At 64.8% G+C, this 57,671-nt stretch carries 35 protein-coding genes and 1 riboswitch (2 of these 36 only partly in view); of the genes, 21 read left to right on the top strand and 14 right to left on the bottom strand.

Annotation, left to right across the window (positions count from 1 at the left end; translation table 11 throughout):
- Positions 1 to 1,885, top strand: partial view of an acyltransferase family protein gene (locus SKC41_RS20705; protein ID WP_442931731.1) — the 3' portion only. The gene continues 293 nt to the left of window position 1, outside the view; 1,885 of the gene's 2,178 nt are visible here — the last part of the coding sequence; its start codon lies beyond the left edge, outside the window; it ends in the stop codon at positions 1,883 to 1,885.
- Here the strand turns inward: SKC41_RS20705 and SKC41_RS20700 are convergent.
- Together SKC41_RS20700 and SKC41_RS20695 are read right to left on the bottom strand one after the other, a co-directional pair.
- Positions 1,882 to 2,799, bottom strand: coding sequence for an NAD-dependent epimerase/dehydratase family protein (locus tag SKC41_RS20700; RefSeq protein ID WP_330979524.1), 918 nt, complete (start codon positions 2,797 to 2,799; stop codon positions 1,882 to 1,884). The genes SKC41_RS20705 and SKC41_RS20700 overlap by 4 nt on opposite strands.
- 3 nt (positions 2,800 to 2,802) lie before the next feature.
- A complete protein-coding gene (locus SKC41_RS20695) occupies positions 2,803 to 3,804 on the bottom strand; it encodes a glycosyltransferase (protein ID WP_330979523.1) in 1,002 nt (333 codons plus the stop codon).
- A gap of 471 nt (positions 3,805 to 4,275) precedes the next feature.
- On the opposite strand from SKC41_RS20695, the gene rfbF reads away from it, so the two are divergent.
- From rfbF to SKC41_RS20675, 4 genes are read left to right on the top strand one after another with little or no spacing between them, the layout of a single operon-like run.
- Positions 4,276 to 5,049, top strand: a complete 774-nt coding sequence (rfbF, locus tag SKC41_RS20690) for a glucose-1-phosphate cytidylyltransferase (protein WP_330979522.1) — start codon at positions 4,276 to 4,278, stop codon at positions 5,047 to 5,049.
- Complete coding sequence (gene rfbG / locus SKC41_RS20685) at positions 5,037 to 6,125, top strand: CDP-glucose 4,6-dehydratase (RefSeq protein ID WP_330979521.1); 1,089 nt, start codon at positions 5,037 to 5,039, stop codon at positions 6,123 to 6,125. Before rfbF ends, rfbG begins: the two co-directional genes overlap by 13 nt.
- Positions 6,122 to 6,673, top strand: a complete 552-nt coding sequence (locus SKC41_RS20680) for a dTDP-4-dehydrorhamnose 3,5-epimerase family protein (RefSeq protein WP_330979520.1) — start codon at positions 6,122 to 6,124, stop codon at positions 6,671 to 6,673. Before rfbG ends, SKC41_RS20680 begins: the two co-directional genes overlap by 4 nt.
- A complete protein-coding gene (locus tag SKC41_RS20675; RefSeq protein WP_330979519.1) occupies positions 6,670 to 7,893 on the top strand; it encodes a class I SAM-dependent methyltransferase in 1,224 nt (407 codons plus the stop codon). The genes SKC41_RS20680 and SKC41_RS20675 overlap by 4 nt, the downstream gene beginning before the upstream one ends.
- A 39-nt stretch (positions 7,894 to 7,932) precedes the next feature.
- Here the strand turns inward: SKC41_RS20675 and SKC41_RS20670 are convergent, their stop codons facing one another.
- The 3 genes from SKC41_RS20670 to SKC41_RS20660 all read right to left on the bottom strand — a co-directional run bounded on the left by SKC41_RS20670 (position 7,933) and on the right by SKC41_RS20660 (position 11,096).
- The gene (locus SKC41_RS20670) at positions 7,933 to 8,991 is read right to left on the bottom strand and encodes a class I SAM-dependent methyltransferase (protein ID WP_330979518.1); all 1,059 of its coding nucleotides are present in this window, start codon (positions 8,989 to 8,991) and stop codon (positions 7,933 to 7,935) included.
- A complete protein-coding gene (locus tag SKC41_RS20665) occupies positions 8,988 to 9,821 on the bottom strand; it encodes an NAD-dependent epimerase/dehydratase family protein (RefSeq protein ID WP_330979517.1) in 834 nt (277 codons plus the stop codon). The genes SKC41_RS20670 and SKC41_RS20665 overlap by 4 nt, the downstream gene beginning before the upstream one ends.
- A gap of 411 nt (positions 9,822 to 10,232) precedes the next feature.
- The gene (locus SKC41_RS20660) at positions 10,233 to 11,096 is read right to left on the bottom strand and encodes a glycosyltransferase family 2 protein (RefSeq protein WP_330979516.1); all 864 of its coding nucleotides are present in this window, start codon (positions 11,094 to 11,096) and stop codon (positions 10,233 to 10,235) included.
- A 235-nt stretch (positions 11,097 to 11,331) separates the two neighbouring features.
- On the opposite strand from SKC41_RS20660, the gene SKC41_RS20655 reads away from it, so the two are divergent.
- Both SKC41_RS20655 and SKC41_RS20650 read left to right on the top strand, forming a co-directional pair.
- Entirely contained in the window at positions 11,332 to 12,258 is a 927-nt protein-coding gene (locus SKC41_RS20655) for a class I SAM-dependent methyltransferase (RefSeq protein ID WP_330979515.1), read from the top strand.
- Positions 12,259 to 12,317: 59 nt separating this feature from the next.
- A complete protein-coding gene (locus SKC41_RS20650; protein ID WP_330979514.1) occupies positions 12,318 to 12,821 on the top strand; it encodes a GtrA family protein in 504 nt (167 codons plus the stop codon).
- A 17-nt stretch (positions 12,822 to 12,838) separates the two neighbouring features.
- Here SKC41_RS20650 and SKC41_RS20645 read toward each other — a convergent pair whose 3' ends face one another.
- Positions 12,839 to 14,332, bottom strand: a complete 1,494-nt coding sequence (locus SKC41_RS20645) for a glycosyltransferase family 87 protein (RefSeq protein WP_330979513.1) — start codon at positions 14,330 to 14,332, stop codon at positions 12,839 to 12,841.
- A gap of 221 nt (positions 14,333 to 14,553) precedes the next feature.
- On the opposite strand from SKC41_RS20645, the gene SKC41_RS20640 reads away from it, so the two are divergent.
- The 5 genes from SKC41_RS20640 to SKC41_RS20620 all read left to right on the top strand — a co-directional run bounded on the left by SKC41_RS20640 (position 14,554) and on the right by SKC41_RS20620 (position 19,518).
- Positions 14,554 to 15,894 (top strand): nucleotide sugar dehydrogenase, encoded by a 1,341-nt coding sequence (locus SKC41_RS20640; protein WP_330979512.1) that lies wholly within the window; start codon positions 14,554 to 14,556, stop codon positions 15,892 to 15,894.
- Positions 15,891 to 16,880: an NAD-dependent epimerase/dehydratase family protein gene (locus SKC41_RS20635; protein WP_330979511.1), complete on the top strand. Its 990-nt coding sequence runs from the start codon at positions 15,891 to 15,893 to the stop codon at positions 16,878 to 16,880. Before SKC41_RS20640 ends, SKC41_RS20635 begins: the two co-directional genes overlap by 4 nt.
- A 7-nt stretch (positions 16,881 to 16,887) precedes the next feature.
- Positions 16,888 to 17,829, top strand: a complete 942-nt coding sequence (locus tag SKC41_RS20630) for a GDP-L-fucose synthase family protein (RefSeq protein WP_330979510.1) — start codon at positions 16,888 to 16,890, stop codon at positions 17,827 to 17,829.
- A gap of 90 nt (positions 17,830 to 17,919) precedes the next feature.
- Entirely contained in the window at positions 17,920 to 18,651 is a 732-nt protein-coding gene (locus tag SKC41_RS20625; RefSeq protein ID WP_330979509.1) for an FkbM family methyltransferase, read from the top strand.
- Between the two features lie 60 nt (positions 18,652 to 18,711).
- Positions 18,712 to 19,518 carry a glycosyltransferase family 2 protein gene (locus tag SKC41_RS20620; RefSeq protein WP_330979508.1) on the top strand — a complete coding sequence of 269 codons (807 nt, stop codon included), beginning with the start codon at positions 18,712 to 18,714 and terminating at the stop codon, positions 19,516 to 19,518.
- Positions 19,519 to 19,526: 8 nt separating this feature from the next.
- Here SKC41_RS20620 and SKC41_RS20615 read toward each other — a convergent pair whose 3' ends face one another.
- From SKC41_RS20615 to SKC41_RS20590, 6 genes are all read right to left on the bottom strand, one after another.
- Positions 19,527 to 20,321: an ABC transporter permease gene (locus SKC41_RS20615; RefSeq protein ID WP_330979507.1), complete on the bottom strand. Its 795-nt coding sequence runs from the start codon at positions 20,319 to 20,321 to the stop codon at positions 19,527 to 19,529.
- Positions 20,318 to 21,061: an ABC transporter permease gene (locus tag SKC41_RS20610; protein ID WP_330979506.1), complete on the bottom strand. Its 744-nt coding sequence runs from the start codon at positions 21,059 to 21,061 to the stop codon at positions 20,318 to 20,320. Before SKC41_RS20610 ends, SKC41_RS20615 begins: the two co-directional genes overlap by 4 nt.
- Positions 21,058 to 22,005 (bottom strand): ATP-binding cassette domain-containing protein, encoded by a 948-nt coding sequence (locus SKC41_RS20605; RefSeq protein WP_330979505.1) that lies wholly within the window; start codon positions 22,003 to 22,005, stop codon positions 21,058 to 21,060. Before SKC41_RS20605 ends, SKC41_RS20610 begins: the two co-directional genes overlap by 4 nt.
- A gap of 167 nt (positions 22,006 to 22,172) precedes the next feature.
- On the bottom strand, positions 22,173 to 25,109 hold the full coding sequence (locus SKC41_RS20600) for an MMPL/RND family transporter (protein ID WP_330979504.1): 2,937 nt from the start codon (positions 25,107 to 25,109) through the stop codon (positions 22,173 to 22,175).
- Positions 25,110 to 25,116: 7 nt separating this feature from the next.
- Positions 25,117 to 28,011, bottom strand: coding sequence for an MMPL/RND family transporter (locus SKC41_RS20595; RefSeq protein WP_330979503.1), 2,895 nt, complete (start codon positions 28,009 to 28,011; stop codon positions 25,117 to 25,119).
- The gene (locus SKC41_RS20590; protein WP_330979587.1) at positions 28,008 to 28,427 is read right to left on the bottom strand and encodes an MmpS family protein; all 420 of its coding nucleotides are present in this window, start codon (positions 28,425 to 28,427) and stop codon (positions 28,008 to 28,010) included. The genes SKC41_RS20595 and SKC41_RS20590 overlap by 4 nt, the downstream gene beginning before the upstream one ends.
- Before the next feature lie 1,033 nt (positions 28,428 to 29,460).
- Here SKC41_RS20590 and SKC41_RS20585 point away from each other — a divergent pair.
- The 3 genes from SKC41_RS20585 to SKC41_RS20575 are packed head-to-tail and all read left to right on the top strand — an operon-like array spanning position 29,461 to position 47,665.
- The gene (locus SKC41_RS20585) at positions 29,461 to 29,691 is read left to right on the top strand and encodes an MbtH family protein (protein WP_025735785.1); all 231 of its coding nucleotides are present in this window, start codon (positions 29,461 to 29,463) and stop codon (positions 29,689 to 29,691) included.
- 44 nt (positions 29,692 to 29,735) lie between these two features.
- On the top strand, positions 29,736 to 40,004 hold the full coding sequence (locus tag SKC41_RS20580) for an amino acid adenylation domain-containing protein (RefSeq protein WP_330979502.1): 10,269 nt from the start codon (positions 29,736 to 29,738) through the stop codon (positions 40,002 to 40,004).
- On the top strand, positions 40,004 to 47,665 hold the full coding sequence (locus SKC41_RS20575; protein ID WP_330979501.1) for an amino acid adenylation domain-containing protein: 7,662 nt from the start codon (positions 40,004 to 40,006) through the stop codon (positions 47,663 to 47,665). Before SKC41_RS20580 ends, SKC41_RS20575 begins: the two co-directional genes overlap by 1 nt.
- Positions 47,666 to 47,707: 42 nt before the next feature.
- Here SKC41_RS20575 and SKC41_RS20570 read toward each other — a convergent pair whose 3' ends face one another.
- The gene (locus SKC41_RS20570) at positions 47,708 to 48,601 is read right to left on the bottom strand and encodes a glycosyltransferase (protein WP_330979500.1); all 894 of its coding nucleotides are present in this window, start codon (positions 48,599 to 48,601) and stop codon (positions 47,708 to 47,710) included.
- Positions 48,602 to 48,897: 296 nt separating this feature from the next.
- On the opposite strand from SKC41_RS20570, the gene SKC41_RS20565 reads away from it, so the two are divergent.
- From SKC41_RS20565 to SKC41_RS20545, 5 genes are all read left to right on the top strand, one after another.
- Positions 48,898 to 49,467 carry a carboxymuconolactone decarboxylase family protein gene (locus SKC41_RS20565; protein WP_330979499.1) on the top strand — a complete coding sequence of 190 codons (570 nt, stop codon included), beginning with the start codon at positions 48,898 to 48,900 and terminating at the stop codon, positions 49,465 to 49,467.
- A 35-nt stretch (positions 49,468 to 49,502) separates the two neighbouring features.
- A complete protein-coding gene (locus SKC41_RS20560; protein ID WP_330979498.1) occupies positions 49,503 to 50,627 on the top strand; it encodes an NAD(P)H-dependent flavin oxidoreductase in 1,125 nt (374 codons plus the stop codon).
- 170 nt (positions 50,628 to 50,797) lie between these two features.
- Positions 50,798 to 50,967: riboswitch (M-box (ykoK) riboswitch) on the top strand.
- A gap of 277 nt (positions 50,968 to 51,244) precedes the next feature.
- A complete protein-coding gene (locus tag SKC41_RS20555; protein WP_330979497.1) occupies positions 51,245 to 51,478 on the top strand; it encodes an Rv1535 family protein in 234 nt (77 codons plus the stop codon).
- 346 nt (positions 51,479 to 51,824) lie between these two features.
- Positions 51,825 to 54,983 carry an isoleucine--tRNA ligase gene (gene ileS / locus SKC41_RS20550; RefSeq protein WP_330979586.1) on the top strand — a complete coding sequence of 1,053 codons (3,159 nt, stop codon included), beginning with the start codon at positions 51,825 to 51,827 and terminating at the stop codon, positions 54,981 to 54,983.
- Positions 54,984 to 55,077: 94 nt separating this feature from the next.
- A complete protein-coding gene (locus tag SKC41_RS20545) occupies positions 55,078 to 56,298 on the top strand; it encodes a peptidoglycan DD-metalloendopeptidase family protein (protein WP_330979585.1) in 1,221 nt (406 codons plus the stop codon).
- On the opposite strand, the gene SKC41_RS20540 is transcribed toward SKC41_RS20545, so the two are convergent.
- Positions 56,288 to 57,307, bottom strand: a complete 1,020-nt coding sequence (locus tag SKC41_RS20540; protein ID WP_330979496.1) for a hypothetical protein — start codon at positions 57,305 to 57,307, stop codon at positions 56,288 to 56,290. The two genes, SKC41_RS20545 and SKC41_RS20540, sit on opposite strands and share 11 nt — an antisense overlap.
- A gap of 170 nt (positions 57,308 to 57,477) precedes the next feature.
- Between SKC41_RS20540 and SKC41_RS20535 the strand changes: the two genes are divergently transcribed.
- Positions 57,478 to 57,671, top strand: partial view of a dTDP-glucose 4,6-dehydratase gene (locus SKC41_RS20535; RefSeq protein ID WP_330979584.1) — the 5' portion only. It continues 757 nt past the right edge of the window; 194 of the gene's 951 nt are visible here — the first part of the coding sequence; the start codon lies at positions 57,478 to 57,480; its stop codon lies beyond the right edge, outside the window.

Below are 57,671 nucleotides of genomic sequence, written 5' to 3'. Positions count from 1 at the left end.
CGCGTCGGCCACAGTGGGCGTGGTTACCGCGATCGCGGCGTTCCTGCTGTTGCCCCCATTGGCAATCCGGCCTGTCCTCCTGGACGGGATCACCAGCGCGCTGTATGTCGGGAATTGCTGGTTCTTTCTCGAGGCCACCGACTACTTCTCCGATAGCGCCAATGCGTCGCCGTTCCTGCACTATTGGTCGCTGGGCGTAGAGGAGCAGGTCTATTTCGTTTGGCCGGCCATCATGCTCGGCGTCGCGTGGGTGATCCGCCGGGCGCGCGGGCGCACCGGCGCGGCTGGTACGTCGTCGAAGACCCCATACCTGTTCACTCTTGTGCTGATCGGCGCGGCGTCGTTTGCGGCAGCGCTGGTGATTACCGGCATGTGGCCTCCCGCCGGATTTTTTTTGATGCCCACCCGAGCCTGGGAGTTGGCCGCCGGCGGGTTGGTGGCGCTCACCGCCGGGCACTGGAGCCGACTGTCGCCACGACTCACCGCGACCGCGGGTTGGGTCGGGTTGGCCGCAGTGCTGCTGACCTGTGTTTTCTTGAACTCGACCACACAGTATCCGGGTCTCGCCACGCTGGTTCCGGTGCTCGGCACCGCGCTGGTCATCGGGGCGGGGTGTGCCACGCCCGTCAAGGGCGCCGGGCGGGCGCTGTCGTTGGGGCCGATGCGAGCGATCGGCCGCGTGTCGTACTCGTGGTATCTGTGGCACTGGCCTGTGCTGCTGCTTGCGGCGCCGTTGCTCGGTCATCCACTGGGACTGACGGGCAGGCTGGTGACGGTCGTCGTCTCCGGCGGCTTGGCCGTGCTGACGCTGCACTACATCGAGAATCCCTTCCGGTTCTCCGCCGGGGTGAACCGGTCGCCAGGTCGCAGTCTCGCGGTCGGGGGTGCCGCCACCGCGCTAGCCGTGGGTGTGGGCATGGTGCTGCTGATGTTGGTGCCAATCCCGGTGGGCCGCGGCCCCGCCGCTCCAGTACTGACGGTCAGTGAGCCATCCCGTCCCGCGGTCCAGAACTTCGACAGCTACAACGCGGCAGTTAACTATGCGTTCGAGCAGGTGCAGGCGGCGGTCGCGGCGTCCGCCAACCTGAACGCCGTACCCTCGAATCTCGAACCGCCCCTTGCCGATGCGGCCGCCGAAGAACCACGGATGTATGTCCACGGCTGCATGCGCGATTTCTTCCAGGTCGATCTGCCCGCGTGCGCCTCTGGCGACATCGCATCGAACACGACGGTGGCGTTGGTCGGCGATTCGAATGCCGCGATGTGGAACCCGGCGTTCGAGTGGGCCGCCGCGCGGCGGCACTGGCGGCTGGAGAGCATGGACAAGGTCGGCTGCGCACTGCTCGATCTGCCGCTGACTACCCCGCACCTGCGTCGGGAGTACACGGAGTGTGAGCAGTGGCGGGCGCACGTCATCACCCGATTACAGGCCGAGCACCCGCGGCTGATCGTGCTGGGCATCTCGCGCGCCTACCTCAACCAAGGTTTCACGTCCTACGACGCGGCGTGGATCGCCGGCCTGACCCGGCTGATGCAGCAACTACGCGGCACCGGCGCGAGGGTGCTGGTCCTCGGACCGATTCCGGATCCGCAGTCAGCGGTGCCGACTTGCCTCTCCGGCCACCTTGATGACGCGACGGCCTGCTCACCGCGACGGTCGATTGCCGTGAACGAAGAGGGCATCGCGGCCGAGGCAATTGCCACGAAGGCCGGTGGGGGACAGTACGCCGACGTCACCCCGTTGTTCTGCACTGCCGAACGTTGCCCGGTGATCGTGGGCAATGCCCTGGTGTACCTCGACAGGGTGCACGTGACGTACGAATACTCCCGGCTGCTGGCTCCGGTCATGGGTCTGCTGGCCGATCGCACGCTCGCCTTGAACTAGTGGGACACGGCCTGTTGCCGTAGGAGGTCGTCGTACACGCGCTTGACCGTGACGGGGAATGGCGTGATCGGCACGCCCCGGAACTCGTGCGGGAAGTCGGTGCGTACCCGCAGATCCCGCACGTGATAGCGGGAGGAGGGGCTGGAGCCGAGTGCGATGCGCACGGTGCGGTGGGCGACCTGTTGCACCGTCCGCATAACGGTGCACACGGACACGGGTCGTTGCGATGCGATATTGCGTAGCACCGGTGTCGACGGCTGGTTGCGCACCGCGTTCTCGACCAGTGTGCGCACCATCGCGGCGGCATCGTCGACGTACAGGTAGTCGCGGAGAGTCTCCATCGGCACGAAAACATTCAGCGATTGCCTCGTGACGGCGGCTCGGCAGAGCTGGCTGACGAGACCCTGCTGCTTCGTCAGGTTCTGACCGGGCCCGGCGAGATTTGAGAACCGGCCGATGACGACCGGGGTGCAGCCTCCGAGCGTTGCCCGCAGCATCTCTTCCTGAGCGAGTTTCGTCTCGCCGTACGGGCTCAGCGGACGTGGCGTGGTGGACTCGCTGAACGGCGGATGAGTCGATCCGGCGTAGATGCCCCCCGCCGAGGACGACAGGAAGAACGCCCCCCGGCCGGCCGGCCGTGAGTCGCGCAGGCGGGTGACTAGGTGAGCCAGAATGCGCGTCTCGGCCGCGAGTGTCTCTGTAGTAGAACCGATTACGCCGCTACCGGCCGCCCAAATAACCGACCAGTCGTCGTTTCCCGCCGCTCGGATGAAACGCTCGACTGCGGAGTCCAGCACGTCGGCCGCGGCGTCGTGGTTCTGCCACGGCACTGGCTGTTCGACGAACGTTGGTCCCATGGCCCGCGATACGGCGCTGCCGAGCAGCCCGCCGCGGCCCACGATCCAGGTGAGCACGCGTCACCCCGCCGGGCTGTCGAATACCTCAGCGGGATCGCGTACCACGACGTACACCGGCTTACCCATTGCCATGCTGGCTGAAGCGGCGATGTATTCAGCGATGATTCCCAGGGCGAACAAGACGGCTCCGCCGACGACAAGTACCGCCACGAAGACTGATGTCCACCCTTCCACGCTGATGTCGCCGACCGCTTTCTGGATGGCGCTGTAGATCGCCACGCCGAAACCCAGCAGCGCCAACACAATGCCCATCGTGGATACGAAGCGCAGCGGCCGCGTTCCCGAAGAGATGACGAGCCGCCAGAAATGCGAGACCAGACGACGCAGGGTGTACGCGCTGGCGGGTCTCCCTTCTTGGCGCATCGCCACCGGACAGGTCGAGGGGTTCGCGACAACCCACGACAGCGCGACGTCTAGAAAGACGCCCGCGCCGGCGTACGCGGCGACGCTGCGCCCGGCCTCGCCGAGGATCAGTCGATAACTGTTGAAGGCCCGTACCCCGTCGGCCGCCACGAGGATGTGCAGAAATATCCACTTGGTCAACCAGGACGCCGCGTTGCGAAAAACACCGTGCGGCGGCCGGTTCGTCGGGGACGCGTACACCAGCTGGGTGCGATCACGATAGGCGATGTCGAGAAATTCGCCGATGTATGCCGGATCGTGCTGACCGTCCTCGTCCATCGTGACGATCCAGTCGCCGCCCGACGACGTCATGCCCGCGAGGGTGGCGGGGTGCTGGCCGAAGTTGCGGGACAACCAAACTGGGTGGATCCATTCGTCGCGCTCGGCCAGTTCACGGACGGCTTCTTCGCTGCCGCGAATGCCCCGGTCCCACACCAAGAGCACCTCGTCAACACGGAACTGCCGACCGGCCGGTGTTTTCTGGGGCGAACGTAGCTGCTCGAGCTCCTTCACCACATCGGGCAAAGTCGCGGCTCCGCTGTAGACGGGGATCACAACGCTGATCGAATCCACACGGGCCGATTGACGGTCGCCAGTCACCCATTGCCTCCCGAACGGACGGTCCGGGGAGTAACTGTACCGATGGATTACCGAGCAAGTGAGGCCAACACCGATTTTGTGGAAGCGAGCCGCCGAGAACGGCGCCAAGACTTCCCGACACTGCAACTCTTGGACAGGGTGCGGTGATGTCGGGTAATTTGCCGCGGAGCTGAGTGAGCGGGTATCGAGATGGGCGTGGCACGTGTCGAACCCGAACACAGGAAACCAGGACCGAAGCGTTGGCTGAGCTGAAATGCCAATGACGAGAGAACACCGAACCGCGACGGTGCATCGTCGGACGAGACAGCCGCCGCGACCGGCCTTTATGGTCCGGCCCCGGCCATCACGAGGGCCGTCGCCGGTGTACGCTCACCGCGTGTCCGTGGTCACAGCTCCGGTGTTCGGGCGGCCGTTGGGGTCACTTTTCCGTATTCGTCGGCTTTCGGGATATTTCGCACCAGGGCGGGCCCGATGAAAGCTGTACTGCTGGCCGGCGGTCTGGGCACTCGCCTGAGCGAGGAAACCACGCTCCGCCCCAAACCGATGGTCGAGATCGGCGGCCGACCGATCCTGTGGCACATCATGAAGCTGTACTCGCACCACGGTATTCATGAATTCGTCGTTTGCTGTGGCTATAAGGGCTACGTCATCAAGGAGTATTTCGCCAACTATTTCCTACACATGTCCGACGTCACTTTTGATATGTCGGCCAACAAAATGGAAGTGCATCGACGTCATGCGGAACCCTGGCGCGTGACGCTGGTCGATACCGGTGAGGACACCATGACGGGCGGGCGCCTCAAGCGGGTAGGAAGCTACATCCGCGACGACGATGCGTTCTGCTTCACCTACGGTGACGGCCTCAGCGACGTGAATATTGGCGCGAGCATCGAATTCCATCGACAACACGGTCGGCACGCCACGGTTACCGCGGTGCTTCCGCCCGGGCGATATGGGGCCCTCGAATGTCAGGGCGACGTGGTCACCGGCTTTGCGGAGAAGCCACGTGGCGATGGCGGTCTGATCAACGGCGGATTTTTCGTCCTCTCGCCCGCGGTGCTCGATTACATCGACGGCGACCAGACCTCCTGGGAAAGTGCACCGCTGACTCGGCTGGCCGCCGACGGCCAAATGATGGCGTTCGAACATTCCGGTTTCTGGCAGCCGATGGACACGCTCCGGGAAAAGAACATGCTCGAAGACCTCTGGAACAGCGGCAAGGCGCCGTGGAGATGCTGGAATTGAACGCCTTCGACTCGGCTTATCGAGGGCGCCGGGTGTTGGTCACCGGTCACACGGGCTTCAAAGGCAGCTGGCTTTGTCTGTGGCTGAAATCGCTGGGCGCGGAGGTGACGGGGCTGGCGTTGGACCCGACATCTGAGCCCAGCCACTGGGACCTGTTGAAGCTGCCGATCCAGGACCACCGTCTCGACATCCGCGACGAAGCGGCCGTCCGCGGGGTCTTCGCCACCGCACTGCCCGAGATTGTATTCCATTTGGCAGCACAGCCTTTGGTCCGTCGCTCCTATCGTGAACCGATCACCACCTGGGCCACCAACGTGATGGGCACCGCGCATGTGCTCGAGGCCGCCCGCCAAGCGCCCGACGTGCGTGCCATCGTCGTCGTCACGACAGACAAGTGCTACGAAAACCGCGAATGGCCTTGGGCCTACCGAGAACGAGACCGGCTGGGGGGTCACGACCCCTACAGCGCGTCCAAGGCCGGCGCCGAGTTGGTGGCCGCGAGTTATCGGACCGCGTTTCTGCAACAGCCGTCGGCCCCGCAGCTCGCAACTGCCCGGGGCGGCAACGTAATCGGCGGTGGTGACTGGTCTGAGGACCGACTGATTCCAGACTTGGTGCGCTCGGTTGCCGCCGGCGAGCCACTCGTCATTCGCTCTCCGCACGCCACGCGCCCCTGGCAGCACGTATTGGATTGTCTCAGCGGCTATCTGCTGCTGGGTCAGCGGCTTCTTGCGGGCGACGCCACATGCGCCACCGCATGGAACTTTGGCCCCGACGGCGAAGGAAACCGGACCGTCGAGCAGGTACTCGGAGACCTCGCTCGCACCTGGCCGCAGCTTAGATGGCAGGTGACATCTGATCCCCAGCCGCACGAGGCGGGCCTGCTGCAACTGGACAGCGCCAAGGCAAGGATGCAATTGGGGTGGCGTCCGGTCTGGAAGCTTGAAAAGGCAATCCATCACACGGCCAACTGGTATCGCGTCCTGATGGAATCGGGTGAACTGCCGAGCACCGACGAATTGACGGCCTATGTCGCCGATGCGGCCAGCGCCGGATTGGGTTGGGCGACAGCATGAAAATCCTCGATACGCCGTTGGCCGATCTGAAGATTGCCCAGTCGGTGCCGCACCGGGATGCGCGTGGCGCGTTCACTCGCCTTTTCTGCGCCGAGGAACTTCGGCCTGCGTTGAACCAGCGCCAGATCGTCCAGATCAATCACTCCAGAACCAGCAGCGTCGGGGCCGTGCGCGGCATGCATTTCCAATACCCGCCGCACGCGGAAATGAAGATGATCCGATGCCTTCGTGGGCGGGTCTGGGACGTCGCGGTCGACCTGCGTGCCGGATCCGCCACGTTCTTGCATTGGCACGCCCAGGAACTGGCGCAGGACGACGCGCAAATGCTGGTCATCCCAGAAGGTTTCGCGCACGGCTTCCAAGTCTTGGAGCCCGACAGCGAGTTGCTCTATCTGCACACCGCGTTCTATCACCCGCCTTCCGAGGGCGGGTTACGTCACGACGATCCGCGGCTGGCCATTGCGTGGCCACTGCCACCACAGGACCTTTCCCCTCGAGACCTGTCCCATCCGCTAATGGGTGCCGATTTCACCGGAGTCGCGTTATGAAATGCCGACACTGCGGCATCAACTTGGAGCACAGCTTTGTCGATCTGGGCTTTGCGCCCCCGTCTAATGCGTACGTTTATGCCGAAGCGCTGTCTGACCCGGAGGTGCACTACCCGCTGCGGGTGAAGGTGTGCCACCGGTGCTGGCTGGTACAGACCGAGGACTACGCACGTGCCGAGGAATTGTTCAGCGCCGACTACGCCTACTTCTCCAGCACGTCCAGCAGTTGGCTCGACCATGCGGCCGGCTACGCGCGCGTGATCAGCGACCGGTTGCGGCTTGGGCCCGGGAGTTTTGTCATCGAGGTGGCATCCAACGATGGCTACCTTTTAAAAAACTTTGTGGCAGCAGGTATTCCGTGCCTCGGCATCGAGCCAACGGCGAGCACGGCCGCGGCCGCCGAGGCGTTGGGTATCCCCGTCTTGCGGGAGTTCTTCGGTGAAGCCCTAGGGCGTCAACTGGCGGATGAAGGGCGGTCGGCGGATCTGATCGCGGGCAACAATGTGTACGCCCACGTGCCCGACATCAACGACTTCACCCGTGGATTGGCTGCCGCGCTGAAGCCCGAAGGCACTGTCACACTGGAATTTCCACACCTCGTCCCATTGATCGAACAGACCCAGTTCGACACGATTTACCACGAACATTTCTCTTACCTGTCACTCACCACGGTGGCCCGCATCTTCGCCGAAGCCGGCTTGCGCGTGTGGGATGTCGAGGAACTGCCGACCCACGGCAACAGCCTGCGGGTGTACGGCTGCCACGCCGACGCGACGATCGCCACGATGGACCGCGTCGCTGCGCTGCTCGCGCGCGAGGACGAGTTCGGGGTGACTCGGCTGGAGACCTACACCGAGTTTCAGAAGCGTACCGACCGGGTCAAGGACGATCTGCTGGTCTTCCTGATCGAGCAAAAGCGTGCCGGTCGGCGCGTGGCGGCCTACGGAGCGGCCGCAAAAGGTAATACTCTGCTGAACTACGCCGGTGTCAGGCCCGACTTGCTGCCGTACGTGTGTGATGCCGCACCATCGAAACAGGGGAAATTCCTGCCGGGAAGCCATATTCCGATCCGCGCGCCTGAGGTGCTGTGGGAAAATCCGCCAGACTATGTGGTGATCTTGCCCAGGAACATCGCTCAAGAAGTGCGGACGCAGTTGAAAGATCTTGCCGAGGGAGGCGCGAGATTCGTGACGGCGGTTCCCGAGTTGAGCTTCCTGTGAAGCCCGGCAGGGAGCGATCAGAGCGACCGCGGGTGAAATTTATTGGCGCTCAATGCTAATCAGCGTGAATTGATCCTTTGTCATCATGCGGATCTCCTCCAAGTAATTGGAGTTCATCACATAGATGTCTGCACCGGGAGCGAGCTTCGCCATCCCCTCGTCCGGGGACATCACGCGTAGACCAGTGGCCGGCACGAATTTGTTGCACTTATCGGGGTTGATATCGATAAGAACATCGACCGGATTGCCGCAGCGTTCCCGCAACAGCGAATAGATGACGCCTTTCGATGCCGCGCCCCATACGGCACTGAGCCCGCCTGCTCCGCCGGATGGTGCGAGGTTCGCCATGGCCAGAAAATCTTGCGGGAAGTCCACCCGATCGGCCGGGCCGGCAACAGGTGGCCGCAGGCTTCCGAGGTCAGCGACCACATAGATATATTGGCCACCAAACAGGTGCCCGCTGTCTTGCACCTTGCCGAACATTCTCGAAAAATCCCCGAGCCGGAAGTAGTTCACATGCTCGTAAAAGATGTCGAACCAGGCGTTGGCGTCAAGAATCCACTCGAAGCACGGCACCTCGATGTAAATTAGCCCTCCCCCGTTGGCGTCGCGCAAGCCTTCGAGAAAGCTGAAGGGGTCCTGCACATGTTCCAGCACGTGACGCAGGACGATTCCTTTGGCCGACACCGTCACGCCCTCGCCGAAATAGTGTCGCTGGACATCGGGATTGTCACCCTCATAGGTGGGATCGAAGCCGGTGATAGAGCAACCGCGTGACAGCAGCAACTCAAGGAAATGCGCTTTGCCGCAACCGACCTCGACCAGCTGATCGGTGCCCAAGTTCTGCTCGACGATGGCGGCAACTTGCTCAAGATGACTTTGGAACAGCTGACTGTGCGCCTGCTCGTTTTGGTATGCCGCGTCGTAGTTCATCAAGTCCGGCTGGAAGGCGTCGTTGTAGATGAGTCCGCTGATGCCGTTCTGAACCAGGCGAATGTCGCCGCGGGGACAGTCGCGTGCCTCCTGGACGGAGTTGTACATCCGATTCTGAAAGATGGGAAAATCGGACTGTTCGTAAAGCTGTGTAATCTGAGTCACCCTATGTCCTTCCGCGCACCGACGATTCGCGGTGGGTCAAATGCGTTTTCTGGCCGTGCCCCAAAACGCAACAATTCCCGCCGACCATATTCGTCGGCAATGCGTTCGGCGAGTTGCCGAACGGTCGTCTCTTCGCCCGAGCAAATATTCACCGCGCCTCGCTGTTGCCCCAGCGCGACGTCAGTGATCATCTGGGCGGCTTCCTTTACGTCGAGGAAATCGCGGACCTGCTCCCCGCGCGTGAGGAGCACTTCTTGGCCCGCCGCAATTTGCTTCCGGATGTAGGGAATCAGCCTGCGCTCGTCTTCACCTTCCCCATACAGGTAAAAGATCCGACACCACGCGAACGTCATGCCCTCCGTATCGAGAAGACACCCGAGTACTTGAAAGACAGCGGCCTTGCACGCCGCATACAGGGTATTCGGCGCCAACGGGGTATCGGTCGTCATCAGGCCTGCTGAAGTGTCGTACTCCGCGCAGGTTCCGACACCGACGAAACGCTTGCCGTTGACCGCGGTGAAGGCGCGGGCAAGATTGAGTGTGCCGGTGAGGCAATCGAGGTTCAGTGGCGACGTGAGATATTCGCCTGGCTTCGCGTACCACGCCGCATGCACCAAGGTCTCCGAACCTTCGAGCAACTCTTCCAGCCTGCCGGTTGGTTCCGCGAACAAGTCGGGAGTTTGCACGATCTCCAGCCGCCCGCCTGACGAGATGCCTTGCATGCGAGACGGATCGCGAACGATCACCCGCACCGGGCAGCCGCGCTCCAGGAGGTGATGCAGAATCTGTCTTCCGACGAAGCCGGTTGCCCCGGTCAAGGTGATAGTCATGGCAACCCCGGCGTGGATCGGGTAGGAGGCCGGGTCTGCCGGGCAAAAATGACGCACGTGTCGATATTCACGTCTCCTTCACCGAAGCTCCTTATCAAGATCTCGCACGCCAACGTAGTATGACCGCTTCGAAGAGCCACGGGCTGATTATCGGGCCAACCGACTACCAAGCGGCAAAGAGTCTGGTGTTTGCCATCGAATGTTTGAGGACCACCCGCCCTCGCGGCTGGTGCCAACGCTCGAGGTTGCTGTCCGGCCGACCGTCCGCCGCAACCTGGCTCTGATCAATTCCAAGCTGCCACAACAAGTTCGCGCGCAACGCAGATACCGGGACCGGCCCATCTCGGTCGAATTGGCTCCCCCGCGGTGCCGCCTCTCGACTGCGGCTTTCTACGGATTGCGCGCGTCGCGCTATGCGCCGTCATCGGTGGCGGCGGGGCGCATCCGCCGGCCAAGCCAGCGGTACATCGCGTGCCGGGCCAGGGCGTTGATTCGGGCTCGCGTGGTGCCGATCAGCAGGTCGCGGCGGCCAAGCAGCCCGGGGTGCTCGGCAGCCAACGCGTGGAAGAAATCCACGACCTGGCTGGCCTGGGCCTGTATCTGCGTTCCGACGCTCACCTGAGAACCGCTCATGCGGAATGCCCATAATGGTCGGGGTACCGCTACGAGATTGGCGTTGTCCCGCAGTAGCAGCGCGCTGTAAGTCACGAAATCCATGAGGTAGGGAAAACGCGAGTCCCACCCGCCGATTTCCATCAGGGCAGAGCGCCTGAACAAGGCGGAGGGTGGCTCGCCGAAAATATTTGTGCCGGTGAGCACGCTGCGCCGAACCGCCTCGGTACCGGGGACGCGGCCGCGCAGTCCGGCCAACCCGTGGTTGCGCAGCACAGTCTTTCCGCTGGCGTCGATGACGTCTCGGGAACTGACAGCCAGGACCGCCGACGGGTCCGCTTTCAATTCCGTGACCAGCACCTCGAGATTATCGGGATAGAGCAGATCATCGGCGCACACCAATTTGACGAACTCGCCCGTGGCGAGCTTGGTGACGTGATTGAAGTTCTCGTTTGCCGAAACGGTGGAGGGCAGCCTGGTCAATCGGACCCGCGGGTCGGCGGTGTGACGCTGCAGTGCCTCCCAGGTGCCGTCGGTGGACGCATTGTCCGAAATCACTAGTTCGAAGTCGGGCAGAGTCTGCGCCAAAATCGACTCGACGGTCGCATCCACGTACGCGACGTTGTTGTACACGGGCACGACGACCGAAACCAATGGCGTCACAACGCTGCCTCCTACTGCTCGGCTGGGCGGAATTCGGCGGGGTTACGGGGGAGGGACGCGCCCCCAAGCGCGAACCCACCGTATAACACGGTCCGGTGTGACGATGGCCAGCTGCGAGTCCTCGTAGATCCAATATGTTCTGCGCTACGGCCACGGTTTGCGTGATAGCTTTCAACGCTGTGTCCGCATATGAGATCGCGGAATCGACTATGAGCCCGACCGAGGCGCTATCTGGGTGCCCCCAGGCTGCGCCGATGGGGGCTTCGGCGAAGTGAGCCTGGTGGCGAAAGTCAAAGCCCGGTTCGGGACGCCCGTGCTCCTCAACGTGCGCCCGCTGCGCGATCGCCGGACCGACGAAGCGGGCCGCTGCGTCTCATGCGGCGCCGACACGACGTTCGCCTTCAATTCCTGGACCCTCCCCGATGAGTTGCATACCTTCTGGGCCGATGCCGATGTGTCCCGCGCATACACCCGGCGCGAGAGCATGTTCTGCCGGTCCTGCTGCAGCAACCTGAGAGTGAGGCGGATCGCCGAGGTCCTCGTCGCTCTCTACGGTGCCCCCGGATGTATGTCGTTCCGCGAACTGGTCGAGGACCCCGCGTTCCGCAAACTCGATGTCGCAGAAATAAACACGATCGGCCCGCCCGATTCGCTGCACGGACTGCTCCGGCGACTGCCGCGGCTCATGTTCTCCGACTACCGGGGGCCAGACGGCCTGGGCGAGGTCGTCGACGGTAGCCGTAATGAAGACATCTGTCGGCTTACCTACCCCGACGCCTCCTTCGACATCGTCCTGTCGTCCGACACGTTGGAGCATGTCCCGGACTTCCGGGTCGCGCTGGCCGAGACGCGGCGGGTACTGCGGCCGGGAGGCCGTCACATCTTCACGGTGCCGATCGTGTGGACGCGCGCGGCGACGGAAACGCGCGCGCGGATTGGCGACGACGGTGAGATCGAGCATCTGCTGCCGGCCCTTTACCACGGGAGGGGCAGCGGCGCTTACCGGTACATCCCGGTGGGCGTCGACATGTTGACATTCACCGAATTCGGCCGCGACATAGTCGATTTCGTGCGTGAGGCGGGATTCGAACCTGAGGTCTACGCAGGGTCCGACGATGGCCTGGGCGCCGAGACCGTCTTCGCGGGTCGCGTCCCCGGTTGAGTGCGGCCGGTATATGGCACTCAGACAGGCCTGCGGTGACCCGGAGCAGATCGCCTCGAATGACTGAATTCGACCTCCCGCCCGAATCGGCGCCCCCGGGGCCACTGATCCGGCTCGTCCGAGACCAGCGCATGGCGTTCCTGTTGGTAGGAGGCATCAACACCGTCGTCGGGTTCGGCCTCTTCGTCGCCTGCTCGGTGACCGTGGGCCACCTCATCGATCGACAGTTCGGCGCGGTAGCCGGGGCGCTGGTGACCGTCAGCATTTCGCACATCCTGAGCGTGCTGTTCGCCTTCGTGATGCACCGCCGGCTGGTGTTCCGTGTCCGGGGCCACGTGCTGCGTGACCTTGCGCGCTTCGAGACCGTCTACCTCACCACGTTTGGCCTCAACGCCGTCGCCCTGACTGTGCTGGTCGAGTTGGGCGTGCAGCGCGTCGTAGCGCAGGCGATAGTCTTTGTGCCCATCCTGCTGCTGAACTATGTTGGCCACCGCTTCTTTTCTTTCCGGCGCGGTGCCGCTGACGCGCAGACCACCGGAGATGAGACTTCGCACACCACCTAGAGCGGGTGCGCCGTGGCTTAGGACGTGGTCGTGGCCGCAGGCTCGGGCGACTCCACTGTCGCGCTTGTCTCCTGTGACGGTTCGTTGGTAGCCGGTCTGCGCGCATACGTGACGATGACGATGGCGATCGTGACGAGCCACAGCATCGGCACCAGCGTCGCCGTGGTGATCACCGTCAGCTCCGAGATCGGCGGGCCGTCTTTGCGGTACAACAGCACCTGCATCGGCGGACTCGGCAGGGCGATCGTCGCGAGGGTGAGCGCCGTGGACAGGCTCAGCCAAATGCCGACGCTGCGATGTTGGCCGGCGACGGTTGCGAGCCGGTCGAGGATCCCGGTGCCCGGCGGCCCGTTCGGATCCCGCACCAGCAGCGCCGCGATCGGTAATGCGAACACGTAGTAGTAGCTCATGGCCACGATGGGGAACAGGGACGCCGTAACCAGCAGCACGATCCCCGCGATGACGGGCGGGATGCGCCGCCCAAGAGCCAGTATGGCGACGATGACGATGACGAGGACGACGTACCCGATCAGCGCTCGCGGGGCCGCCAGATAGCCGTCGGGCATTTTGCCGCCTGTCTGCATGAACATCAGAATGTCCGGCGCCAAGAGGAGTGACCTGCCAAACGACACGTTTGAGGTCGCGACGACGCCGACGCTGCCGCTTGCGTAACCAAGGGTGCTGGCCGCCGATTGCATGATGGTGTGCGGAAAGTCCTGCGGCCAGAACAGATATGCGGCCGCGTTCAACACCACGGCGCTGCCGATCGCGATGCCGCCCCACCGCCATTGGCGGACCGCGAACAGCACGATGGCCAGGACAACGAATTGTGGCTTCAACAGGGCGGCGAGCACCACCATGGCCGCCACGAGTCCCCACCGTTGCCGAACCAGCGCAATCAGAAACACCAGGCCGACCGGGGCCAGGAAGCCGACCGAGTTGGCCCTATCGATCACCGACCACACCGGGACGGCCGCGGCGCCGCAGGCCACGAAAACCACGATCCGCTCGAGACCACGAGCGCCCCGAGCCGCCCAGACGGCGGGCGAAAGGACCGCGATTGCCAACGCGAGCAGGTAACCCAGGATCCCAATGACCGGCGCACCCACCAATTTGCCCACCCACCCGAAAATGAGTGGTGGAAGCGTTCCGGCCGCCGGGTAGTTGTTCACGGCCATCTGATGGATGTCCGGCTGCAGAATGATCTCGAATGGTTGCCATGGGTTGGCGCGCATGCCGAACATCACTTCATATGCGTAGTCACTAAAGCAGTGGCGACCGATGTTGGTGCCCCAGTCGAGATAGCAATCCGCGTACGGGAAGGCGAGTAGCGACGAAATGGCGTCGATCGCGAAGTATTGCGTGAGAACGAAACCGGTGAACCCTGAAACCGCTGATGCCAGCAAGATGGTGCCGAGCACGAGGGTGCGCGGGGATTGGCTGGTGATGGCCGTGTATCCCGCACGGATCGACGTGACCGGATTGCGTAGCAAAGTGGCGGATTGATTCATCTGCATTCTCCTCGGTTCTGCGCGAAACGAAGCAAAGCAGGGACTTCAACTGCCGCCGGGCAGCCCAGACCCATTGGGTGGCACACTACCGGGTGCGGCGCGTTGCAGGGCAAGGACGAAGGAGATGTTTACCGCATGTCGAAGCCGTGCTTGGAGAGCATTTCGCGCCGCAGATCCGGCCGGTTCGGCAATGATTGGCACATCGACTGTCGGGAGGGAACATGGGTCTGCCAGTTTCGCACTACGACGTAGGCGTCATCGGTCTTGGCTACGTCGGGCTGACGCTCGCGACCGTGCTGGCCGAGGCCGGCAACAAGGTGATCGGCGTTGAGAAGCGGTCCGAGGTCGTTGAACAGACCAACGCCGGTCTCCCACACTTCTCCGAAACCGGATTGCCCGAAGCGCTGTCGCGGGTGGTCGGCTCGGGAAGCCTGGTGGCCGTCGGGCAACTCAGTCCAGATGCGGTGTGCGACACATACATCATCACGGTCGGCACGCCGCTGTCCAGCGAGGGACTCGTGCGCACCGACATGATCGAGGCGGCCAGCCGCGAGGTCACCGCGAACATGAGCGACGGCGCGCTGGTGATCCTGCGTTCCACGGTCAAAGTCGGGACCACCCGGGATGTGGTCTCGCCCATCCTCGCCGAGTCCGGCAAGCGCTTCGACATCGCGATGTGCCCCGAGCGAACACTCGAAGGCCAAGCGCTGCAAGAACTGCGCGAGTTGCCGCAGATTGTGGGCGCGGATGACCCCGCTGTCAGCGACCGTGCCGCGGCGGTCTTCCGGCGGCTGACCAACTCCATCGTCGCGGTGTCCAGCCCGGAGGCCGCCGAGATCATCAAGCTCGTCGACAACACTTATCGCGACGTGCATTTCGCGTTCGCCAACGAGGTGGCGCGATTGTGCGATGCGTTCGGGGTCAACGCGCACGAGGTGATCTCCTCGGGGAAGCTGGGTTACAAGCGGACGAGTGTGCCGCTGCCTGGCCTAGTGGGTGGTCCGTGCCTGGAGAAGGACCCGCACATCCTGCTGCAGAGCGCTCGCACTCGCGGAATCGAACTGGAGATCACCATCGCGGGCCGGCTCGTCAACGAGCGACAGCCGGCGGAGACCGTCAAATTCATCAGCGACGAAGTCGCCAGGCGCAACCTGCCCTCGCCTTTACGAATAGCCTTGTTAGGCATGGCTTTTAAGGGTATCCCGGCCACCGACGATCTTCGCGGATCGATGTCCATCAAAGTGTTGGACCAACTGAAGAAGGCCCATCCCGACGCCGAAATCCGGCTATTCGACCCGGTCATCGCGACCGGGCACTTGGGGACGACCTTCCCCGACGAGCAGGCATTCGATCGGCTCGGCGATGCGGTGAGCGGTGCGTCGGTGGTGATTATCGCCAACAATCATCCTGAGCTCGGCCGAATTTCGCCGCGCACCATCAGCGAGTTCATCGCGCCAGACGGCTTCGTGTTCGACTACTGGAATCATTTCAGCCACTTGCCAACGTCCGAGCTGGGCAACTCGTACTTCGCGGTCGGCAACAGCAGGGCGGAGCTTTCATGAGCACTCGCGTGGTGGTGACCGGCGGCGGCGGGTTCATCGGCGCCTACTTGGTCAGACGTCTGGTGCGCGACGGCTGGGACGTTGCCGTGATCGACACGATGGTGCGCGGCGAGGCCGGGCGGCTGGCCGAAGTAGCCGACGATATCGAGCTTTTCACCTGCGACGTCCGCGACCAGGAGGCGCTCGAGCGGGCGTTCGCCGGCGCCGAGGTCGTCATGCATCTCGCGGCGATCAATGGCACCGAAAACTTCTACAAACGCCCAGAGTTGGTGTTGGACGTGGGATTACGCGGTGCGTTGGCAGTGGTCAATGCCGGGCGCAGCGCCGGCGTGCCGGATCTGGTGGTGGCCTCCAGCGCGGAGGTGTATCAGACGCCCTCGGTAGTGCCCACACCGGAGACGATTCCGCTGATGCTGCCGGACAGCCTGAATCCCAGGTATTCGTACGGCGGATCCAAGATCGTCAGCGAGTTGATCGCATTCGACTACGCGCAAGACCATTACCGCAAGGTTCAGGTGTTTCGCCCGCACAACGTGTACGGCCCCGACATGGGTTACAAACACGTGATACCGCAATTCATCGCCCGGGCCAGGGCGGCGCGGGACGCGACACCGAGCGGGCCGGCGCCGTTTGAAATCCAGGGCGACGGCACCCAGACGCGAGCGTTCTGTTATGTCGACGACATCGTCGACGGCGTGCTCACGATGTACCAGAACGGCGGCCACCGCGAGGTTTTCCACATCGGCAACGACGAAGAGGTGTCGATTCGGGACCTGGCCGGTCGGGTGGCGGCGGCGGTGGGGATCGAGGTGGAGATTCGTCCCACCGAGGAGGCCGAGGGTGGGACCCCGCGCCGGTGCCCCGATATTCGGAAGATGCGCGGCCTTGGCTATCAGCCCGCCGTCGGCCTGGACGAAGGCCTGAAGCGCACCGCCGCTTGGTACCTTCGACACGGCAGCGACGCCGTGACCAATGAGTTGTTGTGAGGTGTCAATGGATCTAGGTTCACGGATTTACGTTGCCGGTCACCGCGGCATGGTGGGTTCGGCGATCACCCGGCGGCTGGTGGGCGAGGGTTTCACCGACGTCGTGACCCGCACACATGACGAATTGCCCCTCGACGACCCCGCGGCGGTCGAGGAATTCTTCGCCGCGCAGCGCCCGCAGTACGTCGTCCTGGCGGCCGCGAAGGTCGGTGGGATCGTCGCGAATGCGACCTACGGTGCCGACTTCATCCGGGAGAACCTCAAGATCCAGACGAATGTCATCGATGCTGCCTATCGGTACGGCGCACAGAAGCTGCTCTTCCTGGGATCGAGTTGCATCTATCCGAGAGACGCCGAGCAACCGATTCGTGAGGATGCGCTGCTCACCGGTCCGTTGGAGGAAACCAACCTGCCCTATGCGGTGGCCAAAATCGCGGGCAAGACGATGTGCGATGCCTATCGAAAGCAGTACGGCTTCAACGCATTTACGGTGATGCCGTCGAATGTCTACGGCGTCGGCGATAATTTTCACCCCGAGCACTCCCACGTCGTCGCGGGCATGTTGCGCCGGTTCCACGAGGCCAAAACGGCCGGCGCCGACGAGGTTGTCGTATGGGGGAGTGGCTCGCCGCTGCGTGAGCTCATCGACGCCGACGATCTCGCCGATGCGTGCGTCCTGCTGCTGCGTTCGTACGACGGTGGCGGAATGATCAATGTTGGCTCGGGTGAGGAGATTTCGATCCGAGACTTGGCCCTGTTGATCAAATCCATCGTCGAGTTCGACGGGCGCGTCGAGTTCGACCGCTCTCGCCCCGACGGCACGCCCCGCAAGATCATGGACAACACGAACCTCACCGCGCTCGGATGGCGGCCTTCGGTGACCATCGAAGCCGGCTTGAAAAAGATGTACGACTGGTTCCTCGAGTCAGATGCGTTGCGCCTGAGCTGATTAGCGAGACACCAACCGGGGCGCGGATCGACAACAACGCTTGTGAGCGAAGCTGCCTGCTCAGGGGTACTGGCGTGTTAACGTGACGCCGTGTCTTTGTTGGACAATGCCCGCTTGATAGCGCGTGGCGTCTCCCTCGAGGTGCCACGCTATCTTTCTGAGCGGGCCTGGAAGCGCCAGTTCGTCAACCAGCTCAAATCACGGCAGGTTGACGTGGTGTTAGACGTGGGCGCCAACTCCGGCCAATACGCCATGGGCCTGCGCAAGCGGGGCTACCGGGGGCGCCTCGTCTCGTTCGAACCGCTGGCCGGGCCGTTTTCCGAGTTGCTGAGCAACGCGTCCAAAGACCCGCTTTGGGACTGCCGGCGGCACGCGCTGGGCGATGTCGATGGGACGATCTCGATCAATGTCGCGGGCAACTCCGGTGAAAGCAGTTCCGTCTTACCGATGCTGAAAAGCCATCAAGACGTCTTCCCGGCAGCGAATTATGTTGGTGCCGAAGAGGTTTCGATTCACCGGCTTGACACAGTGGTGCCCGAGATTCTGCGGCCGTCGGACCAAATCTTCCTCAAGATCGACGTCCAGGGGTTCGAGAAACAGGTACTCGCCGGGAGCAAGGCAACGGCGAACGATCGCTGCGTCGGCATGCAACTCGAACTTTCCTTCCTGCCGTTGTACGAGGGCGGAATGCTGATCCGGGAAGCGCTGGACTTGGCATACTCATTGGGGTTCACCCTGACCGGAATGCTGCCCTGTTTCACCGACATTCGTAACGGCCGGATGTTGCAGGCCGACGGCATCTTTTTCCGTGACGATTCGTGATCAAATGCACAGCGATGCTGGGGAGGGCCGAGCCCATATGCCGAGAACCGTGAGTCGCGCATGAGCGGACCGATGTTTTCGATCATTGTCCCGACCTGGAAGGCGGCGGGGCACGTGGGTGGCTGCGCCGAGAGCCTTCTCCGCCAGACCTATACCGATTTCGAGCTGGTCGTGGTGGACGGCGCCTCGACGGACGGGACCCTCGACGTCGTCAAGAGCTATGCCGGCGACTTCGGCGATCGTTTGGTCGTGCACAGTGAGCCCGATAAGGGCATCTACGACGCGATGAACCGCGGTGTCAGCATGGCGACAGGGCAGTGGTTGCTCTTTCTCGGGTCCGACGACAGACTGCACGACGCGGATACCCTGGCCCGGGTGGCCAAGTTCATCGGCGACAACGCGCCCTGCGACCTGGTGTACGGCGATGTGATCATGGGCTCGACCGGTGCCCGCCACGCCGGGGAATTCGACCTCGACCGGCTACAGTTCGAGACCAACATCTGCCACCAGTCGATCTTCTATCGTCGCGAGCTCTTCGCCGGCATCGGCCCGTACAACCTGCGTTACCCGATCTGGGCCGACTGGGATTTCAACATCCGCTGCTTCTCCAACCCCGCGCTTAACATCCGGTACATGGACATCGTCGTTGCCGACTACAACGACATGACCGGCCTCAGCATGCGGACGGGCACGGACAAGGAGTTCAGAAAGCGGCTGCCGATGTACTTCTGGGTCGGGGCCATGGAAACCGGCAACCGAATGCTGACGTTCTTCAAGGAAAAGGAGAACCGCCAGTTGGCGGTGCGTGCCTGGCGCACCCGTTTCAAGGCCGCCTCGAAGGCCCGGGCAGACAACGCCGGAACGTAGTTCGACAGCTACAGGTTGCTGGTCTCGGCGCAGATCCGATACCCGCGCAAGCCCACCGGGACGAATAGCACGAGCATCGCGACGGTCCAGAGGACGGTCATCGCCAGGGGCCAGACAATCGGACCGTCGTACGCCAGTGCCCGCATGGTCTCGATGGGCGGCGATATCGGTTGGAAGCGGACAAACGGCCGAAGCCAATCCGGGAACATCCCGATCGGTGTGGTCCCGGGATTCACGAATGCCAATGTGATTGTCCCGCCCATGATCCAGGTCAACACGGCAGGGCTGGTGGTGCGAAGGACCAGCGCGATCACCAATGCCGTGAATCCGACCACCATGATCGACGGAACCAGGACGTACAGTAGCGCCCCGGCCAACCCGTGCTTGAACCGCAGTCCCATCATCACTCCGAGCGCAGTGATCAGGATCGTTCCGACCAGTGCCCGCGCGACCTCCGCGGTGAGCCGCCCGGTCAGCGCGCTCGCCCGATGCACCGGAAGCACCCACATCCGGCTGAGCAACCCCGACTGGCGATCCATCGTGATGCCCACCGCATTGCCCAAGGCGCCGAACAGCGCGGACAGCACCGCACAGAACGGGACGAGCCCGTAAAGGCTGTCCACGCCGGTCACCTTGCGCACCTGCTCACCCAACACCACTTGGTACAGCAGGAGCAGAAAGACCGGCAAGAGCAAGGAACCCATCAGCACCGCTCGGTCGCGCCGCCACCGGATAAGGAGCCGAATGGCTTGCAACCAGCTCTGGCTCAGCAATGAGCCTTGGTCTGCGGCATGCGATGTCACGCGCTGCGCCTCTGCATCCGCATCGTGATCGTGCCGAAGACCAGCACCATACCGAAACACCAGGCCAGGCTGATGATCAAGTTGTTGACCCCGACGTGTCCGCTGCCGAGCCCACGCAGCGTCTCGGCGACCTGAGAGACCGGCTGGTTGCGTACCCACGGACGTAGCCAGGCGGGGAAGGTCTTCTCGGGGGCGATGCCGGTGGACAGCAGGAACAGCAGCAACTGGGGGACGAACAGCATGTAACTGGCTCCCTGAAGGCTGTTCGAACTCGATCCCAGTGCATCGGCACCCAACCCCACCGCCAGGCACAGCAGCAACGAGATCAGCACGAAAGCAATCGCATGGCCCGGCCCACCCGTCATCCGGAATCCAAAGGCATACCCGGCGACGAGCGCCACCAAAAGGGCTAGTACAGCGCGGATTTGGGTAGCGGCCATACGCGCGGCAACGGGGGTTGCCGCGGAGATCGGCTGCGTCTTCAATCGCACGCCCAGGCCACTGAGGTGGTCGCGGATCGCGCGGTCCGCGGTAAGCAGGCCGACGAAGATCATCGACTGGACGACCACGGCGGGCACCAGATATTGCGAATAGGTCACCGGACCGGTGTCGATCAGGCCATGCAGAGCCACGCTGAAGCCGGCCAGATACGCGATCGGCGACAGTACCTCGAAAATCATCTCGCCGTCGCGTGTCGCTGACACCAGCGACCGTTCGGTGAGAGCCGCCAAAGCGCTCATGATCGGGCGGCGGTCCGCTCGGTGATGTGCAGGAATGCCTCGTCTAATGAGGGCTTCCGCAACGAGATATCGGCGAGTTCGACGCCGAGCGCGTCGATACGGCGAAAGACCTCCGCGAGCGTCGCCACTCCGTCGGGGGCAAGCACCGACACCGAGTTGGCGTCGCCGTCGACGTCGATCCCGCTGAGTCCGGTCAGCGCCGTCGCGACCTGAGGCAGGTCGTCCGGATTGGCCGGACTGACCTGGCAGTAGCCGGCGCCCACCCGGCGCTTGAGGTCCTCGGCGGTGCCGCTGGCGATCACCTTTCCCTGGTCGATGACAACGATCGAGTCGCTGAGCACATCGGCCTCATCCAGGTACTGCGTGGTCAGCAGCACGGTGATCCCTTGCTGGGCCAACGAACTCACCAGCGCCCAGACGTCGCGGCGGCTGCGAGGATCGAGTCCGGCGGTCGGCTCGTCGAGAAAGAGCACTTTCGGCAGCACCATCAGGGCGGCGGCGAGGTCGACGCGGCGCTGCATGCCACCGGAATACGTCGACACATGGCGGTCCGCGGCCGCGACGAGGTCGAACCGTTCGATCAGCTCGTCGGCGCGGGCCTTTGCCTCGCGGCGCCGCAGCCCGCGCATCCTGCCGAACAGCACCAGGTTCTCCCGCGCGGTGAGCAACGAATCCAGCGCGACGAACTGTCCGGTCATCGCGATGCTGGCGCGCACCTTGGCGGGTTGGCGGACGATGTCGTATCCGGCGACGGTGGCGCTGCCGGATGTGGGGCGCAGCAGTGTCGACAGGATGTTGATCGTGGTTGTCTTGCCGGCGCCGTTGTGGCCGAGCAAACCGCAGACGGTCCCGGCCGGAACCGAGAAACTTACGCCGGACAGCGCAGACGTGTTTCCCCCGAAAGTCTTTGTGAGATCTGCAACCTCGATTGCCAGTGGATACACAGTAGGGAGTATCTCATGTTGGTCCCGGCCACTTGGCCGAATTGGCTGTAGAGGACGATGGCCCTCGCGATTGCTATTCAATCGCCACTCCAATGGTCTGGAGCGCAACCGTCGACAAATTGTCAGCAGCGTTCGGCGTTTGCTGCCTGCGTAATCCGGGTGACGAACTAGACCGATTGCCTAGGGATCTCGGCCGTAGGTGCATCGTCGGGGAAATCCCGGCCCAGCAAAGCGCGCACCACCGGGCGCGAACCTTCCGGCCTCAGCATCTGACTGGCCGGGCGTGGACGGACCACCTGCGGCCACCAGAACCAGCGCCCGAGAATGGCGGCAATGGTCGGAGTCATGAACGAGCGCACGATCAAGGTGTCGAACATCAGACCCAGGCCGATGGTCGTCCCGACCTGACCGATGATGCGCAAGTCACTGGACGCCATCGACGCCATCGTGAATGCGAACACCAGCCCTGCGTTGGTGACGACCTTGCCGGTACCGCCCATTGCCCGAATGATGCCGGTATTGATGCCCGCGCCGATTTCTTCTTTCATCCGGGATACGAGCAGCAGGTTGTAGTCGGACCCCACGGCCAGGAGGACGATCACCGACATCGGCAGGACCATCCAGTACAGCTTGATCCCGAGAATGTACTGCCAGATCAGCACCGAGAGCCCGAACGATGAGCCCAACGAAAGTGCCACCGTACCGACGATGACCAGCGCGGCCACAAAACTTCGCGTGATGATCAGCATGATCGTGAAAATCAGGCAGAGCGCGCCGATTCCGGCGATCAGTAGGTCGAATTTCGAGCCGTCTTTGAAGTCCTTGAAGGTCGACGCGGTGCCAGCGAGATAGATCTTGGCGTCTTCCAGCGGCGTGGTCTTGAGTGCCTCTTCGGCCGCCGTCTTGATTTTGTCAACCCGCTCCACGCTCTCGGGAGTCGCGGGGTCACCCTTGTGGGAAATAATGAACCGGGCTGCCTTCCCGTCGGGGGACAGGAATTGATTCATCGCCTTCTGGAAGTCCGCGTTCTTGAAAATCTCGGGTGGCAGGTAGAAGGAATCGTCGTTTCTGGAGTTGTCGAACGCCTGACCCATGGTGGTGGCGTCCTTGTTGTCGACGTTCACCTGCCCGATAATCCCCGACATCGTGCTGTGCATCGTCAGCGTCGTTTCCTTGAAGAACCGCATTGACGCGAGCATCTGCGGGTACTGCTCGAGGAGTTGCGGTAGCAGTACATCCATCTTGTGGAGATCGATCTCCAGGTCGGCAAGCTTGTCGCTCAGCTCGTCAATCCCGTCGAGCGTGTCGAAGATCGACCGCAACGACCAGCATATCGGGATGTCGAAGCAGTGCTTTTCCCAGTAGAAGTAGCTCTTAATTGGTCGGAGGAAATCTTCAAAGTCCGCGAAGTGATTTCTCAACTCGTACAAGAGCAGCGTCATCTCGTCGGTCTTGGTGATCGACTCGTGCGTAAGCGCGGTAAGTTCCTTCTGGAGTTCGTAAAGCCGCGTCATCGACGCGATCTGGATATCCATCATGTGGACCTGCTCGAGCATGTCGTCCATGCGAGCCTTCATATACTTAATGTTTTGCGACTGAGCGGAGTTCTGCATGGCGAGCATAAACGGTATCGAGGTGTGCTCAATCGGTGTGCCTTCGGGCCGGGTTATGCCCTGAACCCGGGCAATTCCGGGAACCTTGAAGATGGCTCTGGCCAGCCTGTGCAGGACGATGAAATCGGCCGGATTGCGCATATCGTGATCGGATTCGATCATCAGAATTTCGGGCAACATCCGCGCTTGGGAGAAATGCCGGTCGGCGGCCGCATAGCCGATGTTCGCCGGAATGTCGTCGGGCATGTAGAGCCGGTTGTTGTAGCTGGTCTGGTAGCCCGGCAGCGTCACCAACCCGACCAGCGCGACCGCGATGGTCGCGATGAGGATGGGCACCGGCCAGCGGACAATTGCCGTGCCGATTCGCCGCCACCGACCGAACCGGATGGCTCGCGTGGGATCGAGTAACCCGAAGCGACCGCCGATGGTCAGCATCGCCGGAACCAACGTCAGCGCGATTACGACGGAAACGACCAAGCCGATCGCGCACGGCACGCCCATGGTCTGGAAGATGGGCATCCGGGTAAAGCTCAGGCACAACATTGCTCCGGCGATCGTCAAACCGGAACCCAATACGACGGGGACGACCCCGCGGAAGGTGTTGTAGTAGGCGGTTTCTCGATCCTCGCCGGCCTGACGCGCCTCTTGATACCGGCCGAAGAAGAAGATCCCGTAGTCGGTTCCGGCCGCCATCGCAAGGGCCACCAGCAGGTTGACGGCAAACGTCGACAACTGCACCATGCTGTGGTCGCCCAGAAATGCGACGATTCCGCGGGCGGCGAGTACCTCGATCCCGACGGTGATCAACAGCAGGATCACCGTGATGATCGACCGATAGACGAACAGCAGCACCACGAAAATGATCGCCGCGCCGACCGCGGTCATCTTCAGAATCGATCTGTCACCGGCCTCCTGCATGTCCGAGAACAGCGCTGACGGGCCGGTGACAAAGGCCTTGAGGCCTGGAGGTGGCGGATTCTTGGCGATGATGTCCCGGACGGAAGCAATGGAATCTTGGCCCTGCGTCGTGCCCTGGTTGCCGGCCAGATTCATCTGGACGTATACGGCCTTACTGTCGGCGCTTTGGGCACCCGCCGCGGTGAGTCGATCGCCCCACAGATCCTGAACGTGCTCAACATGTTTCGTGTCGGCCTTCAACAGCCGCATCAATTTGTCGTAGTACTTGTGCGCACTGTCCCCGAGCTCCTGTTGCCCCTCGAGCACGAGCATCACGAAGCTGTCCGAGTCCGACTCCTTGAAGACCTTGCCCATCCGCATCATCGCCTGCACGGCGGGCGCGTCTTGCGGTGCCAATGGCACCGAGTGCTCTCGGCCCACCCGTTCCAGCGAGGGAACTGCGAAGGTGACCAGCAGGGTCAGTGCCACCCACGCCAGGATGAAGATCAGCGAAAGGCTGCGGATTGTTCGCGCTACGAACGGCTTCTGGACGGGGGGTGCTTCGTGCTGGGTGGCTATCGGTTCGGTTGTCATGCGTTCCTCACCGCGTTTCTTTCAGCAGCAATGAGCGCACCAACGGGCGAGACCCCAACGGCCGCAGCATCTGACTTGCGGGGCGGGTGCGCACTTGTTGGGGCCACCAGAACCAGCGTCCGAGCAGCGCCGCGACGGCCGGTGTCATGAAGGCGCGCACCACCAGGGTGTCGAACATCAGGCCCATCCCGATCGTGGTGCCCAGCTGGGCGATGCTGCGCAGGTCGCTGACCGCCATGGAAGCCATCGTGAAGGCGAATACCAGGCCCGCGTTGGTGACGACTTTTCCGGTGCCCGCCATGGCGCGGATGATGCCGGTGTGTATGCCGGCGGACAATTCCTCTTTCATCCGGGAAACCAGGAGCAGGTTGTAGTCGGAACCGACGGCCAACAGCACGATCACCGACATCGAAAGAACAGTCCAGTGAATTTGCAGCCCAAGCAAATACTGCCAAACCAGGATGGACATCCCGAAGGAGGCGCCCAATGAAAGCAATACCGTACCAACGATGACCAGCGCGGCGAGGAAGCTACGCGTCATGATCAGCATGATGATGAAAATAAGGCAAAGCGCGGCGACTCCCGCGATCAAGAGATCGAATTTGGCGCCTTCGACCAAGTCCTTTACCACGGCAGCGGTTCCGGTCAGATAAACCTTGGCGTCTTCCAGGGGCGTGCCCTTGAGCGATTCCTCGGCGGCCGTCCTGATCGGATCGACGCGGGAAAGCCCCTCGGGCGTCGCCGGGTCGCCCTTTTGCGCAATCAGCAGGCGGGCGTTCTTTCCGTCGGGCGACAGGAAGATCTTCATGACCCGCTTGAAGGTATCCGAGCCATCGATAATGCTCGGCGGGATATAGAAACTATCGTCATTCTTAGAGGTGTCGAACGCCTGACCCATAGCGTTCGGGTTTTGGCCGCCATTCACCTCCATCTGGCCGATTGTCCCCTCCATGGTGCTGTGCATGGTCAGCATCATGGTCCGCATGCTCTGCATGGTTTCGATCAACTGCGGAATTTGTATAAGCAACTGCGGCAGGATCGCATCTAATTTATCGAGGTCTGCCACCAATTCGGTGAACTTGTCATTGACCTCGTCGACGCCATCGATTGCGTCGAACACCGATCTAATCGCGAAGCAGACGGGAACGTCGTAGCAATGCTTTTCCCAGTAGAAATAACTGCGGAGCGGCCTGAAGAAATCCTCGAAATCCGAAACACGGTCGCGCAATTCTGCGGTGGTCTTCTGAATTTGATGCGTCTGGCCGACCATGTCATGGGTCGTGGCGGTAAGCTCCTTCATCAACTCGACCATGTGCTGCATCAGCTTAATCATCTTGGCCATTTCGTCGGCCTGTTTCAGCATGTCGTTCATGCGATCCTTCTGGAACGCCATATTGGTCAGCTGAGACGACTGCGACATGCTCATGATGTATGGAATGCTGGTGTGCGCCAACGGAGTTCCCTCAGGGCGAGTCACGCTTTGAACCGTAGAAACACCCGGCACCGCGAGGATCCCTTTGGCCAATTGATTCAACACCAGCATGTCCGTGGGATTGCGCAGGTCGTGATCGGCTTCGACCAACAGGATTTCCGGCATCATCATTCGTGACTCGGGAAAATGTCGCGCCGCGGCCGCGTTTCCTACGCTGGCGGGAATGTCTGCAGGGATGAACTTCTGGTCGTCATAGCTGGGGTTGTAGCCCGGCAGTGTCAGCAGCCCAATAAGGGCAATCGCCAATGTGGCAATGAAGATCGGCGCCGGCCAGCGAACGATCGCGGTGCCTATTCGTCGCCAGCCGCGCACCCGGAGCTTCCGTTTCGGTTCGAACAGGCCGAAACGAGCGCCCACGGCGAGCAGTGCGGGTGTGAGCGTGAGCGCGACGAGAACAGCGACGGCGATACCCGTTGCATTGGGAAGTCCCAGCGGCTGGAAATAGGGCAGCCGGGTAAAGCTCAGGCAAAGAACCGCTCCGGAAATCGTCAATCCGGAGGCCAGCACAACCTTCGCGACACTACTGAATGTGGTATAGAAAGCGGTTTCTTTATCTTCGCCCGCCTGCCGGGCCTCCTGATATCGCCCAACAAAGAAGATTCCATAGTCGGTACCCGTAGCGATGACCGCGGCCACCAAGAGGTTGACTGCGAAAGTAGTAAGGCCAATGAACCCGTGATAAGCGAGAAATGCGACCATTCCTCGGGCTATCGTTAATTGCAGACCGACCGTCAGCAACAACAAGATGACAGTAGTAATCGAGCGGTAGACGAGCAGCAACGTAATAAAGATCACGGAAAGGCTCGCCAGTGTGACCGTCGTGACGGTCTCCTGGCCTGCCTTGTTCATATCCGCGACGGTTGCGGCGGGGCCGGTCACATAGACCTTGAGTCCGGGCGGCGCGGGCAGCCCGGCCACGATGCCGCGGATGGCCGCTACGGATTCGTCTCCCGCGGATGCGCCCTGGAGGCCGCCAAGGTTTAGCTGCACATACGCGGCCTTGCCGTCGATACTTTGCGCGGCGGCGGCGGTGACCGGATCTCCCCAGAAGTTCTGGACATGCTGGACGTGCTTGGTATCGGCTTCGAGCCGGCGCACCAATTCGTCGTAGTACTGGTGCGCGTCGTGGCCGAGAGGTTGGTCTCCCTCGAGGACAATCATCGCCAGGGCGCCCGAATTGGATTCCTTGAAGTCCTGGCCGAGGCGTGCCATCGCCTTGAAGGACGGTGCGTCTGCGGGATTCAGCGATACCGAATGCCCTTGTTCGACGACCTCCAGGGGCGGGACGCCGACGGTGAAGAAGACGGTGAGGCCGAGCCAGCCCAAGATGATGAGTATTGAAAACCGGTGGACGTTCCGCGCGATGAAGGGTCGCGAGGGCCGCTCCGTGCCTAAGCTTTCGTCGCTCATGCAGCCGTAAGCACGCAGTACGTGAAGGCATTCACCTCGTGTGAAACCTTCTCGGACTTGACGGTGCCATCAACGATGATGCGGCAGCCAATGGTGTCGGTATCGCCTTGTGCCACCACGTTTCCCACGATTGACGGCAGTGTCGTCGAGAGATCCATCGACCATGGCAGTGTGACGGCGTTGATGTGCTGCGGGTCGGCGTTGACGTCGAAATAGCTGATGTCGGCCACCGTCCCGGGCGCGCCGAAGACCTCGTACTTCAGATGCTTGGGGTTGAACGGTTTGCTGTCTTTGACTCTGGAGTCGGCATACGACTGGCGCTTCTCGGAGCCGAATATTCCGTGCAGCCGCGACACCGTGAATCCGCCGGCGGTCAGGACGGCGACGATGAGCAGTGGGATCCAGAGCCGCCCCAGCAGCTTGATCGCGCCGCCCCCCGAGTTGCGCCGACCCCTGCGAACTCGATCGGGCTCCTGGGGCCCCGACTGACGACCGAACCGCCGGAAGCGGCCGGAGGGCTGGCTCACGTTCTGGCTACCTTCCGTGGCGACGTCGGACCGGGCTCGAACGTCATGCTCGACCACCGCACCCCCTTCAACCCGTTCCCAGACTCGCTATGTCAATCGCTCGATAACGTACCTGTACCTCGATCGCACCACACCAGACCTGCGGCGGTCAGCTCAAACGAGCGGCGTTCGGCGAGTGCAACCAGATCTTGATGAGTAAACCATGCCATTGCCCCCGACATCAGATCTTTGGTAACCCGATATGGGATCGTAACTCGTATCGCGTGCGTAAGAGGACGCTATCAATGAGTGGAATCCACCCGTGCGGCAGGTGTTGTATGCGTCATTGTCCCGAGCAATGGTGACACACATTACATTCCGGGGCGATCTCGTGCCGAGGACGTCATCTTCCCGCGGTCAGCTAACGAAGTACGAGTGGTTCGCTGAGGTGGCTGAACGCGCGATTTGTCGTCGTCGCAGCAACGTCGCGTGAGCCAGCCCCGCGGCAATGGGGGAACGGTGCAGTCGCGCGATCACATGGCCCTCTCGACGGCCCTCTGAACCCGGTAGCTACCGTGCTGTGCCCGTATTTGCTGGAGCCGTCCCGCCGTCGTTTCCGTCCTGATCTGCGGGTCCACCGCCGAGGCCGCGCGACGGTATTCCGGCGCGGCAACTAACGAGCAACGAGAGCGTAACTTGGTCGTTTTCTACGCGTAGGTAACGTACTCTTGACGGTCGGCAGACAGCCCGTACCGTCGCTGCAGGTCACTGCACTTCACGGCGCCAACGTCGCAGCGTTGCGCCCGGCACCGAATTGCCAACAGGTGTCACGAGTGCTTAACAGATCACATCAGGAACTTTGTCGAAACCTCCGACCGAGCCTGTGGGCCTCCAGTATGGTTTGGAACGACCCCACCTATATCGAGAGACCGCCTGGAGAACTGTGAGCACCAATCCGTTCGACGACGATAATGGCAGTTTTTTCGTGTTGGTCAATGACGAGGAGCAACACAGTCTGTGGCCGACCTTCGCCGATGTCCCCGCTGGATGGCGGGTGGTATATGGCGAGGCCGACCGTGCGGCGTGTCTCGAGTACATCGAGCAGAACTGGCCAGATATCCGGCCGAAGAGTCTGCGCGAGCGGCTGGCAGCGGGTCGGAGTTTTGATAAGTAAACCGCCTGGGTATGGGGACTCGGGTGGAGCTTTGGGGGACTCACATGGAACGTGGTGAGCGGGCACACCCGCTGACGCGTGGACAGCTCGATATTTGGCTCTCGCAGGAAACCGGTTTCGCGGGTACCGAGTGGCAGCTTGGCCTTTTGGTGAGGATCGAGGGTGCGGTCCATCACGATTTGCTGCAGCAGGCGATCCGGCAAGTGGTGGCCGAGTCCGAGTCGGGCCGCGTGGCGTTCTTCGAGGCCGACGGCCACGTTGTTTTACAGAAGGCTGTCGATTATCCGGATGCAGAGCTGGGCTTCTATGATTTCCGGGGCTCGGATGATCCTGTGCGAAAAGTCCGGGAAATGGCATCTTCAATTCAGCGCACGCCCATGCCATTCTCGGGTCCGCTTTTCATCTTTACGTTATTCCAGACGCAGGATAACGAATTCTATTTGTTCGCCTGCTGTCACCACATCGCCGTAGACGGCATGGGCATGGCGCTGGTGAGCCGCCGCGTGGCCACCGTCTACACGGCACTTGTCGCCGGCGATCCGGTGCCCGACGCGTACTTCGGTTCCCTGCAGGACCTGATCGATTGCGAGTCCGGTTACGAGGCCTCCGCCGACTACCAGGACGACGAGGCCTATTGGCAGGAACACCTGCCTACCGAAAGCGGATTCCATTACCGGTTACCTCAGGTCACCGAGGAGCGCGACCCCTATCTGACTTCTGCATCGGTCCAGTTGGACCCGTCCGTAGTCGGTCGAATGCAGCAGTTGACCAAGCAGTTGCGGGTGCGCCGGTATTCGGCCATTACCGCGGCGTGCGCGCTGTTGGTGCGCGGATGGTCCGGTAACGCCAACGAGGTGACGCTGGACTTCCCGGTCAGCCGCCGGGTGACCGAAGAGTCGAAGAAATTGCCCGCGATGCTGGCCGGGGTCGTCCCGCTGGTGTTGACGACAGCACCGGAAACGACCGTTGGCGACTTTGTCGCCCACGTCGACACACGTATCCGGGAGTTGTTGCAGCATCAGCGTTACCCGGTACATGTCCTAGAGGGCGAGGGCGGCGCCCGGCAGGGTGCCAACCGCGTGGGCGTGAACTTCATCCCGTCTCGCCTGACCCTGAATCTTGCCGGGGCACCGGCACATGCGGGGTACACGAACCACGGCCCGGTCGGTCACTTCGGGTTTTTCTTCCTCGGCGCCGGCGATCAGCTCTTCTTGAGTACCGCCGGTCCCGGGCAACCGTTTGCGAATTTCGATGTCGCCGATCTCGCGGCGAAGTTGCAGCAGGTGCTGCTGGCGATGGTCGAGGACCCCACCGCAACGCTGTCGTCGATCGAAGCGCTCGACGCCGATGACACGGCCCGCCTCGACGAAATTGGCAACCGGGCGGTCCTGACCGAGCTCGCACCGGCGAAGGTCTCGATTCCGGCTACGTTCGCCAAGCACGTCGAGCGCACTCCCGAGGCCGTCGCGGTCACCTTCGAGGGCCGATCCACCACGTATCGGGAGCTCGACGAGGCCGCCAACAGGTTGGGGCACTTGCTGATCAGCGAGGGTGTCGGCCCGGGCCACGTCGTGGCGCTTCAGTTTTCCCGCTCCGCCGACGCGATCATCGCGATTCTGGCCGTTTTGAAGACCGGTGCGGCATATCTGCCGATTGATCCGGCACTACCCGCGGCGCGTACTGAGTTCATGCTTGCCGACGCCGCGCCGACGGCCGCGGTGACCACCGCGGACCTGCGGTCGCGGCTGGACGGACAGGATCTGGTGGTCATCGACGTCGCCGATCCGCGGATCGCGGCCCAGCCCAGCACGGCACTGCCGATGCCGGACCCGGACAACCTCGCCCACGTCATCTACACGTCCGGCACCACCGGCACGCCCAAAGGTGTTGCCGTTACTCATCACAACGTCACGCAGCTGTTCGCCTGCTTCGATGCCGGCCTACCGCGGACCGGCGTGTGGTCGCAGTGCCACTCCCTGGCCTTCGACTTCTCGGTCTGGGAGATTTGGGCTGCCCTGCTCGGGGGCCGGCGACTGGTGGTCGTGCCTGAGTCGGTGACTCGTTCGCCAGAAGACTTCCACGCCTTGCTCGTTGGCGAACACGTCAGCGTGCTCACCCAGACCCCTTCGGCGGTCGGGATGCTCTCACCCGAGGGTTTGGAGACCGCCGCGTTGGTGGTCGCCGGCGAGGCGTGCCCGCCCGAGGTGATGGATCAGTGGGCGCCCGGGCGGGTGATGATCAACGGCTATGGCCCCACCGAGACCACGGTGTGTGTGGCGATCAGCGCTCCGCTGGTGCCGGGATCCGGTGTGGTGCCGATCGGTTCGCCGGTCCCGGGTGCGGCACTGTTCGTCCTGGACCGGTGGCTGAAGCCGGTGCCGCCGGGTGTGGTCGGCGAGTTGTACGTGGCCGGCGCCGGGGTGGCGTGCGGTTATATCCGCCGGGCCGGTCTGACTTCATCGCGATTTGTGGCATGCCCGTTCGGTCAGGCCGGGGAGCGGATGTACCGCACCGGAGACCTGGTCTCGTGGGGCGACGACGGACAGCTTCTTTATTTAGGCCGCGCTGACGAGCAGGTCAAGATCCGCGGGTATCGCATCGAACTGGGCGAGGTCCAGGCCGCCCTGGCCGCGCTGGACGAGGTCAAGCAGGCCGCGGTCATCGCCCGCGAGGATCGCCCCGGGGACAAGCGCCTGGTCGGCTATGTCACCGGCACCGTCGACCCCGCCGCGGCCCGGGCCAGGCTGGCCGAACGGCTGCCGGCATACATGGTGCCCGCCGCGGTGGTGGTCCTGGAGACGCTGCCGCTGACGCCCAACGGCAAGCTGGACACCCGCGCCCTGCCGGCGCCCGAATACCACAACGTCGGTGGCGCTTACCGTGCCCCGACCACCGCGGTCGAAGAGGTGCTGGCCGGCATCTACTCCGAAATCCTGGGCTTGGAGCGGGTCGGCATCGACGACTCGTTCTTCGACCTGGGCGGCGACAGCATCCTGTCGATGCAGGTCGTGTCCCGGGCCCGGGCGGCCGGTGTGCTGCTGCGTCCGCGCGACGTTTTCGTCGAGCAGTCCGTGGCCCGGTTGGCCCAGGTGGCCAGCGTGGCCAGCGGCGAGATCGGGGCGGTCGACGAGGGTCTCGGCGAGGTGGTGTCCACCCCGATCATCCGTTGGCTACAAGACGTCGACGGCCCGGTCGAGCAGTTCAACCAGGCGATGGTGGTGCAAGCCCCGGCCGGAGTGACCGAGGCCGACGTGGCGGTGGTGCTGCAGGCACTGGTCGATCGGCATGCCACCCTGCGGATGCGGGCCGACGACGACGGCTCCGGTGGCTGGTCGCTGTGGGTGCCCGAAGTGGAGTCGCTGGAAGGCGCCGGCCTGGTGCACTCGGTCGACGTGTTGACCGACGAGGCGCTCGCCGAGGCCCGGTCGCGGCTGAACCCGGCCACCGGGGCGATGCTCAGCGCGCTGTGGGTGACCTCGACGTCGCAATTGGCGTTGATCATTCACCACCTGGCCGTCGACGGTGTCTCGTGGCGAATCCTGTTGGAAGACTTGAATATTGCGTGGGCCCAACATCACAGCGGACAGCAAGTGGAGCTGCCTGCGCCGGGGACTTCGTTTGCCCGGTGGTCGGCGCTGCTCGAAGAGCACGCCCGCGACGCGGCCGTCGTGGCGCAGGCGGACACCTGGCGTCAGGTGGCGTCGACTCCGGCCGTGTTGCCTGCGGTACAGCCGGCGGTGGACACGCACGCCAACGCGGGACGGTTGTCGGTGGACCTGGATGTCGACACGACCCGCCAGATCCTGGGCGAGGTCCCGGCCGCGTTTCACGCTGGGGTGCAAGACATTTTGTTGATCGCGTTCGGCTTGGCCTGGGCCGAATTCCTGGGTTCCCCGGGTAAGCCGCTCGCCATCGACGTCGAGGGCCACGGCCGCCACGAAGAGCTGAATCCCTACGTTGACCTGTCGCGCACGGTCGGGTGGTTCACCACCAAGTACCCCGTGGCGCTGACCGTGGGTGGCCTGGACTGGGCGCGGGTGGTCGACGGCGATCCCGCGCTCGGCGCGGTCATCAAAGCGGTCAAGGAACAGCTGCGTGCCCTGCCCGACGGGCTGACCTACGGTCTGCTGCGGTACCTGAACCCCGACGTCGACCTGTCCGGAGCCGACCCGGCGATTGGCTTCAACTACTTGGGCCGCATGGGCGCCTCGGCGGCCGAGCTCTCCGAGGACCTGTGGCGGGTCAGCCAGGACAGCCTCGCCCTGGCCGGCGCTGCGGCGTCGATTCCCATGCCGTTGGCCCACACCGTGGAACTCAACGCCGGAACCGTCGACAGCGACGCCGGTCCGCACCTGCACGCCAACTGGACCTGGGCGCCGTCGGCGCTCGATGACACCCAGATCAACCGGCTGAGCCAGCTGTGGTTCGAAGCGCTGGGCGGCATTTGCGCGCTGGTGCGCCGCGGCGGCGGCGGGCTGACCCCGTCGGACGTGGCCCCCGCGCGGCTGACCCAGGAGCAAATCGACGACCTGTCCCGCCAGCTCCGCATTGCCGACGTGCTCCCGCTGACCCCGGTGCAGCAGGGGCTGTTGTTCCACACCGCGGTCGCGGAGGGCTCCGGCGACGACTTGTACGCGGTGCAGCTGGCCATCACCGTGACCGGCCCGCTCGACCAGAAGCGGCTGCGCGAGGCGGTACAGACGGTGGTCAACCGCCACCCCAACCTGGCGGCGCAGTTCAGCCAGCAGTTCGATGAGCCGATCCAGATCATCCCGGCCGAGCCCGTCATGGCGTGGCAGTACGTCGAAATGGCCGGCGGCGAAGCCGAAGTCGATCAGCGGGTCCAGCAGCTGTGCGCCGACGAGCGCGCCGCGGTGTGCGACATCGCCGAGCAGCCGGCCTTCCGGGTGGCCTTGATCCGTACCGCGGACAACCGGCACCGGTTTGTGCTGACCATCCATCACATCGTGATCGATGGCTGGTCGCTGCCGATCCTGCTGCAGGAGATCTTCACGCTGTACTACGGGCAGCGGCTGGCCGCACCGCCGTCGTACCGCAGCTTTGTCACCTGGCTGGCCGAGCAGGATCGCGACGCGGCGCAAGCGGCGTGGGGCGAAGTGCTGGCCGGTTTTGACACGCCCACGCTGGTGAGCCCGCCGGGGCAAGCGGCGGAGCGCGGCGTGGAGTCGTATCGGGTGCCTGCGGACATCACCCAGGCGCTCACCGAGCTGGCGCGCTCGAACCACACCACCGTCAGCAACGTGCTGCAGGCGGCGTGGGCGCAGGTGCTGATGTGGCTGACCGGGCATCACGATGTCGCGTTCGGCACCGCGGTCTCCGGCCGGCCCACCGAATTGCCCGGCGCGGACGCGCTGGTGGGTCTGTTGATCAACACCGTGCCGGTGCGGGCCAGCGCCACGGCGACGACCACGATCGCCGACCTGATGGCTCAACTGCAGCGGTTCCACAACGACACCCTCGAGTACGACCACCTGGCGCTGCGGGACATTCACCGCGTGACCGGCCACGACCAGCTCTTCGACACGCTGTTCCTCTACGAGAACTACCCGATCGACGCGGGCGCGCTGTTCGGCGTCCAAGAGTTGGCCATCACCGATTTCAGCAGCCGCGAATTCAACCACTACCCGCTGTCGGTGGTGGTGACGCCGGGCCACGAACTGAGCCTGCGCGTCGAATTCGACAGCCACGTCTTCGAAGTCGCCACTATTGATTCGCTGATCGAGCGGTTGCGGCGGGTGCTGGTCATGATGACCACCGATCCCACCCGACGGCTGTCGTCGATCGACCTGCTCGACGCCGACGAACATTCCCGGCTCGAGGAATGGGGCAACCGCGAGGTGCTGACGTCGCCCGCGAGCGCGCCGGTGTCGATTCCCGAATTGTTCGCCGCGCAGGTCGCGCGCGCTCCGGAGGCCGTCGCCGTCAACTGCGGGGACGGGTCGTGGACCTACCGCGAGCTCGACGAGGCCGCAAACCGGTTGGCGCACTGGCTATCCGACCGCGGCGCCGGCCCTGGTGAGCGAGTTGCGGTGCTGCTCAACCGATCCGCCGAGGCGATCGTGTCGCTGCTGGCGGTGCTGAAGACGGGTGCGGCTTACCTGCCAATGGATCCCGCGCACCCGACGGCGCGGATGGAGTTCATGCTGTCGGACTCCGCGCCGATCGCCGCTCTGACCACCGCGGACCTGCGCCCGCGGCTGGAGAGTGCCGACCTGCTGGTCGTCGATGTCGAGGACCCGGCCATCAGCACGGCGCCCAGCACCGCATTGCCGACACCCGCGGCCGACCACGTCGCATACATCATCTACACCTCGGGCACCACCGGTAAGCCCAAGGGCGTGGCCGTCACCCACCGCAACGTGACCCAGCTGCTGGAGTCCCTGGACGCCGAGATGGAGCTGGGACAGGTTTGGACGCAATGCCATTCGCTGGCCTTCGACTACTCGGTCTGGGAGATCTGGGGCGCGCTGCTGCACGGCGGCCGGGTGGTCGTGGTGCCCGACGCCGTGGTCCGCTCACCGGAAGACCTGCACGCCCTGCTGGTCAGCGAACAAGTCAGTGTGTTGAGCCAAACGCCGTCGGCGTTCTACGCGCTGCAGGCCGCCGACGCGCTGCAACCCGAGCTGGGACAGCAGCTGAAGCTGCAGACCGTGGTCTTCGGTGGCGAAGCGCTTGAGCCGCAACGTCTTCAGACGTGGTTGCACAACCACCCCGGGCTGCCGCGGATGATCAATATGTACGGCATCACGGAGACGACCGTGCACGCCTCGTTCCGGGAGATCGTCGACGCCGACGTGGACAGCAACAGCAGTCCCATCGGGGTGCCGTTGGCGCATCTCGCCTTCTTCGTGCTGGACGGCTGGCTGCGGCCCGTCGCCCCCGGCGTGGTCGGCGAGCTGTATGTGGCCGGCGCCGGTGTGGCGAGCGGATACGTCGGGCGCCCGGACCTGACCACGACGCGGTTCGTCGCCTGCCCGTTCGGCGGACCCGGATCGCGGATGTATCGCACCGGCGACCTGGTGTCCTGGGGTACCGACGGACAGCTGCGGTACATGGGACGCGCCGACAAGCAGGTCAAGATCCGCGGCTACCGCATCGAACTCGGGGAGATCCAGGCCGCGCTGGCCGCTGTGGACGGGGTCTCGCAGGCCGCGGTGATCGCCCGCGAGGACCGTCCTGGCGACAAGCGCCTGGTCGGCTACGTCACCGGAACCGCGGACCCGACCGAGATCCGCAGCCAGCTGGCCGAGCGGCTCCCGTCGTACATGGTGCCGGTCGCGGTGGTGGTGTTGGACGCGCTGCCGCTGACGGTCAACGGAAAACTCGACACCCGCGCGCTGCCCGCGCCGGAGTTCTCCGACGTCGATAGCTATCGCGCACCGACCGACGCGATCGAGGAGATTTTGGCCGGTGTCTACGCCCAGGTGCTGGGTGTGGAGCGGGTCGGTGTCGACGACTCCTTCTTCGACCTGGGCGGCGACAGCATTCTGTCGATGCAGGTGGTGGCCCGGGCACGGGCGGCCGGTGTGGTGTGCCGTCCCCGTGACGTTTTCGTCGAGCAGACCGTGGCGCGGCTGGCCCGGGTGGCCAGGATGGGCGCCGAGGGCGATGGCGCGGCCGACGAGGGTCTGGGCGAGGTCATCGCCACCCCGATCATCCGGTGGCTGCAGGAAATCGACGGCCCGGTCGAGCAGTTCAACCAGACGATGGTGGTCCAGGCGCCCGACGGGGTGACCGAAGCCGACGCGCTGGTGGTGCTGCAGGCGCTGGTGGATCGGCACGCGATGCTGCGACTGCGCGTGGACGACGACGGCGCCGGTGGTTGGTCGTTGTGGGTGCCCGAGGTCGGCTCGGTGGATGCCGGCGCGCTGCTGCGGTCGGTTGACGTGTTGTCCGACGAGGCGCTCGTCGGTGCGCGGTCGCGGCTGAGCCCGGCCGCCGGTGTGATGCTCAGTGCGCTGTGGGTTAACTCCACGTCGCAGTTGGTGCTGATCGTTCACCACCTCGCGGTCGATGGTGTGTCGTGGCGAATCCTGTTGGAAGACTTGAACATCGGCTGGGCGCAGCATCACAGCGGGCAAGAGGTGGCGTTGCCGGTACCGGGCACGTCGTTCGCGCGCTGGTCGTCGCTGCTGGACCAGCACGCCCGCCTCCCCGAGGTCGTCGCCCAGGCCGAGGCGTGGCGGCAGGTGGCCGCCGTGCCCGCCGCGCTGCCGGCGGCGCAGCCCACGGACACGTTCGCCACGGCCGGACAACTGTCGGTGGGGCTGGACGTCGAGACGACCCGCATGCTGCTGGGCGAGGTGCCGGCGGCGTTTCACGCCGGGGTGCAAGACATTCTGCTGATCGCGTTCGGGTTGGCCTGGGCCGAGTTCCTGGGGAACGCCTCGCCGATCGGTGTCGACGTCGAGGGTCACGGGCGTCACGAGGAATTAGCCGCCGATGTCGACCTGTCGCGCACGGTCGGCTGGTTCACCACCAAGTACCCGGTGTCGTTGACCGTGGGTGAGCTGGGCTGGACGAAGGTGGTCTCCGGTGACACCGCACTGGGCCCGGTGATCAAGGACGCCAAGGAGCAGCTGCGCGGTCTGCCCGACCCGCTGACCTACGGTCTGCTGCGCTACCTGAACCCCGACGTCGAGCTGGACAAATCCGACCCGGCGATCGGCTTCAACTACCTCGGCCGTCTCGGTGCGGGGGCGACGGACCTTTCCGGTGACCTGTGGCAGCTCTCCCAGGACGACCTGCCGGCCGCGGCGGCCGCGACGGCCGTCGACATGCCGCTGGCCCACACCGTCGAGCTCAACGCCGGCACCATGGACACCGACGGTGGCCCGCAGCTGCAGGCCAACTGGACATGGGCGACCTCGGCTCTCGACGAGGCTCAGATCAACCGGTTGAGCCAGTTGTGGTTTGACGCGCTGTCGGGGATCTGCGAGCACGTGCGCGGCGGCGGCGGCGGCTTGACGCCGTCCGACCTTGCGCCGGCGCGGATCAGCCAGCAACAGATCGACGAACTGCAGCAGACCGAGCAGATCGCCGACGTGTTACCGCTTACCCCGCTGCAGCAGGGCCTGTTCTTCCACGCCAGCACGGCCGAGGACCTCGGCGTCAGCGGTGACGACCTGTACGCGGTGCAGCTCGACATCCGCATCACCGGTGCCGTCGACCCGGACCGGCTGCGCGATGCGGTGCACACCGTCGTCACCCGGCACCCGCACCTGGTCGCCCGCTTCAGCGGTGACTTCGACGAGCCCCTGCAGATTCTGCCGGCCAAGCCCGAATTGACTTGGCAGTACCTCGAATTGGACGACGGCGATGTCGACGGGCAGGTTGAGCAGGTGTCCGCCGCCGAACGTGCCGCCGTGTGCGATCTCGCCGCCTTGCCGGCCTTCCGCGCGGCGTTGCTGCGCACCGCGGCAGACCAGTACCGGTTCGTGCTGACCAACCACCACATCGTCCTGGACGGTTGGTCGAAACCGCTTCTGCTGCAAGAGATTTTCGCCGGCTACTACGGTGCCCGGCTTCCTGCGGCGGTGTCGTACCGCAAGTTCGTCACCTGGTTGGCCGAGCAGGACCGCACCGCGGCCCGGGCGGCGTGGCGCGAGGTGTTCGACGGCTTTGAGACTCCGACCCTGGTCGGTCCGCCGCAACGGATGGGTCTTGGACAGCGAGGGGTGGAAGAGTTCCAGGTGTCCGCCGAGACCACCGCGGCCCTGGGCGAGCTGGCCCGGTCTTGCCGCACCACCGTCAGCACCGTGCTGCAGGCGGCGTGGGCCCAGCTGCTGATGCGGATGACCGGTCAGCCGGATGTCGCGTTCGGTACCGCGGTCTCGGGACGGCCGACCGACCTGCCCGGCGCGGAATCCATTGTCGGCCTGATGATCAACACGGTGCCGATCCGCGCCAACATCAACACGGCCACCACCATCGCCGACCTGCTGGACCAACTGCAAAGCTCTTACACCGAAACAATTGAGCACCAGTATCTGGGGTTGAACGAAATTCACCGAATCACCGGGCACGACCAGCTGTTCGACACTATGTTCGTCTACGAGAACTACCCGATCGACACCGCGGCGTTGTCGGGGGTTCAGGATCTGACGATCACCAAGTTCACGAACCGCGAGTACAACCACTACCCGCTGTCAGTGCAAGCCGTGCCGGGCCACGAACTGGGCCTTCGAGTCGAATATGACACCGATGTCTTCGACAAGGCCAGTATCGAAACGTTGGTCGAGCGGTTACGGCGAGTGCTGGTAGCCATGACTGACGATTCAGGGGATGAGTAATGGCCGACGGTAAACGGCGGCTCTTATCGATTGATCTCCTCGACGGGGGCGAAGTCGCGCGGCTGGACGAGTGGGGCAACCGCGCCGTATTGACCCGCCCGGCGAAGGGCGTGACGATTCCCGAGCTGTTTGCGGCGCAGGTCGCGAACGCCCCGGAGGCCGTCGCGTTGGTGTGCGGGGACCGGTCGTGGACCTACCGCGAGCTCGATGAGACTGCGGAGCTCTTGGCGCGGGTGCTGACCGCCCACGGTGCGGGCCCGGGACAGACTGTGGCACTGCTGTTTTCGCGCTCGACCGAGGCGATCGTGTCGATGATGGCGGTACTCAAGGCCGGAGCGGCCTACCTGCCGATCGACCCCGCACTGCCGGACGCGCGGGTGGAGTTCATGCTCGGCGACGCCACACCGGTCGCGGCGCTCACGACCGCGGCCCACCGGTCCCGGTTAGACGGCGCCGACCTGGTCGTCGTCGACTTCGACGAGCCGGGGGAGGACCCCGGCACCGAATTGTCCGCGCCGGCGCCGGCGGATCTGGCGTACATGATTTACACCTCGGGGACGACCGGGGTGCCCAAGGGCGTGGCGATCACTCACCAAAATGCGACGTCCCTACTGGAGAAGCTGCACTCGGCGGTGCCGCCCGGTCCGGGGCAGGTGTGGTCGCAGTGGCACTCCTACAGCTTCGACGTTTCGGTGTGGGAGATCTTCGGCGCCCTGCTGCACGGCGGGCGGCTGGTGATCGTCCCCGAAGCGGTGGCCAGTTCGCCGGACGATCTGCATGCACTGCTGATCGCCGAAAAGGTCAATGTCCTGTGCCAAACCCCTTCTGCGGCAGCGATGTTGTCGTCGGAAGGCCTGGAGTCGACCGTGGTGTTCGTGGCCGGCGAGGCGCTCCCATCCGAGGTGCTCGATCGGTGGGCGCCCGGGCGGGTGCTGATCAACGCCTACGGCCCGACCGAGGGCACGATCTATGCGGCGATGAGCGCGCCGTTGAGCCCGGACACGGGCGCGCCGATCGGTTCGCCGGTGCCGGGAGCGGCGCTGTTTGTGCTGGATAAGTGGCTGCGGCCGGCGCTCGAGGGGGTGACCGGTGAGTTGTACATCGCCGGTCGCGGTGTGGCCAGCGGGTACCTGCGCCGGTCGCCGCTGACCGCGTCGCGGTTCGTGGCGTGCCCGTTCGGCGAGCCGGGTGACCGGATGTATCGCACCGGGGACCTGGTGCGCTGGGGTGCCGACGGCCAGTTGCAGTACTTGGGCCGTGCCGACGAACAGGTCAAGATCCGCGGTTACCGCATCGAGCTCGGTGAGGTGCAGGCGGCTTTGGCCGCCCTGGACGGGGTGCAGGCCGCGGCGGTAATCGCTCGCGAGGACCGCCCGGGCGACAAGCGGCTGGTCGGTTACGTCACCGTCACCGCGGACGTGGACACCGCGGTGATGCGCAGCACGCTGGCCGAGCGGCTGCCGGCCTACATGGTTCCGACGGCGATCGTCGTGCTCGACACGCTGCCGTTGACCGTGAACGGCAAGCTCGACAAACGCGCCCTGCCCGCCCCCGAATACGCCGGTGGCGGCGAATATCGCGCGCCGTCGGACGCGGTCGAGGAAATACTGGCCGGAATTTACGCGCAGGTGCTCGGCGTCGAGCGGGTCGGTGTGGACGACTCCTTCTTCGACCTGGGCGGTGACAGCATCCTGTCGATGCAGGTGTCGGCGCGCGCCCGGGCCGCCGGCGTAATGTGCCGTCCCCGTGACATTTTCGTCGAGCAGACGGTAGCGCGGCTGGCCCGGGTGGCCACGATGACCGACGGAGCCGACGGCGTCGTCGACGAGGGTATCGGCGATGTGGTCGCCACCCCGATCATCCGCTGGCTGCAAGGCGTGGTGGGTCCCGTCGAGCAGTTCAACCAGACCATGGTGGTGCAGGCTCCGTCCGCAGTGACCGAGGCCGACGTGGCGCCGGTGCTGCAGGCGTTGATCGATCGGCATGCCACCCTGCGGTTGCGCGTCGAGGACGACGACGCGGGCGAATGGTCGCTTCAGGTACCCGAAGTGGGGACCGTGGACGCCACCGAACTGCTGCAGTCGGTCGAGGTGTTGACCGACGAGGCGCTCGTCGAGGCGCGGTCGCGGCTGAACCCGGCCGCCGGTGTGATGCTGAGCGCGCTGTGGGTGAGCTCCACGTCGCAGTTGGTGCTGATCATTCATCACCTGGCCGTCGACGGGGTGTCGTGGCGAATCCTGTTGGAAGACTTGAACATTGCCTGGGCTCAGCACCACAGCGGACAACCGATCGAGTTGCCCCCGGGCGGGACGTCGTTTGCCCGCTGGTCGTCGCTGCTCGAGGAGTACGCGCAGCGCCCCGCGGTAACCGAGCAGGCCGAGGCGTGGCGGCGAGTGGCATCGGTCCCGGCCGCGCTGCCCGCGGTGCGTCCCGAGCTGGACACCTACGTCAGCGCCGAGCAGATGTCGGCCGAGCTCGACGTCGAGACGACGCGGTTGCTGCTGGGCGAGGTGCCGGCGGCGTTTCACGCTGGGGTGCAAGACATTCTGCTGATCGCCTTCGGGTTGGCCTGGGCGGAATTCCTGGGCACCGGCGCGCCGATCGGCATCGGTGTCGAGGGCCACGGCCGCCACGAAGAGTTGGCGCCCAACGTCGACTTGTCGCGCACCGTCGGCTGGTTCACCACCAAGTACCCGGTGTCGTTGGCCGTCGCCGGACTGAACTGGTCGCAGGTGGTCGCGGGTGACACCGCGCTGGGGCCGGTGATCAAGGACGCCAAGGAGCAACTGCGCGGTCTGCCCGACCCGCTGACCTACGGACTGTTGCGCTACGCGAACAACGAGGTCGAGCTGCACGGCAACGACCCGGCGATCGGGTTCAACTACCTCGGCCGGCTCGGCGCCGGCACGGCCGCGGAGCTCTCCGGCGATTTGTGGCGGATCTCCGAAGAAGGCTTGTCGGTCGCCGGCGCGGCCACCGCGGTACCGCTGCCACTCATGCACACCGTCGACCTCAACGCCGGCACCATGGACACCGAAGCGGGCCCGCACCTGCACGCCAGCTGGACCTGGGCGCCCTCGGCGCTGGACGGCGAGCAGATCAGCCGGCTGAGCACGCTGTGGTTCGAGGCCCTGACCGGCATCTGTGCCCACGTGCGCAACGGCGGCGGCGGCCTGACGCCGTCCGACCTGGCGCCGGCACGGCTGACCCAGCAGCAGCTCGACCAACTCGAGCAGCAGTACCATCTCGCCGACGTTTTGCCGCTGACCCCCGTGCAGCAGGGTCTGCTGTTTCACGCCAGCGTTGCCCAGGGCGGCGACAACGGCGACGACGTCTACGCGGTGCAGCTGGGTATCACGATCGCCGGCGCCATTGACCCGCAGCGGCTGCGGGAGGCGGTGCAGACGGTGGTCAACCGGCACCCCAACCTGGCGGCCCGGTTCTCCGCCCAGTTCGACGAGCCGGTGCAGGTCATCCCCGCCGAGCCCGTCATGGCCTGGCGGTACATCCAGCTCGACAGCGACGAAGCCGGCCACGACGAGCAAATCGAGCAGCTGTGCGCCGACGAGCGCGACGCGGTCAGCGACCTGCTCGGCCGGCCGGCCTTCCGCGGGGCGCTGATCCGGATCGCCGAGAACAAGCATCGGTTCGTGCTGACCAATCACCACATCGTGATGGACGGGTGGTCGCTGCCGATCCTGCTGCGCGAAATCTTCGCCAGTTACTTCGGCGAGCGCCTGCCGGCGCCCGCGTCGTACCGCAGCATTCTCACCTGGCTCGCCGAGCAGGACCGCCCGGCGGCGCAGGCGGCATGGCGCCAGATGTTCGAAGGCTTCGACAACCCGACCCTGGTCGGCCCCGCAACGCGGATAGGACTCGGGCGGCGACGCGTCGACTCGTACCGGGTGTCCGCCGAGACCACCCGCGAGCTGAGCACGCTGGCTCGCTCCTGCCACACCACCGTCAACACGGTGCTGCAGGCCGGATGGGCACAGTTGCTGATGTGGCTGACCGGCCAGCGCGACGTCGCGTTCGGCACCGCGGTTTCGGGCCGGCCCCCCGAGGTGCTGGGCTCGGAATCGATTGTCGGGCTGCTGATCAACACCGTTGCGGTGCGGGCGAACACCACCGTGGCCACCACGGTCGCCGAGCTGCTCGACCAACTGCAGACCGCGCACAACAACCGGCTCGAGCATGAGCACCTGGGCCTGTCCGACATTCACCGCGCCACCGGCCACGACCAGTTGTTCGACACGCTGTTCCTGTACGAGAACTACCCGATCGACACGAACGTGCCGGTGGGTGTGCACGAGCTGGCCATCACCGACGTCACGAACCGCGAATACAACCACTACCCGCTTTCCGTGATGGCCTTGCCGGGCCACGAATTGGGCATCCGCGTCGAGTACGACACGGACGTGTTCGACCCGGCGAGCATCGAAACGCTGGTGGAGCGATTCCAGCGGGTGCTGGTCGCGATGACCGCCGACCCGAGCCAGCGACTGTCGTCGATGGACGTGCTGGATGCCGGTGAGCATGCCCGCCTGGACGAGTGGGGCAACCGCGCCGTGCTGGCCCAGCCGGTGGAGGGCACGACGATCCCGGCGATGTTCGCCGCGCAGGTGGCCCGGACCCCGGATGGGGTGGCGCTGGTGGACGGCGACCGGTCGTGGACCTACCGCGAGCTCGACGAGGCGGCCGAGCGATTGGCGCGAGTGCTGGTCAGTAAGGGCGCACGCCCGGGCGAATGTGTGGCGCTGCTGTTCAACCGGTCGGCCGAGGCGATCATCGCGATGGTTGCGGTACTCAAGTCCGGAGCCGCCTACCTGCCGATCGACCCGGCGATGCCCGACGCGCGGCTGGAGTTCATGCTCGGTGACGCCACGCCGGTCGCCGCGATGACCGACGCGACCATGCGGTCCCGGTTCGACGGGGCCGACCTGCCGGTCATCGACGTCCACGACCCGGACCTGTCGATCCCTTCGGACATCACCTTCCCGGTGCCGATGCCGGAGGACCTGGCGTACACGATCTACACCTCGGGGACGACCGGGGTGCCCAAGGGCGTGGCGATCACCCACCACAACGCGACGTCGTTGCTGGAAGCGCCCGACCCCGGCGCGCCGACCGGCCCGGACCAGGTGTGGTCGCAGTGGCACTCCTACAGCTTCGATGTCTCGGTGTGGGAGATCTTCACCGCACTGCTGCACGGTGCACGGCTGGTCGTGGTGCCCGAATCGGCAGCGGCGTCGGCTCACGAGCTGCGCGACTTGCTGGTCGCCGAGCAGGTGACCGTGGTGGGTCAAACTCCGTCGGCGCTGGCGATGATGCCGGGCGAGGGGTTGGAGTCCGCGACGTTGGTGATGGCCGGGGAGGCCAGCCCCAACGAGTTGGTGGACAAGTGGGCGCCGGGACGCGTGATGATCAACGCCTACGGTCCGACCGAAGCCACCATCTATGCCGCGATCAGTGCGCCGATGAAGGCCGGCGAGGGCGCGCCGATCGGCGTGCCGGTACCGGGTGCGGCGTTGTTCGTGCTGGACAAGTGGCTGCGGCCGGCTCCCGAGGGCGTGGTCGGCGAGTTGTACATCGCGGGCCGGGGTGTGGCCGTCGGCTATCTGCGCAGGGCCGGCCTGACCGCGTCGCGGTTCGTGGCGTGCCCGTTCAGCGAGCGGGGCGACCGGATGTATCGCACCGGCGATTTGGTGCGCTGGGGTGCCGACGGGCAGTTGCAGTACTTGGGCCGTGCCGACGAGCAGGTCAAGATCCGCGGTTACCGCATCGAGCTCGGTGAGGTGCAGGCGGCGCTGGCCGCCCTGGACGGGGTGCAGGCCGCGGCGGTGATCGCTCGCGAGGACCGTCCCGGTGACAAGCGGCTGGTCGGGTACGTCACGGTCACCGGCGATGTCGACACTGCCCAGATGCGCGGCCTGCTGGGCGAGCGGCTGCCGGCCTACATGGTTCCGACGGCGATCGTCGTGCTCGACACGCTGCCGCGCACCGTCAACGGCAAGCTCGACAAACGCGCCCTGCCCGCACCCGAATACCAGAGTGCGGTCCGCTACATCCCGCCCGCGACACCCACCGAGGAGATCGTGGCCGGGATCTACGGCCAGGTGCTCGGCATCGAGCGGGTCGGCGTCGAGAACTCCTTCTTCGACCTGGGTGGCGATTCGCTGTCGGCGATGCGCGTGGTCGCCGCGATCAACACGGCGTTCGATTCCAACCTGTCGGTGCGCACGCTGTTCGAGGCGCCGTCGGTTCGCGCCATGAGCCAGCGCCTGGACAGTGCCGCAGACGCCGACGAGACCGATGCCAACGGCCCGAGTTACGTCGCCGTGCACGGCCGCGACACCGAGGAGCTGCGCGCCAGCGACCTCACCCTGGACAAGTTCATCGACGAGACGACGTTGCTCGGCGCTCCGACGCTGCCGGCCCCGAGCGCCGAAGCGCGCACGGTGTTGTTGACCGGGGCGACCGGGTTCCTGGGGCGTTACCTGGCGCTGGAGTGGCTCAAGCAACTGAAACGTGTTGACGGCAAGCTGATCTGCCTGGTGCGAGCCGGCTCCGATCAGGAGGCGTGGCGTCGGCTGGAGAAGACATTCGACAGTGGCGACCCGCAGTTGGTGGACCACTTCCACCAGCTGGCCGCCGATCATCTCGAGGTCGTCGCCGGCGACAAGGGCGAAGCCAATCTGGGTCTCGACGAGCAGACCTATCAGCGGCTGGCCGATACCGTCGATCTGATCGTCGACTCGGCAGCCGTGGTCAACGGCGTGCTGCCGTACCGAGAGTTGTTCGGGCCCAACGTCGTTGGTACCGGCGAGCTGATCAAGTTCGCGCTGACCTCCCGGATGAAGCCGTATGCGTACGTGTCGACCTCCGACCTCGGTCGCCAGGTCGAGCCGGCGCTGTTCACCGAGGATGCCGACATCCGCGTGGTCAGTCCGACCCGCGTCCTCGACGGCAGCTACGCCAACGGCTACGGCAACAGCAAGTGGGCCGGTGAGGTGTTGCTGCGGGAGGCCAATGAGCAGTTCGGGCTTCCGGTTTCGGTGTTCCGCAGCGACATGATCCTGTCCGACGTCAGCTATGCGGGTCAGTTCAACGTGACCGATATCGTCACCCGGATGATCCTGAGCCTGGTGGCCACCGGCGTCGCGCCCGCTTCGTTCTACCGCCGTGACGAGAACGGCAATCGGCAGCGGGCGCACTACGACGCGCTGCCCGTCGAATTCGTCGCCGAGTCGATCGCCACCCTGGGGGCCCAAGTGGTCGACGGGTTCGAGACCTATCACGTGATGAACCCGCACGACGACGGCATCGGAATCGACACCTACGTCGACTGGCTGATCGAGGCCGGCTATCCGATCCAGCGCATCGACGACTTCGCGGAGTGGGTGCGGCAGTTCGAGATCGGCCTGCGGGCCCTGCCGGACCGGCAGCGCCAGCATTCCGTGCTTCAGATGCTGCAGTTGATGCTGCACAACCCCGAGCAGATCCAGCCGCTCGAGCCGACCCGCGGGTCGTTCGCGCCAACCGACCGATTCCGCGCCGCGGTGCAGGAAGCGAAAATCGGTGCGGACAACGACATCCCGCACATCACGGCACCGGTCATCATCAAGTACGTCACCGACTTGCAACTGGTGGGATTGCTCTAGTCGACGGGCGAATCCGCCCGGATTGTCAACTGCTGCCAAGCATTAAGCCGCGCTTGGTTGCTGCGCGCCGGGCGCACTACGCGCCCTTGCGCGTGGCAGGCGGTCCCGCAGCTTTGCCAACGTGAATCTCTGTCGGTCGGCGTCGTAGAAGAACCGCATCGTGCGGAACGGGTAATACAGCAGCAGCAGGGTGGCAATCGTCGTATGTGCCGTGGGGCTCTTGATGCCGTGCAGTTTGGTCGTCCGCGTGTAACGCGTGGCATATCGGTAGAAATCGCGCGGTGAGTCTTCCACCCGTCGGCCCGAGATAGCGGCGACCATGGACGGCGCATAGGAAATCTTGAAATTGTTCTCGAACAGCGTCAGCGCGAGGTCGATATCTTCGTGCAGGAGCATTTCGGGGTCCAGCTGCGTCTGAAGACGAACGCCCTTCCATGCCGTTGCGCGAATTGCCATGTTGCAGCCGAGCAGAAACCGTTCGCTCTTGACGTGCTTGTGCAGCCGGTAGCGAAGCGTGGAATCGACCCAGAACAGAAATGCCCGCAACGGCAGGTCGTAAATGGCGATCGGACCGCTCGCGGCGTCGATGTCGGGATCCTGGAAGTAGTTGCGAACCTTCTCGACCCAATCCGGCGGAATGACGGTATCGGCGTCAATGCGACCAAACACGTCGCAGCGTGCATGATCGAATCCGTAGTCCCGGGTCGGCGCGGCGCCTTGGTAGGCGCTTTGGTCGAGTAGCTGGATGTCCAGGTGCGGCGCCGCTGCTTGATATTTGCGCACGATCGACGCGGTGTCGTCGGTCGACTTGTTGTTGACGACGATTATTTCGTCCGGCGCCGAAGTCTGGTTGATGCACGATTCCAGGCAATTGCCGATGAACCGTTCTTCGTTGTAGGCGGGGATGACGATCGTGACCGAGGGCTGTTGCGCCATGGCTTACACCCAATCTGCGGACGTGTGGGGACAGCCAGCGCCTTAGACAGCCGGCCCCGAATTCAGCTGCGAGGGCGAGTAATTCATTTACGCCCTTTTGTTCAAACCGTAGTTGTGATTGCGCCCGGGAAGCGGGGTGAACAGCCGCATTTTCGTAGAACGTTCACCGGCAAACGCCCGTCGTTCAACACGTGTCTATCTGCGAACGGCCTTGGTTGACCGCCGCACCCTGAACAGCCCGGATACCGCTGACTACGATTGCAGACGTTCCGCCAGTTGATCGGAGTGCCCACACGATGACAACAGCCCGCGTGCCCGGACTGCCGCTCGGCGAGGCCAAGGCCGCTGCCGACGAGGCGGCGGTACCCGATTACATGGCCGAGCTCAGCATCTTCCAGGTGTTGTTGAACCATCCGCCGCTGGCGCGCGCGGTCAACGATCTGCTCGCGACGATGCTGTGGCACGGTTCGCTCGACGCGCGGTTGCGGGAGCTGGTGATCATGCGGATCGGTTGGCTCACCGCGTGCGAATACGAATGGACGCAGCACTGGCGCGTCGCCACCCGGTTGGGTGTCACGACCGAGGACCTGCTCGCTGTGCGCGATTGGCAACAGCACGAGGGTTTCGGGCCCCGCGAGCGGGCGGTGCTGGCGGCCACCGACGACGTGGTGCGCGACGGCGCGGTCAGCGGCGACAGCTGGGCCGCCTGCGAGCGCGAATTGCAAGGCGACAAAACGACTCTCGTCGAGCTCGTCACCGCGATCAGCGCGTGGCGGATGATCTCGTCGATCCTGCAGAGCCTCGAGGTCCCGTTGGAGGACGGCGTGGCGGGCTGGCCGCCGGACGGGCGTGCTCCGGCGAGTTGATTGCCATGCCCGGCGATAACTCCTAGCGTCGAGGAATGCGGACCAGGGTCGCCGAGATGCTCGGTGTGGAGTTCCCGATATGTGCCTTCAGCCACTGTCGCGACGTCGTCGCCGCGGTCACCAACGCGGGCGGATTCGGCGTGCTGGGCGCCGTCGCACACAGCCCACAACGGCTGCAGAACGAACTGGCCTGGATCGAGGAGCAGACCGGCGGCAAGCCCTACGGGGTCGACCTGTTGTTGCCGCCCAAATACGTCGGCGCCGAGGAAGGTGGCATCGACGCGAAGCAAGTCAGGGAGTTGCTCCCCGAGGAGCATCGTGCGTTCGTCGAAGACTTGCTCGCCCGGTACGGCATCACGGCTCCGGCCGAACCGCCGCGGGCATCCGTCGGCGGCCTCAACATCTCACCCAAGGGTTACGAGCCACTACTGGAAGTGGCTTTCGCGCATGACATTCGGTTGATCGCCAGCGCGCTCGGGCCGCCCCCGGCCGATCTCGTCGAACGCGCGCACGGCCACAACGTATTGGTGGCCGCGCTGGCGGGCACCACCGCGCACGCGCGACGGCACGCGGCGGCCGGCGTCGACCTGATCGTCGCGCAGGGCACCGAAGCCGGTGGCCACACCGGCGAGGTGGCCACGATGGTCCTGGTTCCCGAAGTCGTCGACGCGGTCGCGCCGGTCCCGGTCCTGGCGGCCGGCGGGATCGCCCGCGGGCGCCAGATCGCGGCGGCCCTGGCCCTGGGCGCCGAGGGCGTGTGGTGCGGCTCGGTCTGGCTGACCACCGAGGAGGCCGAGACCGACCCGGTGGTCAAGGAGAAGTTCCTGGCCGCCAGTTCCTCGGACACCGTGCGATCGCGATCGATGACGGGCAAGCCGGCGCGGATGCTGCGGACGGCTTGGACCGACGAGTGGGAGCGGCCCGAAAACCCGGCTCCGCTCGGCATGCCGCTGCAGACCAACCTCGTCACCGAACCACAACTGCGCATCAACCAAGCGGCCGCCCATCCCGGCGCCAAGGCACGTGAGCTGGCAACCTATTTCGTCGGCCAGGTGGTCGGTTCGCTCGACCGCGTCCGGCCAACACGTGCGGTTGTGCTCGACATGATCGAGGAGTTCGCCGACACCATCGGACGGCTGGAAGACTTAGCTGACAACTGACTGTCGGGGCGCGTTCGGATGGGTGTGAACCATGCCACAGCGCGGTGTTTGACCAGGTCAGCGGCGTCAAAGCTGATCGAAAGCTGTGAAGCGGCGTAATAAACCCATAAAGTTGCGCGACACGGCTTAGATCACATTGACCGGGGCGGGTGCCTCGTGGAGTATTTACGGCAGCACCTCGTTAGGTGAGGCGGCTACACGAACACAGGCCACTGACCCCGAACGTCGAAAGACGCCCCGGGTCAGGACAGCTCCTCCCGGCTTAAGGGTTGAGTCCAAGTGGCTTCCGGAGTTCCGGACACGTCGTGTGGTGCCAAAGCTCTGACGAGAGGGGTGCGGATTTCCGGCGGTCGCCGGATTCTGAACTCCTTTTGGTGCGCGCAGATAGGCGCGGGTAACCGCACGCGTCGTGGCCGTAGAGGAGGTGAGGGACGTATGAGTTCCAGTGGCAGTCCGGATGGATATCCAGGACAAGCTCCGTCCCAATCCGACCTCCGGCCCGACGCCTCGAGCTAGCGAATCAACTTAGCGCTCAAGCGTTCTCGGATCGGAACCCGGACGGGTCGGGACACATCAGTCCAGTCAGAACCCGTTTGCAATTCCGTTAGGAGACGATCATGACCGCAGTACTCTTCGACGAAGTAGTTGCCGTAGCGCCCGTCCGCAACCTGCGGGTGGTGCGCGACACCACGCCCACGCGGGCCCCCGCGCCCAGGAAGGCCCCTTCCGCCGAGGCCGGATACTTCGGCGCCGGCGACCCGCTGGTGACCGGTGCCGCCCGCCTGCTGAGCGTCCCCGTCCGTCACCTCTACGCGGCGCTGTGGCGCGTCGGGGTCATCGAGGTTCGCTGACGACGGATGTGGCCCGGCTGATGGCTCCAAGGGGCTAGTCGACCGCAGAAACGATGTGCGGCCAGCTAGCCCCTTGGAGCCGGCAGTGATGGATTTGCGGTGGTCCGTAGAATCTTGTGCACGGCGTCGATCCGGATATCACCGGGGAGCCTTCGGAAGAACAGCCCGCTCCACGATCGGGGCAGCCCAGTAGAACCGAACGGGTAGGCCCGTCACAGCCCGAATCGAGCGGCCGCGCGTGAGCGCGGCAAGCGGGGTGGTACCGCGGTGCTCGCGCAGACTGCGCGACCTCGTCCCCGGCCTGACCGTAGGCACGCAGGAGACGACGCGCACCGTGACCGACTCAATCACCGGCGAAGCCGGCGCCAGGGCTTATCCGAAGCTCGCCGGGGGAGCCCCCGACTTCCCGGCGCTGGAACTCGAAGTCCTCGACTCCTGGACCCGCGACGACACCTTTCGGGCCAGCATCTCGCAGCGCGACGGCGCCGAAGAATACGTGTTCTACGACGGCCCGCCGTTCGCCAACGGGCTGCCGCACTACGGGCACCTGCTGACCGGGTATGTGAAAGACATCGTCCCGCGCTACCGCACCATGCGCGGCTACAAGGTGGACCGCCGCTTCGGCTGGGACACCCACGGGCTGCCCGCCGAACTCGAAGTCGAACGCCAGCTGGGCATCACCGACAAGTCCCAAATCGACGACATGGGCATCGCCGCGTTCAACGAGGCCTGCCGGGAATCGGTGTTGCGCTACACCGCCGAGTGGCAGGCCTACGTCACCCGCCAGGCGCGCTGGGTCGACTTCGACAACGACTACAAGACGCTCGACCTGCCCTACATGGAGTCGGTGATCTGGGCGTTCAAACAGCTGTGGGACAAGCGCCTGGCCTACGAGGGCTACCGGGTGCTGCCGTACTGCTGGCGCGACGAAACCCCGTTGTCCAACCACGAATTGCGGATGGATGACGACGTCTATCAAAGCCGCCAGGACCCGGCCGTGACGGTCGGTTTCCGGGTAGCAGCCGGTGGTGCCCCGAAAGGATTAGCCGGCGCCTACTTGCTGGTGTGGACGACCACGCCGTGGACCCTGCCGTCCAACCTCGCCGTCGCCGTCAACCCGGAGGTGACCTACGTCCAGGTCAAGGTCGGGGACAGGCGCTTCGTGCTGGCCGAAGCGCGCCTGGCGGCCTACGCAAAAGAACTCGGTGAAGAGCCCGAGATACTTGGCACGTATTCGGGTGCCGACCTGCTGGGGACCCGCTACCTGCCCCCGTTTCCCTATTTCATGGAGAGCGCCAAGGCATTTCAGGTGCTGCCGGGCGACTTCGTGACCACCGACGACGGCACCGGAATCGTGCACATGGCGCCCGCCTACGGTGAAGACGACATGGCGACCACCGACAAGGTGGGCATCGTGCCGGTCACGCCGGTCGACTCCAAGGGCCGCTTCGACGTCACGGTCCCGGATTACCGGGGGCAGCACGTCTTTGACGCCAACCCGCACATCATCCGCGACCTGAAGAACCAGAGCGGTCCGGCGGCGGTGAACCAGCCGGTACTGATCCGTCACGAAACCTACGAGCATCCCTACCCGCACTGCTGGCGATGCCGCAATCCGCTGATCTACCGGGCGGTTTCGTCGTGGTTCGTCGCTGTCACCGAATTCCGGGATCGCATGGTGGAACTCAATCAGCAGATCACGTGGTACCCCGACCATGTCAAGGACGGCCAGTTCGGTAAGTGGTTGCAGGGCGCGCGCGACTGGTCGATCTCGCGAAACCGCTACTGGGGCAGCCCAATTCCGGTGTGGAAATCCGACGACCCGGCCTACCCCCGCATCGACGTCTACGGGAGCCTCGACGAGCTGGAGCGCGACTTCGGGGTGCGGCCCACCAACTTGCACCGGCCCTACATCGACGAACTCACCCGGCCCAACCCCGACGATCCCACCGGAAACAGCACGATGCGGCGCATTCCCGACGTGCTCGACGTGTGGTTCGACTCGGGATCGATGCCGTATGCCCAGGTGCACTTCCCGTTCGAGAACGCGGACTGGTTCGCGGGCGGGGCGGCGGGAGAGGGTGGGCACTATCCGGGTGACTTCATCGTGGAATACATCGGGCAGACCCGCGGCTGGTTCTACACGCTGCATGTGCTGGCCACCGCGCTGTTCGACCGTCCTGCCTTCAAAACCTGTGTGGCACATGGGATTGTGCTCGGCTCCGACGGGCAGAAGATGAGCAAGTCGCTGCGCAACTACCCGGACGTCAGCGAGGTGTTCGATCGCGACGGCTCCGACGCGATGCGCTGGTTCCTGATGGCCTCACCGATCCTGCGCGGGGGCAACTTGATTGTCACCGAGCAGGGCATCCGCGAGGGGGTGCGCCAGGTGCTGCTGCCGCTCTGGAACGCCTACAGTTTCCTGGCTCTTTACGCGCCGAAAGTCGGTGCCTGGCGCACCGATTCGGCACACGTGCTGGACCGCTACATCCTGGCGAAGCTGGCCGTGCTGCGCGACGACCTCACCGACTCGCTGGAGGTCTGCGACATCTCCGGGGCTTGCGAGCAGCTGCGTCAGTTCACCGAGGCGCTGACGAATTGGTATGTGCGACGGTCACGTTCGCGGTTCTGGGAGGAGGACGCCGACGCGATCGACACCCTGCACACGGTGCTGGAGGTGACCTCACGACTGGCCGCACCGCTGCTGCCGTTGATCACCGAGATCATCTGGCGTGGTCTCACCGGCGAGCGCTCGGTGCACCTGACGGACTGGCCGCGGGCCGACGCGCTGCCCGCGGACGCCGAGCTGGTGGCCGCGATGGACCAGGTGCGCGAGGTGTGCTCGGCCGCGTCGTCGCTGCGCAAGGCCAAGAAGCTGCGGGTCCGGCTGCCGTTGCCGAAACTGACTGTGGCGGTGGAGGATCCGCAGCAGCTGGTGCCGTTCACCGACTTGATCGCCGACGAACTCAACGTCAAGCAGGTGGAACTGACCGACGCGATCGACACCTACGGCCGCTTCGAGCTCACCGTCAACGCCCGGGTGGCCGGCCCGCGGCTGGGCAAGGACGTGCAGGCCGCGATCAAGGCGGTCAAGGCCGGCGAGGGCGTCGTCAACCCCGACGGCACCTTGACCGCCGGCCCCGCGGTGCTGCAGCCCGAGGAGTACAGCTCGCGGCTGGTGGCCGCCGACCCGGAGTTCACCGCGGCGCTGCCCGGGGGAGCCGGCCTGGTGGTGCTGGACGGCACGGTGACCCCGGAGCTGGAGGCCGAAGGTTGGGCCAAGGATCGGATCCGCGAGCTGCAGGAATTGCGCAAGTCGACCGGACTGGACGTCTCGGATCGCATTCGTGTGGTGATGTCGGTGCCCGCCGAGCGGGCCGACTGGGCGCGCGCTCACCGCGACCTGATCGCGGGTGAAATCCTGGCCACCAGTTTCGAATTCGGCGATCCCGTCGCCGGCACGGAGATCGGCGACGGCGTGCGGGTCGAGATCGCCAAATCCTGACCGCGGACGTGCCGGGGTGGCGTGGCACGCCGCCTGTTGACGGCGCGCGATTCGGGTAGCGTCCGGTTACGGAAACCATCAGATGGAGGCGTCGTTGCGGATTCTGGGTGTGTTCCGGGTGCACAACGGTGCCGACGTCTTGCCCCGGGTCCTGGACGGGCTGGCCGGTTGGTGCGACGACATCTACGCGATCGACGACCGCAGCACCGACGACAGTGCGGAGATCCTGCGCCGGCACCCCGCGGTGACCAACCTGGTGCGGGCCCGCTCCGACCTGCCACGAACGCCGTGGCTGATCCCCGAACCGCCCGGGCTGGAACTGCTGTACCGGATGGCCGATTTCTGCCGCCCGGACTGGATCGTGATGATCGACTCCGATCAGATCGTCGAGGCGGACGTCGACGTCCGCGAGGTGTTGGCGGGCACGCCGGACGACGTCGCGGCGCTGATGTGCCCGATGATCCCGGCCTGGAACGACCCGGATTATCCGGACATGATCCCCGTGATGGGAACGGCGGAATCGGTGCGCGGGCCGTTCTGGCGGTGGCGCCCCGGGCTGCGGGCCGGAACCCGGGTGATCCACAATCCGCACTGGCCCGCCAATATCACCGAGCACGGCCGCATCGGACTGGTGAACGAGATCCGCTTGCACCACACCGGATGGGCAACCCTGGCCGAACGGATCGGCAAGGTCGAGCACTACCGCAAGATCGATCCGGACTCCGAGATGAACTACGGCGTGCCCTACGACCGTGCCCTGCTGTTCGGCTACGCCTACGAGGAGATCGACCTGCTCAAGGCCGACTACCAGCGCCGGGTGCGCGGCGACTTCGACCCGGCCGAGCCGGGCACCCGTCTACCCATCGATCGCGGCAGCCTGGCGCTCGGTTCCGGCTACGGGCGCCGGGCCGCGACGTTTCATCCCGGCGTCGACTTCGCCGCGGATCCCGGGACGCCGATCCACGCGGTGACGTCGGGAACCGTCTCGGCCGTACGCGATCTCGACCCCGGTGGGCTTCGGTCGGTGACCGTCTCGTGCCGCGGCCTCGACACCGTCTACGTGTTCCGTCCCGGCGACGAGAGCCGGATCGCGGTCGACGACCGGGTGGCCGCGGGAGCACGAATCGGCGCCCTCGGCCCGGAAACCCAATCCCGGGACGGCTTCTTGCATTTCGAGGTTCGCATCGACGGCGAGCACACCAGTCCGGTGCGTTATCTGGCCAACCTGGGGCTGCAACCGTGGCCTCCGGCGGGGCGCCCGCGACCGGTGTCGGGGACCTTCCCGGCGTCCTCGCCGTGCACCATCACCGGGTGAGCTGTTCGAGATCTTCCAGCAGCCCGCGCGCGGACCGAATCGCCGAGCGGACCTCCTGCAGCACCTTGGCAGGATGCTGCTCGTCTTTTTCGCCGAGCCGGTTGTAGCGCTCGACGCCGAAACTCGCTGATTCCACCCGTATCCCGAACGGCACCGCCAACGATCGCAGCGCCTCGAAGTGCAGGTAGTAGCCCACCGGTTGGCCGGTCACCATCAGACATGACGAGCCGCGCATGCCTACCGTCCGAGCGGCGAAGGTGTAGGTGTCCGACGAGTTCGCCCGGCGACGGTCGGGGTCCGGCGATGGCGTCTCGAGCAGCGTGATCGGCACGCCGAGCTCGTTGGTCTCCGGTGCGAAGCGCCACACCGTCTCGTCGCCCTGCGCCTTACCGACCCGCCCGCGCACGTGCTCCATCAGCTCGCGGGTGTCGAGCTCGAACGCGTCGGCCGCGCCGAAGGTCATCAACTCGAATTCGGTGCGGGCACCCGGCGCACACGCGTCGATCGCGTCCTGCTCGGAGTCCAGCACGGGCCGGGACGCGGCGGCCAGCACCACGTGGCCGATGCGCCGACCGGTGGCGATCTCACGCGCATAGCGGGCGCGCAGCAGGTTGGTGTATCGCGCCCCGCCGATCACCAGGATGTGATCGAAATCCGTTCCCTCAGGCTTGGTTTCGCCCGTCACGCCCAACGCGGCCGTCGCCGCCTCGATCCTCTCTTGCCGCGAGGCGGCCAGCGGCAATCGAGGGATCAGCCACCGGGCCGCGCCCGCGGCGTCCTGGCTGCTGAGCCGTTCCGCGGCGGCTGCGCGGGCCCGGCCCCGGTAGTCCCACGCGTCGCTGAACTCGTCGAGGAACGCCAGCCGGTCGCTCAGGCTCAGTCCGTCGGGGATGGTACCGCCGAACACCGCGACGAGCTCCGCCAGCGCGGGGTGGGCCGACCACGACGCGACCTGCCGCTCGAGTTCCCAGGTGTCGATCGCGGCCGACCCGGCATGTGACGAACACACGTGACGTTTCCCTGTTCCTTCGAAAGCTGGGCGCTCGTGGGGCGATTCACAACGTACCGCCAATACGGGCACCCACCGCGCACTTCACCGAATTTGCATTAGCGACAAATTCGGCCGATGCAGTGGCTAGGATGCGCCACAACACGCATATGACGGGAGAGCGGAAAGTAGTGCGAATTCTCGTAACTGGCGGGGCGGGCTTCCAGGGCAGCCATCTGTGCGAGGCCTTGCTCGCCACGGGACACCACGTGACCGTCCTCAACACCTTGTCCGTTGCCGCCAAGGGAAATCTGCGTAGTTTCCAGATGAACGAATCGGCGGACGTCGTATTCGGCTCCGTGACCGATCGGGAGTTGGTCAGCAA

The organism is Mycobacterium sp. 050128 (genome assembly GCF_036409155.1).
Taxonomy (GTDB): Bacteria; Actinomycetota; Actinomycetes; order Mycobacteriales; family Mycobacteriaceae; genus Mycobacterium.
The sequence above is the reverse complement of the archived record's forward strand: the minus strand, read 5'-3'. Positions and strand labels throughout refer to the sequence as shown.

Excerpts from the sequence above, each read along its gene's own strand:
- rfbF (WP_330979522.1), top strand. The coding sequence starts at position 4,276 with ATGAAAGCTGTACTGCTGGCCGGCGGTCTGGGCACTCGCCTGAGCGAG.
- rfbG (WP_330979521.1), top strand. The coding sequence starts at position 5,037 with ATGCTGGAATTGAACGCCTTCGACTCGGCTTATCGAGGGCGCCGGGTG.
- SKC41_RS20680 (WP_330979520.1), top strand. The coding sequence starts at position 6,122 with ATGAAAATCCTCGATACGCCGTTGGCCGATCTGAAGATTGCCCAGTCG.
- SKC41_RS20675 (WP_330979519.1), top strand. The coding sequence starts at position 6,670 with ATGAAATGCCGACACTGCGGCATCAACTTGGAGCACAGCTTTGTCGAT.
- SKC41_RS20665 (WP_330979517.1), bottom strand. The coding sequence starts at position 9,821 with ATGACTATCACCTTGACCGGGGCAACCGGCTTCGTCGGAAGACAGATT.
- SKC41_RS20650 (WP_330979514.1), top strand. The coding sequence starts at position 12,318 with ATGACTGAATTCGACCTCCCGCCCGAATCGGCGCCCCCGGGGCCACTG.
- SKC41_RS20645 (WP_330979513.1), bottom strand. The coding sequence starts at position 14,332 with ATGAATCAATCCGCCACTTTGCTACGCAATCCGGTCACGTCGATCCGT.
- SKC41_RS20640 (WP_330979512.1), top strand. The coding sequence starts at position 14,554 with ATGGGTCTGCCAGTTTCGCACTACGACGTAGGCGTCATCGGTCTTGGC.
- SKC41_RS20635 (WP_330979511.1), top strand. The coding sequence starts at position 15,891 with ATGAGCACTCGCGTGGTGGTGACCGGCGGCGGCGGGTTCATCGGCGCC.
- SKC41_RS20630 (WP_330979510.1), top strand. The coding sequence starts at position 16,888 with ATGGATCTAGGTTCACGGATTTACGTTGCCGGTCACCGCGGCATGGTG.
- SKC41_RS20620 (WP_330979508.1), top strand. The coding sequence starts at position 18,712 with ATGAGCGGACCGATGTTTTCGATCATTGTCCCGACCTGGAAGGCGGCG.
- SKC41_RS20610 (WP_330979506.1), bottom strand. The coding sequence starts at position 21,061 with ATGAGCGCTTTGGCGGCTCTCACCGAACGGTCGCTGGTGTCAGCGACA.
- SKC41_RS20600 (WP_330979504.1), bottom strand. The coding sequence starts at position 25,109 with ATGACAACCGAACCGATAGCCACCCAGCACGAAGCACCCCCCGTCCAG.
- SKC41_RS20595 (WP_330979503.1), bottom strand. The coding sequence starts at position 28,011 with ATGAGCGACGAAAGCTTAGGCACGGAGCGGCCCTCGCGACCCTTCATC.
- SKC41_RS20580 (WP_330979502.1), top strand. The coding sequence starts at position 29,736 with ATGGAACGTGGTGAGCGGGCACACCCGCTGACGCGTGGACAGCTCGAT.
- SKC41_RS20575 (WP_330979501.1), top strand. The coding sequence starts at position 40,004 with ATGGCCGACGGTAAACGGCGGCTCTTATCGATTGATCTCCTCGACGGG.
- SKC41_RS20570 (WP_330979500.1), bottom strand. The coding sequence starts at position 48,601 with ATGGCGCAACAGCCCTCGGTCACGATCGTCATCCCCGCCTACAACGAA.
- SKC41_RS20565 (WP_330979499.1), top strand. The coding sequence starts at position 48,898 with ATGACAACAGCCCGCGTGCCCGGACTGCCGCTCGGCGAGGCCAAGGCC.
- SKC41_RS20560 (WP_330979498.1), top strand. The coding sequence starts at position 49,503 with ATGCGGACCAGGGTCGCCGAGATGCTCGGTGTGGAGTTCCCGATATGT.
- SKC41_RS20555 (WP_330979497.1), top strand. The coding sequence starts at position 51,245 with ATGACCGCAGTACTCTTCGACGAAGTAGTTGCCGTAGCGCCCGTCCGC.